Origin of the sequence: Kitasatospora sp. NPDC059327 (assembly GCF_042752535.1) — a bacterium.
Taxonomy (GTDB): Bacteria; Actinomycetota; Actinomycetes; order Streptomycetales; family Streptomycetaceae; genus Kitasatospora.
The window spans coordinates 1-56815 of sequence record NZ_JBHYYB010000009.1 but is presented as its reverse complement, the minus strand read 5'-3'; the positions used below and the strand labels follow the sequence as shown (position 1 = coordinate 56815).

47 protein-coding genes, 2 pseudogenes, 1 CRISPR repeat array and 1 riboswitch (1 of these 51 cut by a window edge) are annotated in these 56815 nt (G+C 74.7%); of the genes and pseudogenes, 29 read left to right on the top strand and 20 right to left on the bottom strand.

Annotation, left to right across the window (positions count from 1 at the left end; genetic code table 11):
- Window positions 1–1495: direct repeats of the CRISPR family, unit length 29 nt; unit sequence GGGACCAACCCCGCATGTGCGGGGAGCGG; it reaches 124 nt to the left of the window's first position.
- Window positions 1496–1701: 206 nt separating this feature from the next.
- Both ACFXHB_RS08650 and ACFXHB_RS08645 read right to left on the bottom strand, forming a co-directional pair.
- Window positions 1702–2667, bottom strand: a complete 966-nt coding sequence (locus ACFXHB_RS08650) for a phosphotransferase family protein (RefSeq protein WP_380573104.1) — start codon at window positions 2665–2667, stop codon at window positions 1702–1704.
- Between the two features lie 143 nt (window positions 2668–2810).
- A pseudogene (locus ACFXHB_RS08645) lies at window positions 2811–3402 on the bottom strand (epimerase); the annotation flags it as partial.
- Window positions 3403–3544: 142 nt separating this feature from the next.
- Here ACFXHB_RS08645 and ACFXHB_RS08640 point away from each other — a divergent pair.
- Window positions 3545–4192 (top strand): YoaK family protein, encoded by a 648-nt coding sequence (locus ACFXHB_RS08640; RefSeq protein WP_380573215.1) that lies wholly within the window; start codon window positions 3545–3547, stop codon window positions 4190–4192.
- 64 nt (window positions 4193–4256) lie between these two features.
- On the opposite strand, the gene ACFXHB_RS08635 is transcribed toward ACFXHB_RS08640, so the two are convergent.
- Window positions 4257–5225, bottom strand: a complete 969-nt coding sequence (locus tag ACFXHB_RS08635; RefSeq protein ID WP_380573103.1) for a linear amide C-N hydrolase — start codon at window positions 5223–5225, stop codon at window positions 4257–4259.
- A 181-nt stretch (window positions 5226–5406) separates the two neighbouring features.
- Window positions 5407–6075 (bottom strand): hypothetical protein, encoded by a 669-nt coding sequence (locus ACFXHB_RS08630; protein WP_380573102.1) that lies wholly within the window; start codon window positions 6073–6075, stop codon window positions 5407–5409.
- 717 nt (window positions 6076–6792) lie between these two features.
- Between ACFXHB_RS08630 and ACFXHB_RS08625 the strand changes: the two genes are divergently transcribed.
- Genes ACFXHB_RS08625 through ACFXHB_RS08615 form a run of 3 tightly spaced genes read left to right on the top strand, consistent with a single transcriptional unit; the run spans window position 6793 to window position 10273 of the window.
- The gene (locus tag ACFXHB_RS08625; RefSeq protein ID WP_380573101.1) at window positions 6793–7317 is read left to right on the top strand and encodes a PadR family transcriptional regulator; all 525 of its coding nucleotides are present in this window, start codon (window positions 6793–6795) and stop codon (window positions 7315–7317) included.
- Window positions 7314–8024, top strand: coding sequence for an ABC transporter ATP-binding protein (locus ACFXHB_RS08620; RefSeq protein ID WP_380573100.1), 711 nt, complete (start codon window positions 7314–7316; stop codon window positions 8022–8024). Before ACFXHB_RS08625 ends, ACFXHB_RS08620 begins: the two co-directional genes overlap by 4 nt.
- Window positions 8021–10273: an FtsX-like permease family protein gene (locus ACFXHB_RS08615; RefSeq protein ID WP_380573099.1), complete on the top strand. Its 2253-nt coding sequence runs from the start codon at window positions 8021–8023 to the stop codon at window positions 10271–10273. Before ACFXHB_RS08620 ends, ACFXHB_RS08615 begins: the two co-directional genes overlap by 4 nt.
- A 130-nt stretch (window positions 10274–10403) precedes the next feature.
- Here ACFXHB_RS08615 and ACFXHB_RS08610 read toward each other — a convergent pair whose 3' ends face one another.
- The gene (locus ACFXHB_RS08610) at window positions 10404–10859 is read right to left on the bottom strand and encodes an NUDIX hydrolase (protein ID WP_380573098.1); all 456 of its coding nucleotides are present in this window, start codon (window positions 10857–10859) and stop codon (window positions 10404–10406) included.
- 21 nt (window positions 10860–10880) lie between these two features.
- Entirely contained in the window at window positions 10881–12383 is a 1503-nt protein-coding gene (locus ACFXHB_RS08605; RefSeq protein WP_380573214.1) for an SDR family NAD(P)-dependent oxidoreductase, read from the bottom strand.
- Between the two features lie 250 nt (window positions 12384–12633).
- Between ACFXHB_RS08605 and ACFXHB_RS08600 the strand changes: the two genes are divergently transcribed.
- The 3 genes from ACFXHB_RS08600 (at window position 12634) to ACFXHB_RS08590 (ending at window position 19387) form a co-directional block, all read left to right on the top strand.
- On the top strand, window positions 12634–12963 hold the full coding sequence (locus ACFXHB_RS08600) for a trypco2 family protein (protein WP_380573097.1): 330 nt from the start codon (window positions 12634–12636) through the stop codon (window positions 12961–12963).
- Window positions 12964–12988: 25 nt separating this feature from the next.
- A complete protein-coding gene (locus ACFXHB_RS08595) occupies window positions 12989–17713 on the top strand; it encodes a tetratricopeptide repeat protein (protein ID WP_380573096.1) in 4725 nt (1574 codons plus the stop codon).
- Between the two features lie 234 nt (window positions 17714–17947).
- Window positions 17948–19387, top strand: coding sequence for a GuaB1 family IMP dehydrogenase-related protein (locus ACFXHB_RS08590; protein WP_380573095.1), 1440 nt, complete (start codon window positions 17948–17950; stop codon window positions 19385–19387).
- Between the two features lie 45 nt (window positions 19388–19432).
- On the opposite strand, the gene ACFXHB_RS08585 is transcribed toward ACFXHB_RS08590, so the two are convergent.
- The 3 genes from ACFXHB_RS08585 to ACFXHB_RS08575 form a co-directional block, all read right to left on the bottom strand.
- Window positions 19433–20266, bottom strand: a complete 834-nt coding sequence (locus ACFXHB_RS08585; RefSeq protein ID WP_380573094.1) for a DUF5995 family protein — start codon at window positions 20264–20266, stop codon at window positions 19433–19435.
- A 108-nt stretch (window positions 20267–20374) separates the two neighbouring features.
- Window positions 20375–20770 carry a DUF3224 domain-containing protein gene (locus ACFXHB_RS08580; RefSeq protein WP_380573093.1) on the bottom strand — a complete coding sequence of 132 codons (396 nt, stop codon included), beginning with the start codon at window positions 20768–20770 and terminating at the stop codon, window positions 20375–20377.
- Between the two features lie 118 nt (window positions 20771–20888).
- Window positions 20889–21980 carry a PP2C family protein-serine/threonine phosphatase gene (locus tag ACFXHB_RS08575; protein WP_380573091.1) on the bottom strand — a complete coding sequence of 364 codons (1092 nt, stop codon included), beginning with the start codon at window positions 21978–21980 and terminating at the stop codon, window positions 20889–20891.
- Window positions 21981–22171: 191 nt separating this feature from the next.
- On the opposite strand from ACFXHB_RS08575, the gene ACFXHB_RS08570 reads away from it, so the two are divergent.
- From ACFXHB_RS08570 to ACFXHB_RS08560, 3 genes are all read left to right on the top strand, one after another.
- Window positions 22172–23215, top strand: coding sequence for a pseudouridine synthase (locus tag ACFXHB_RS08570; protein ID WP_380573089.1), 1044 nt, complete (start codon window positions 22172–22174; stop codon window positions 23213–23215).
- 71 nt (window positions 23216–23286) lie between these two features.
- Window positions 23287–24051, top strand: coding sequence for an SDR family NAD(P)-dependent oxidoreductase (locus ACFXHB_RS08565; RefSeq protein ID WP_380573088.1), 765 nt, complete (start codon window positions 23287–23289; stop codon window positions 24049–24051).
- Window positions 24048–25115 carry an S-adenosylmethionine:tRNA ribosyltransferase-isomerase gene (locus ACFXHB_RS08560; RefSeq protein ID WP_380573086.1) on the top strand — a complete coding sequence of 356 codons (1068 nt, stop codon included), beginning with the start codon at window positions 24048–24050 and terminating at the stop codon, window positions 25113–25115. The genes ACFXHB_RS08565 and ACFXHB_RS08560 overlap by 4 nt, the downstream gene beginning before the upstream one ends.
- Window positions 25116–25144: 29 nt before the next feature.
- Here the strand turns inward: ACFXHB_RS08560 and ACFXHB_RS08555 are convergent, their stop codons facing one another.
- The 5 genes from ACFXHB_RS08555 to ACFXHB_RS08535 all read right to left on the bottom strand — a co-directional run bounded on the left by ACFXHB_RS08555 (window position 25145) and on the right by ACFXHB_RS08535 (window position 33187).
- Window positions 25145–25426, bottom strand: coding sequence for a nuclear transport factor 2 family protein (locus ACFXHB_RS08555; RefSeq protein ID WP_380573085.1), 282 nt, complete (start codon window positions 25424–25426; stop codon window positions 25145–25147).
- A 173-nt stretch (window positions 25427–25599) separates the two neighbouring features.
- Entirely contained in the window at window positions 25600–29226 is a 3627-nt protein-coding gene (locus ACFXHB_RS08550) for a SpoIIE family protein phosphatase (protein WP_380573083.1), read from the bottom strand.
- Between the two features lie 310 nt (window positions 29227–29536).
- Window positions 29537–30721: a thiolase family protein gene (locus tag ACFXHB_RS08545; RefSeq protein ID WP_380573081.1), complete on the bottom strand. Its 1185-nt coding sequence runs from the start codon at window positions 30719–30721 to the stop codon at window positions 29537–29539.
- 156 nt (window positions 30722–30877) lie between these two features.
- A complete protein-coding gene (locus ACFXHB_RS08540; RefSeq protein ID WP_380573080.1) occupies window positions 30878–31933 on the bottom strand; it encodes a serine hydrolase domain-containing protein in 1056 nt (351 codons plus the stop codon).
- A gap of 156 nt (window positions 31934–32089) precedes the next feature.
- Window positions 32090–33187: a glycoside hydrolase family 19 protein gene (locus tag ACFXHB_RS08535; RefSeq protein ID WP_380573078.1), complete on the bottom strand. Its 1098-nt coding sequence runs from the start codon at window positions 33185–33187 to the stop codon at window positions 32090–32092.
- A 298-nt stretch (window positions 33188–33485) separates the two neighbouring features.
- Between ACFXHB_RS08535 and ACFXHB_RS08530 the strand changes: the two genes are divergently transcribed.
- Window positions 33486–34259, top strand: a complete 774-nt coding sequence (locus tag ACFXHB_RS08530; protein ID WP_380573076.1) for a GntR family transcriptional regulator — start codon at window positions 33486–33488, stop codon at window positions 34257–34259.
- Window positions 34260–34406: 147 nt separating this feature from the next.
- Here ACFXHB_RS08530 and ACFXHB_RS08525 read toward each other — a convergent pair whose 3' ends face one another.
- Entirely contained in the window at window positions 34407–34829 is a 423-nt protein-coding gene (locus tag ACFXHB_RS08525; RefSeq protein ID WP_380573075.1) for an HIT family protein, read from the bottom strand.
- A gap of 46 nt (window positions 34830–34875) precedes the next feature.
- Between ACFXHB_RS08525 and ACFXHB_RS08520 the strand changes: the two genes are divergently transcribed.
- Window positions 34876–35181 carry a YegP family protein gene (locus ACFXHB_RS08520; protein ID WP_380573073.1) on the top strand — a complete coding sequence of 102 codons (306 nt, stop codon included), beginning with the start codon at window positions 34876–34878 and terminating at the stop codon, window positions 35179–35181.
- A gap of 126 nt (window positions 35182–35307) precedes the next feature.
- On the opposite strand, the gene ACFXHB_RS08515 is transcribed toward ACFXHB_RS08520, so the two are convergent.
- Complete coding sequence (locus tag ACFXHB_RS08515) at window positions 35308–36003, bottom strand: MSMEG_1061 family FMN-dependent PPOX-type flavoprotein (RefSeq protein WP_380573071.1); 696 nt, start codon at window positions 36001–36003, stop codon at window positions 35308–35310.
- Window positions 36004–36131: 128 nt separating this feature from the next.
- Here ACFXHB_RS08515 and ACFXHB_RS08510 point away from each other — a divergent pair, with 128 nt between their 5' ends.
- Window positions 36132–36437, top strand: a complete 306-nt coding sequence (locus ACFXHB_RS08510) for an antibiotic biosynthesis monooxygenase family protein (RefSeq protein ID WP_380573069.1) — start codon at window positions 36132–36134, stop codon at window positions 36435–36437.
- A gap of 60 nt (window positions 36438–36497) precedes the next feature.
- On the opposite strand, the gene ACFXHB_RS08505 is transcribed toward ACFXHB_RS08510, so the two are convergent.
- Window positions 36498–36746, bottom strand: coding sequence for an SCO4226 family nickel-binding protein (locus ACFXHB_RS08505; RefSeq protein WP_380573068.1), 249 nt, complete (start codon window positions 36744–36746; stop codon window positions 36498–36500).
- Window positions 36747–36982: 236 nt separating this feature from the next.
- Window positions 36983–37110: riboswitch (FMN riboswitch) on the top strand.
- 187 nt (window positions 37111–37297) lie between these two features.
- On the opposite strand from ACFXHB_RS08505, the gene ACFXHB_RS08500 reads away from it, so the two are divergent.
- The 10 genes from ACFXHB_RS08500 (at window position 37298) to ACFXHB_RS08455 (ending at window position 46019) form a co-directional block, all read left to right on the top strand.
- Complete coding sequence (locus ACFXHB_RS08500; protein ID WP_380573067.1) at window positions 37298–37960, top strand: riboflavin synthase; 663 nt, start codon at window positions 37298–37300, stop codon at window positions 37958–37960.
- A gap of 56 nt (window positions 37961–38016) precedes the next feature.
- Window positions 38017–38604, top strand: a complete 588-nt coding sequence (locus tag ACFXHB_RS08495) for a nicotinamide riboside transporter PnuC (RefSeq protein WP_380573212.1) — start codon at window positions 38017–38019, stop codon at window positions 38602–38604.
- Entirely contained in the window at window positions 38601–39860 is a 1260-nt protein-coding gene (locus ACFXHB_RS08490) for a bifunctional 3,4-dihydroxy-2-butanone-4-phosphate synthase/GTP cyclohydrolase II (protein WP_380573066.1), read from the top strand. The genes ACFXHB_RS08495 and ACFXHB_RS08490 overlap by 4 nt, the downstream gene beginning before the upstream one ends.
- A gap of 42 nt (window positions 39861–39902) precedes the next feature.
- Window positions 39903–40376, top strand: coding sequence for a 6,7-dimethyl-8-ribityllumazine synthase (gene ribH / locus ACFXHB_RS08485; RefSeq protein WP_380573065.1), 474 nt, complete (start codon window positions 39903–39905; stop codon window positions 40374–40376).
- A 123-nt stretch (window positions 40377–40499) separates the two neighbouring features.
- Window positions 40500–40772: a phosphoribosyl-ATP diphosphatase gene (locus ACFXHB_RS08480; RefSeq protein WP_030306151.1), complete on the top strand. Its 273-nt coding sequence runs from the start codon at window positions 40500–40502 to the stop codon at window positions 40770–40772.
- 50 nt (window positions 40773–40822) lie between these two features.
- The gene (gene hisG / locus ACFXHB_RS08475) at window positions 40823–41671 is read left to right on the top strand and encodes an ATP phosphoribosyltransferase (RefSeq protein WP_380573064.1); all 849 of its coding nucleotides are present in this window, start codon (window positions 40823–40825) and stop codon (window positions 41669–41671) included.
- 153 nt (window positions 41672–41824) lie between these two features.
- Window positions 41825–42259: a PH domain-containing protein gene (locus tag ACFXHB_RS08470; protein ID WP_380573063.1), complete on the top strand. Its 435-nt coding sequence runs from the start codon at window positions 41825–41827 to the stop codon at window positions 42257–42259.
- A 269-nt stretch (window positions 42260–42528) separates the two neighbouring features.
- Complete coding sequence (locus ACFXHB_RS08465) at window positions 42529–43869, top strand: hemolysin family protein (protein WP_380573061.1); 1341 nt, start codon at window positions 42529–42531, stop codon at window positions 43867–43869.
- Window positions 43866–44912, top strand: a complete 1047-nt coding sequence (locus ACFXHB_RS08460) for a hemolysin family protein (RefSeq protein ID WP_380573060.1) — start codon at window positions 43866–43868, stop codon at window positions 44910–44912. Before ACFXHB_RS08465 ends, ACFXHB_RS08460 begins: the two co-directional genes overlap by 4 nt.
- A 123-nt stretch (window positions 44913–45035) precedes the next feature.
- Window positions 45036–46019 (top strand): NAD-dependent epimerase/dehydratase family protein, encoded by a 984-nt coding sequence (locus ACFXHB_RS08455; protein WP_380573058.1) that lies wholly within the window; start codon window positions 45036–45038, stop codon window positions 46017–46019.
- 58 nt (window positions 46020–46077) lie between these two features.
- Here ACFXHB_RS08455 and ACFXHB_RS08450 read toward each other — a convergent pair.
- Window positions 46078–48163, bottom strand: a pseudogene (locus ACFXHB_RS08450) (AAA family ATPase); the annotation flags it as partial.
- A 429-nt stretch (window positions 48164–48592) separates the two neighbouring features.
- A complete protein-coding gene (locus ACFXHB_RS08445) occupies window positions 48593–49150 on the bottom strand; it encodes a uridine kinase (RefSeq protein ID WP_380573211.1) in 558 nt (185 codons plus the stop codon).
- 391 nt (window positions 49151–49541) lie between these two features.
- Between ACFXHB_RS08445 and ACFXHB_RS08440 the strand changes: the two genes are divergently transcribed.
- The gene (locus ACFXHB_RS08440) at window positions 49542–50705 is read left to right on the top strand and encodes an acyl-CoA dehydrogenase family protein (RefSeq protein WP_380573056.1); all 1164 of its coding nucleotides are present in this window, start codon (window positions 49542–49544) and stop codon (window positions 50703–50705) included.
- A gap of 135 nt (window positions 50706–50840) precedes the next feature.
- On the opposite strand, the gene ACFXHB_RS08435 is transcribed toward ACFXHB_RS08440, so the two are convergent.
- The gene (locus ACFXHB_RS08435) at window positions 50841–51293 is read right to left on the bottom strand and encodes a hypothetical protein (RefSeq protein WP_380573055.1); all 453 of its coding nucleotides are present in this window, start codon (window positions 51291–51293) and stop codon (window positions 50841–50843) included.
- 229 nt (window positions 51294–51522) lie between these two features.
- Between ACFXHB_RS08435 and ACFXHB_RS08430 the strand changes: the two genes are divergently transcribed.
- The 5 genes from ACFXHB_RS08430 to fxsA all read left to right on the top strand — a co-directional run bounded on the left by ACFXHB_RS08430 (window position 51523) and on the right by fxsA (window position 56739).
- The gene (locus ACFXHB_RS08430; protein ID WP_329486516.1) at window positions 51523–51963 is read left to right on the top strand and encodes an Lrp/AsnC family transcriptional regulator; all 441 of its coding nucleotides are present in this window, start codon (window positions 51523–51525) and stop codon (window positions 51961–51963) included.
- Window positions 51964–51994: 31 nt separating this feature from the next.
- Window positions 51995–53659 carry an amidohydrolase gene (locus tag ACFXHB_RS08425; RefSeq protein WP_380573054.1) on the top strand — a complete coding sequence of 555 codons (1665 nt, stop codon included), beginning with the start codon at window positions 51995–51997 and terminating at the stop codon, window positions 53657–53659.
- Window positions 53660–53761: 102 nt separating this feature from the next.
- Window positions 53762–54217: an N-acetyltransferase gene (locus ACFXHB_RS08420; RefSeq protein WP_380573053.1), complete on the top strand. Its 456-nt coding sequence runs from the start codon at window positions 53762–53764 to the stop codon at window positions 54215–54217.
- 169 nt (window positions 54218–54386) lie between these two features.
- The gene (gene lnt, locus ACFXHB_RS08415; RefSeq protein ID WP_380573051.1) at window positions 54387–56009 is read left to right on the top strand and encodes an apolipoprotein N-acyltransferase; all 1623 of its coding nucleotides are present in this window, start codon (window positions 54387–54389) and stop codon (window positions 56007–56009) included.
- A gap of 160 nt (window positions 56010–56169) precedes the next feature.
- Complete coding sequence (gene fxsA / locus ACFXHB_RS08410; RefSeq protein WP_380573050.1) at window positions 56170–56739, top strand: FxsA family membrane protein; 570 nt, start codon at window positions 56170–56172, stop codon at window positions 56737–56739.
- Window positions 56740–56815: the final 76 nt, after the last annotated feature.

Here is a 56815-nt window from a genome sequence, read left to right as displayed (position 1 = left end):
GACCAACCCCGCATGTGCGGGGAGCGGGCGAAGTCGAGGAATGCTCGTTTGGTGGTCTCGGGACCAACCCCGCATGTGCGGGGAGCGGACGGCCTCCCGGAGGATGACCTCCTTCCTGGTGGGACCAACCCCGCATGTGCGGGGAGCGGAATCGGTCTCTTCGAAGCGTTCGGCCCCGCCCGGGACCAACCCCGCATGTGCGGGGAGCGGCCGCCGACGTTGACGACGTCGTCGAAGGTCATGGGACCAACCCCGCATGTGCGGGGAGCGGGCCTCGTGGCTGTCGATGGCCTGCTTCCAGTGGGGACCAACCCCGCATGTGCGGGGAGCGGGTCCCGGGCGAAGTGCTGACCGCCGAGTGGCAGGGACCAACCCCGCATGTGCGGGGAGCGGGAACTCGGCCCCGACTGGACGGCCGGGGAGGAGGGACCAACCCCGCATGTGCGGGGAGCGGGGTCGCCGACCGGGTCGAGCAGGCGTCGCGGGAGGGACCAACCCCGCATGTGCGGGGAGCGGGACGCAGTGCACTTCGCGCATGCCGGTCGGCTGGGACCAACCCCGCATGTGCGGGGAGCGGTCCACCGCCGCCACGACCGACGACTTCGCCGCGGGACCAACCCCGCATGTGCGGGGAGCGGCGGTAGATGGTGAGCTGGTCACCCGCGATGCCGGGACCAACCCCGCATGTGCGGGGAGCGGCAGGCTGCGCTGGTCCTTGCAGTCGGCGAGGAGGGACCAACCCCGCATGTGCGGGGAGCGGCGGGCGTTGCCGTCGCCGGGCCAGCGGCAGCCGGGACCAACCCCGCATGTGCGGGGAGCGGCGATCTCGGCGAGGGTGTGGACCTCGATGGGGCGGGACCAACCCCGCATGTGCGGGGAGCGGCCGGCGCGGATCAAGCAGTTCTACGACGTCGTGGGACCAACCCCGCATGTGCGGGGAGCGGGAACACATCCAGGCGAACGACCTCCCGCCGTCGGGGACCAACCCCGCATGTGCGGGGAGCGGGTCGACTGGACCCGGCTGCCGGCGGAGACGGTGGGACCAACCCCGCATGTGCGGGGAGCGGGCACCGAGCTCGTTGATCTCGCTGCTGATCCGGGGACCAACCCCGCATGTGCGGGGAGCGGCGGTCACAGGACGCCCGTGACGAAGGCGGCGAGGGACCAACCCCGCATGTGCGGGGAGCGGACCAACCAGACCGTCACCCTGGACACCAGCAAGGGACCAACCCCGCATGTGCGGGGAGCGGCAGGTGTGGCAGAGCCGGTCCGGGCGGGCGTGGGGACCAACCCCGCATGTGCGGGGAGCGGCGCGGTTCGGTCCGGGCTCAGGCGCGGTCGGCGGGACCAACCCCGCATGTGCGGGGAGCGGACCAGCAGAAACGCCGCAGGGCCCGCCCCCCCGGGGACCAACCCCGCATGTGCGGGGAGCGGGCGCTGGGGAGCTGCTGGCCGAGCCGGGTGTCGGGACCAACCCCGCATGTGCGGGGAGCGGAGTCGATGAGCTGCGGGTCTATCCAGCTAGGTGGCGGGATTTTGCAACTTCGAGAGATTCGGGCATTTCGGGCCCCTTGTCAGCCGCCTGCGCACCCGGCATACCCTATCCAACCCGGGCGGTTCGAGTCCTCCGACCGTCCTCCACCTCTTGCGGGGTCGGCAGGCGCGCGCGTGGCCCGCCACCTGATCCCGGTCGCGCCGGGATCATGCGGGCGTGTCGGAGCGGTGGCCGGCCAGGCGGGCGATGTCGTCGGCGATGGCGCCCAGGGGGTCGAGGGTGCCGATCGAACGGAACCAGGTCCACAACTCCAGTGCGTGGTAGAGCCGGTAGAGGTCGAGGCGCTCGGGGGCGTCGCTCGGGAGCGGTCCGTAGCCCTCGATGAGGGCGTGGCGTTCGGGATCGCCGCGGCCGAGGGAGTAGTAGTCGGTCTTGGCGAGGTCGATCAGGGGGTCCGCGGCGATGGCGTTCTCGACATCGATCACGCCGGTCACGCGGGCCGCTTCCCCGGGGCCGACGAGCACGTTGCCCTCGTGCAGGTCGTTGTGGCAGAGAACGGCGGCCCGGCAGTTGGCGAACAGTGCCTCGTCGCGCCCGATCCGGCGTGCGACCGCGTCGTGGAGCCGGTCGTCGCCGCCCAGGGTCTTGAACTCGGCGAGCTTCTTGGCGAACTGGTGCCGCATGTAGGTCCGGTTGTCGGGGCGGGGGTCGAGGATGCGGTCGGTCACGTATCCGTAGCTCTCCTGGCCGATCCGGTGGATCGTGGCCAGGAGGGCGCCCATCTCTCGGTAGAAGGCGGGGATCCGGGCCGCGTCCAGATCCTGCGACGCCTCCGAGAGGGGGCGTCCCTCCAGCAGGCTCAGAACGGTGACGGCCCGGCCGCCGGGTGCTCCGTCCGGCGTGTGGTGGAGCACTCGTGGTACCGGGAGGGAACCGAGGCCGGCGAGGATCCGGTAGACGTGGACCTCCTTCGCCTGCTTCCACGTCCACTCGGGCGCGTACACCTTGAGGATCGCGTCGTGGGCGGGATCCGTGCACCGCAGCTCGTACACCGTGCTCAACTGACCGCCCGTACGCGGCACCACGTCGGTCACCTCGGCGTCGGGAGACACGTCCCGCAGCAGTGCCTCGGCCCACGCGGTCCCTGGGGGCGAGTGATCGGACTGCGGCATGCGTCGACCATAGGCACCGAGGCGTACTCCGGCAATCGAATTGAACGGGCCGGCCCGGGCGTTGGACCCGGGTCGGGCCGCTGGTGGAGGCTGCCGTGAACACCGGCCCGCCCACCCGGGCCCCGGGCGGCCGACCCACGGGCGCCTACCGGCCGGCGTACGGGCGCGCCCGCCGCCTCCGGCCAGTGCGGGTGCTCGAAACCAAAACCGGCCTCCTGCGACCGGCCGGACACCACCGAGCGGCTCTTGAGCAGTAGTTCGGTGTCCGAGCGCAGGGCGAAGGCGCCGATCTCGGCCATCCCACCGGGTGGCGGGCAGGCCCCTCGGGATGCCACCGGCCTGCCGCAGTGCCCGCACGAACGCGCGCTGGGGCAGCGGCTGGGGCGCGGCGGGGGTGACCGGTCCGGCCAGGTCGTCCCGTTCGAGGAGGAATCCGACGGCGCGGACGAGGTCCCGGTCGTGGATCCAGGACATGTACTGGCCGCCGCCGTCGATCGGGCCGCCGAATCCGCACCGCGCCGGGCGCAGCATCAGATCGAGGGCCCCGCCGAGATCGGGGCTCATCGCCATCGCGCAGCGCAGCGCGACCTCGCGGATGTCCGGCGTCGCGGGCTCGCGCTGCGCCTGCTCCCGCTGCGCCTGCTCCCGCTGCGCCTGCTCCCAGGCCCGGGCGAAGGCGACGCCGGTGTCCCAGTCCCGGGGGATGTCGGGCTCGCCGCCGCCGAGCGTGCCCGTCCGAACGGGTGCCGCCGGGGGTTCGGCGTGCCCGGGGCGGCCGGACGGGCGTAGAACGGGACGTGCGCCGGAGATCACCCGGGACGCGAACCGGAGGAGGACAGCTGTGTGGAGCGACCCCCGTCACGGCCCGTTGGTGCCGATGCTGCTGGTGCTCACCGTCGTCACCGGGCTGGTGGACGCGGTGAGCTATCTCGCCCTCGGTCATGTCTTCGTCGCCAACATGACGGGCAACGTGGTCTTCCTGGGCTTCGCCCTGGCGGGTGCGGCCGGCTTCTCCGCCACGGCCTCGCTCGCCGCGCTGGGCGCCTTCCTGGCGGGTGCGCTGGCCGGTGGCCGGCTCAGCGGGCGCCTGCCCGGCCACCGGGGGCGGCTGCTGGTGGTCTCCGCCGTCCTCCAGGCGGCGCTGCTGGCGGTCAGCACCGTCGTGGCGGCGCTGGCCGGTCACACCGCCGAGCCGGTCCGCTACGCGCTGACCGTCCTGCTCGGGCTCGCGATGGGCTTGCAGAACGCCGTCGTCCGCTCCTTCCGGATCCCCGATCTCACCACCACCGTCCTCACCATGGCCCTGACCGGACTGGCCGCCGACCTGGCCGGCCTGCGCCGGTTCGCCTCGGCCGGCTGGATGTTCGGCGGGGCCTTCCTCGGCGCCGCGCTCGTCCTGAACACCGATGTGACGGCCGCTCTCGGCCTCGCCCTGACCCTGGTCGTCGCCGTCGCGCTCCTCACCGGCCGCGCCGCCGCCGGCCACCCGGCTCCGGCCTGGACCGGCCCGGACGGCGGGGTCTGAGGCACCGTCGGGCCGGGGGCGGACCGTCCGGGCCGCGGCGTCCGCTCCCGGTGGGGGCCGTTCGCTACACCGCCACGAACTCGCCGCTCACATTGCCGACGCGGTCGGGCTCGTTCACCAGGTCGAGCCGCCGTTCCGGGCCGCCCTCGGCGAGATCCAGCTGGGACAGTTCGATCCACACCACGTTCGGGCTCGTGGTGGACTCGAAGAAGTACCGCCGCTCGGTGCAGTCGGTGACGGTGCGCCAGCGGGTGGTCGAGATGTTCGGCCGGTGCTCGTCCGCGGTGCCGAACGGGGCGGAGGCGTTGCGGATCACGCTGAACGCGTACGCCGTGGCCTCCCGGGGGTCCGAGGTGTTCGGGAGCATCGCCGAGTAGTACGCGGCGCGGGCGAAGCGGTCCGGTGAGTCCACGCCACCGGGCAGCGGCTGGTCGCCGCCGTGCGCCGGGTACTGCCGCTGGAGCTCCAACTGCTCCTCGTAGACGGGCGAGTTCGCCATCACCGTGTACTCGGAGCCGTGGTGCACGGAGGTCCTGCCGTCGATGAACTCGACGATGGCCGAGTCGCCGCCCGGGTCCGCGATCGCGATGTGGCCCGTCCCCGGCTTCTCGCCGACGTCCATCCCGATGAGCTGCACGTCGCTGTCCACGAGCCAGCCGACGGCCGCCTCGACCGTGTCGAAGCGGTCGAGCAGGCACTGGATCGCCGAGAACAGTTCGAGTCCGGGGCGATCGGGGTTCCGGCGCCCGTAGTCCGACTCGGAGAGGTAGAGCCCGCTGACCTGGAGTCCTGCTTCGTTGACGCCGTCGACCACGGCTTCGCCGTACATGAGCGCCACGACGCTGCCGTAGGCCGAGGTCCAGCTGAAGGGGCGGGGGTCGTCGGGGAGGTTCGGGGTGCTCTCGCGGGTCACGCCACGCGGGCGCACGGCCAGGACCGTTCCGGTGTCCTGGTACCAGTCCATGCTCCGGCCGACGAGCACATGGCCCCGGCCGGGGCTGCCCTGGGACGACCACAGAAATCGTGTACACATGATCGACATCTTGATTGTTCGGTGGTGACTCAACCCTAGAGCACCCGTTCTTCACCCGTTCGGGGCAAGGGTGACGGGCGGGCCGCCCCGGCGTCCTTCTCCCGCCGGGGTGGCCCGCCCGCGGACGCACGCCGCCGGACGCACGCCGCCGGCGGTCCGTCGGCGGGGTCCGTCGGCGGGGTCAGTCGTCCGCTGTCCCGCCGGTGCTGCGACTGGTGCGCCCGCTCCAGAGCGGTTCGTGCCTGGCCCAGGACCGCTGCCAGGCGCGGTCCGCCCGCCGGTCGAGGGTCCGCAACCGCAGGGCCAGGGCGGCGAGGACGGCCGCCCCGAGGAGGGTGGAGCCCGCGAGGCCCACACAGGCCGCCTCGATCGCCAGGCCGGCGCGCGTGGTCGGGGCATCGGTCGCCAGACCGGCCTCGTCCACCCAGATGGTGACGGTGGCTCCGACGACGGCCGTCCGGTGCACCTCGACGCTGCCGGTGCGCGGCTGCCCGTCGGGCGCGGTCCAGGCGGCCTCGGCGGTCACCCGGCCCTGGTAGCCGCCCGCCGCGCGGCTGCCCACCGCGGCCCCGTGCCGGCCGGTGCCGGTCACCACGGCGTGGACCTGGCGCAGCCGGGCGAGGTCGGCGTCGGTGTCCCGTCCGACGGACTGGTAGCCGAGCAGCGCGCCACCGACCCCGGCGGCCAGCGTGAGGAGCAGCCCCAGCACGGCCGCGCACCAGGCCCGGCTGCGGGACCGGTCCAGCGGCCGGACCAGGGGATCGCGGCGGCTGCCCGCCGCCCGCCGCAGCTGCCGTCCGGCCCGCCGCGGCAGTGACGCGGGCCGGACCGGGCCCGGGGTGCTGGACACGATGCGTGCTCCTCGGATGGTGGGGCGCAGCGGTGTGGGCGCGCCCGGCCGGGATCGTCCGCCGGGGCTCCGGCTCCCAATCTCCCCCCGCTCCGGCCCCCGCACAAGAGCCGCGCGTGCCCGCCGTGCCGGGGCCGTCCGCCACGCTGTCCTGACGGTCGGTCGGCGGGACCGGAGCGGCGCGCGACGGGCGCGGCCGAGGTGCGGGTCCGTGGCGGGCCCCGGGGCGGTGCGTCCCGGAGCCGTGGGACCGGAGCCGTGGGCCCGGTCAGGAGCGACCGGACAGGAGCGACCGGGTACGTACGACCGGGTACGTACGACCGGGACGTTCGACCCTCGGCGGGGGAGGGGTGTACGGGGCAGGCTGGTCGCAGCCGCGTTCTCCGAGTGCCGGGACGCGGCGGGCCCGGCCCGCTGTGGGGGCGAGTCGGGCCACCGGTGTGGAGCGGGGGGCGGACGTGGGGCCGCCTCCCGCTCACGCCTGCCCGTGGGCCTGGCCCCCGGCCCCGAGGCCTGCCACCCGCTCCGGCCCGACCCCGAGCCCCGCCCCCGGCCTCCCGCTCACGCCCCGCCCACGCGCCCCGCTCACGCCCTCCCCTCACGCCCGAGACCTTCGAGTGGACTCGAAGCTGCCCGCGACACCAGCGTTTCCCCAGGTCAGTAACGTATTCTCGCCAGCTATACCCTCGGTGTATACGCCTGGTGTACGGTCCTCCCATGAGTGTTCCTTTGACCCTTCTCGGGCTGCTGGAGCGAGAGCCGAGCCATGGCTACGACCTCAAGCGCGACTACGACGCCCTCTTCGGACGGGGCAAGCCCCTGCCCTACGGCCAGGTCTACGCGACCCTCGGCCGGCTGGCGCGGGACGGCAAGGTGGTGCCCGGTGAGGCCGAGCCCGGCGACGGGCCCGAGCGCAAGCGCTACGTGATCACCGAGGCCGGTGTGACGGAGTTCGAGCACTGGCTCGCCGAGCCCGTCTCGCCCGAACCCAACCTGCAGACGGTGCTGTTCACCAAGGTCGTGCTGGCCCTGATGCTCGGCCGCGACGCCGAGGTGTACCTCGACACCCAGCGCGCCGCCCACCTGCGGCGGATGCGCGAACTGAACGACCTGCGCCGCAACGGGGCACTGGTCGACGCCCTGCTCGCCGACCACGGACTGTTCCACCTGGAGGCCGACTTGCGTTGGATCGACCTGACCGCCGCCCGTCTGGACGCGCTCGCCGAGGCGGTGCGGTCATGACGGCACTGATCGAGGCCCGCGGCGTCACCCTCGCCTTCGGCGAGACCCCGGCCCTGCGCGGCGCCGACCTGGAGGTGGGCGCCGGCGAGGTGCTCGCCATCATGGGGCCGAGCGGCTCCGGCAAGTCGACGCTGCTGCACTGCCTGGCCGGCATCCTCGTCCCCGACGCCGGCGAGGTCCGCTTCGACGGGGAGCGGATCGACACCATGAACGAGGCCGGGCGCAGTGCCTTACGGCGTGACCGGTTCGGCTTCGTCTTCCAGTTCGGCCAGCTCGTCCCCGAGCTGACCGCCGAGGAGAACGTCGCCCTGCCCCTGCTGCTGAACGGCACCCGGCGGGCCGCCGCGCTGGCCGAGGCCCGGCCCTGGTTCGCCCGGCTCGGGCTGGACGGCATGGAGCGGCGCCGTTCCGGTGAACTGTCGGGCGGTCAGGCGCAGCGCGTCGCCCTCGCCCGCGGCCTGGTGGCCCGCCCCCGGGTGCTCTTCGCCGACGAGCCGACCGGCGCGCTGGACTCGCTCACCGGCGAGCAGGTGATGGAGCTGATGGTCGGCGCCGCCCGTGAGCAGGGCACCACCGTCATCCTGGTCACCCACGAGCCGCGGGTCGCCTCCTACGCCGACCGCGAGGCGATCGTCCGGGACGGCCGGGCGACCTCGTTCTCGGCGGGCCCGGCGGCGGGCCGCGCGTCGGAACGGATCGCCTCGTGATCCACTTCGCGCTCCGGCTCGCCGTCAGCGGCGGGAAAGAGGCCCTGGTCAGGCTGGTGATGATCGCGGCGGCCGTGGCGATCGGCGTCGGGCTGTTGCTCTCGACGCTCGCCGGCCTCAACGCCGTCGACCGCGCCAACGAGCGGCAGCTCTGGATGAACACCGGGGCCCAGGGCCGGATCGACGCGGCCCAGGGCCGGACCGGTACGGACCGGGTGGACCCGCTCTGGTGGCACGGCCACGGCGACTTCTACCAGGGCAAGACCGTCTTCGAGGCGGAGGTCGCGGCCACCGGCCCGTCCTCGCCCGTCCCGCCCGGCCTGAGCGCGGTGCCGGCGCCCGGCGAGTACTACGCCTCGCCGGCCCTGGCCGCGCTGCTGCGCGACGTCCCGGCCGTCCAGCTGGCCGACCGCTTCCCGGGCCGCCTGGCCGGGATCCTGGGCGACGAGGCCCTGCCGTCGCCGGACAGCCTGTCCGTGGTCGTCGGCCGCACCGTGGACGAGGTCAAGGCCGCGCCGGGGGCCGTGGCGGTGACCGCCATCGCCACCGGCGTCCCGTCCGACTGCGAGAACGACTGCTTCGGCCAGGGCGTGCGGGGCGACGCGATGACGCTCATCCTCTCCGTGGTGGCCGGTGCGCTGATCTTCCCGGTGCTGATCTTCATCGGCACCGCGACCCGGCTGTCCGCCGCCACCCGGGAGCAGCGGTTCGCCGCGATGCGACTGGTGGGTGCCACGCCGCGGCAGGTGTCGGTGATCTCGGCGGTCGAGTCCACGGCGGCCTCGATGCTCGGTACGGTCGTCGGCTTCGGCCTGTACGTCGCACTGCGTCCGCTGGTCGCCACGGTGCCGTTCACCGGGGACCGGTTCTTCGCCGCCGATCTCAGCCTGGACGCGCTCCAGGCGGTCGGGGTCGCGCTGGGCGTGCCGGTGGCGGCGGCGCTCGCCGCCCGGTTCGCGCTGCGCCGGGTCACCATCTCGCCCCTGGGCGTCTCCCGCCGGGTCACCCCGCGGCCGCCGAGCGCCCGACGGCTCGTCCCGCTGCTGCTCGGCCTCGCCGAGCTCGGCTACTTCGTCGGCAACCGGCCGCCGACGACCAACGGGCAGACGGCGGCCTACCTCACCGGCTTCCTGCTGGTGATGCTCGGCCTGGTGGTCGCCGGCCCGTGGCTGACCATGGCCGCGGCCCGGGCGGTGGCCCGGCGGACCAGCCGCCCGGCCACGCTGATCGCGGTGCGCCGCCTGGCGGACGACCCGAAGGCGGGGTTCCGTTCGGTCGCCGGCCTGGTCCTCGCGCTGTTCGTCACCACCGCGACCGTGTGCATCATCGGCACCATCGACGAGAACCGCGGGGCGCTGAGCGGTGATCCGGGCACCCGCAAGGCCGTGGTGCACACCTCGGGGGACTACCTGGGCCCCTTGGTGATCGACTCCGTGTCCGACAGCCTGCTGGCGCGGGCGCGGGCGGTCCCCGGCTTCGAGGGGATCGCGCTGGCGCACGTCAACCCGGCCGGGATCGGCGCGGACCCGGCGGACCCGCGCGCCTTCGCGCCCGCCCTGGTGCTCTGTTCGGAGCTGGCGGGCATCCCGGTGATGGGGCACTGCGCACCGGGCGCGAGCGTCGCGGCCGTCCCGATGTGGCGGTTCGTCAGCCTGCGGGAGTCCGTGGACGAGGAATGGCCCGCGGCGCCGGTCCCGGCGGCGGAGGTGGCCGGGCTGCCGGTGAAGATGATCTACGCGACCACCGACGGGTCGTCCTCGGCGATGGAGCAGCTGCGGACCCTCTTCACCCAGGCCTACCCGACCTTCGCGTCCCGCATGGTCGAGGACTGGGGCACCACCGCGCAGCGGGAACTCGCGGGCTGGCGGCAGCTGGCCGACGTGGTCCTGCTGACCACCCTGCCGATCGCCGGGTGCAGCCTCGCGGTCAGTGTGGTGGCGGGCCTCTCCGACCGCCGGCGGCCGTTCGCGATGCTGCGCCTCACCGGGGCGCCGCTCGGTCTGCTGCGACGGGTGGTCGGCCTGGAGAGCGCGCTGCCGCTGCTGCTGGTGTCGGCGCTCTCGATCGGGACGGGTTTCGCGGCGTCGGCCATGTTCCTCAAGTCGCAGATGCACTACGACCTGGTGTCGCCGGGGGTGCTGTACTACGCGCTGACCGGGCTCGGCCTGGCGGCCTCGCTCGGGATCATCGCCTCGACGCTCCCGCTGCTGAGGCGGATCACCGGCCCGGAGGCGGCCCGCAACGGCTGATCCGGTCGGCGGTCGCCGAGTCGGACCGGGTTCCGGAGCGGCCACGAGCGGGAGCGGCACGGCCCGGGCCGGCCGAACCGCCCCGGGCCGGCCGACCGTCCCCGTGCCCCGCGTACCCCGCCGACCGGCCTCAGCCGGCGACGGGGTACGCGTACGTACCGGGCCGCAGCACCGCGGGGGCGTCCGCCAGCCAGCTGCCCAGCACCAGCGCGGACGGGTAGAACATCGGCTCGGGCAGGGCGTCGAGCGGGACGCGCTCCCACCCGCCGCAGGCGTGCGGCTCGGTGACCGCGGCGGCGGCCAGGCTCGGCGGCGCGAGCACGGCCGCGGTGAGCCGGGGACGGCCCAGCTCGTGGTCGAGCAGCACGGCGAGCACCCGCATCGCGGCGGCCGGCAGCACGATGCCGGTCTCCTCGGCGAGTTCGCGCGCGGCGGCCTGCTCGAAGGACTCGCCCGGGTCGTCCACCTTGCCGCCGGGCAGGCTCCAGGTGGGCGGCTCGCCGGCGGTGATCCGGTGGCCGAGCAGCACCCGGCCGTCCCCGGTGGGCACGATGACGCCGGCGCCGATCAGCGGTGCGGTGGTCAACTCGGTTCTCCTCGCGGTGGTCTACCAGGCGGAGCGGTCGAAGTCCTTGAGGAAGCAGCCGTAGAGGTCCTCGCCCTGCTCGCCGCGGACGATCGGGTCGTACACCCGGGCCGCGCCGTCGACCAGGTCGAGCGGGGCGTGGAAGCCCTCCTCGGCCAGGCGCATCTTGTCCGGGTGCGGGCGCTCGTCGGTGATCCAGCCGGTGTCGACGGCGGTCATCATGATGCCGTCGGTCTCGAACATCTCCTGCGCGCTGGTGCGGGTGAGCATGTTCAGCGCGGCCTTGGCCATGTTGGTGTGCGGGTGGCCGGCGCCCTTGTAGCCGCGGGTGAAGACGCCCTCCATCGCGGAGACGTTGACCACGTACTTGCGGCGGGACGCCGAGGCGGCCATCGCCGGGCGCAGCCGGCTGATCAGGATGAACGGCGCGGTGGAGTTGCAGAGCTGGACCTCCAGCAGCTCCACCGGGCCGACCTCGTTGACGGTCTGCACCCAGCTGTTGGTGGGGGCGAGGTCGGGCACCAGGCCGCCGGCGTCGATCGCGGTGCCGGCCTCGATCCGGGCGGGCGTGGCGGAGCCGGTGACCAGGGCGAGCGAGGTGACGTCCGCGGCGGAGATCCGCTCGCTCTCGCCGCCCGCCTGGGCGGGCAGCGCGGGCAGGTCGACGCTGCCGCTGCCGAAGCGGCCGATGGTGGTGGACTGCGGCAGCGCACCGGCCGGCAGCGGCGCCGACTCCGCGTTGACCAGCTCGCGGTACGACTCCGGCGGGCGGCGCACCGTCTGCGCGGCGTTGTTGATCAGGATGTCCAGCGGGCCGTCGGCGGCGACCTCGTCGGCCAGGGCCATCACCTGGGCGGGGTCGCGCAGGTCGATGCCGATGATCTTCAGGCGGTGCAGCCAGTCGGCGCTGTCCGGCATCGCGGTGAAGCGGCGGATGGCGTCGTTGGGGAAGCGGGTGGTGATGGTGGTGTGCGCGCCGTCGCGGAGCAGCATCAGCGCGATGTACATACCGATCTTGGCCCGGCCGCCGGTGAGCAGCGCGCGCTTGCCGGTGAGGTCGGCGCGGGCGTCGCGGTGGGCGCGGTTCTTCACCGCGCAGTTCTGGCAGAGGTTGTGGTAGAAGGCGTCCACCTCGACGTACCGCTGCTTGCAGGTGTAGCAGGACCGCGGGCGCTCCAGGATGCCGGCGATCTCGGTGGTGGTGACGGTGGTCAGACCGAAGGCGCCGGCCGTCTCGTCGTCGATCCGGCTCGGCGCGCCGGTGGCGGTGCGGGCGGTGACCTCGCGGTCGTTCGCGGTCTTGCGGGCCCGGGTCTCCTGGCGGCGGCGCTGCTTGAGCGTGCGGAATATGCCGCCGACGGCCTGGCGGACGGTGATCGCGTCCGGGTGGTCGACGTGCAGTCGGTCCAGCTCGTCGAGCACGTCCAGGCAGAGCCGCAGCCGCTCGGGGTCGAGGCCGGGACCGTAGTCGATCTCCTCCTCGGTGACCTCCGTGCCGTCGCCCCGCTCGATGTCCTGCTCGATGTCCACGCCCGCCGTCATGATGCCCGCTGCCGCTTTCCTGGATCGCCTCGTTTACCGCGTGAATGGTACGGGAGCGGCCCTGGCCGGGGCGAAAGGGCGGCCTCCTGGACGAACCTCCAAGGCCGGGTGCCGGGAAGCCTCGCACCGGGGGTCGCGCCGGACGGCGGCCGCTTCGACGGTTCGGCTGTGCGGCGGCCCGGCAGTCCCTATCGTTGCCGACAACGGATCGGACCGGGGAGGGGACGGCGACGTGGACATCGAGCTGGCGGACGCGGTGGCGGCGGTGCGCGACGAGTTGCTGAAGGCGAGCGCGCGAGCGGCCGGCCAGGACGTGGTCTTCGAGGTCGGCCCGGTGGAGATGGAGTTCGAGGTCGAGCTGCGCGCCGACGCCAAGGCGGGCGGGAAGTTCCGGGTCTGGGCCGTGTCGGCGGAGGCGGAGGCGGGGGTCTCGCGGGGGCGGACGCACCGGGTGTCGTTCACGCTGACGCCGAAGGCCCCCGACGGCACCGGCCTGCTGATCCGTGCCGGGCAGGACCGACCGGCCGCGCTGGGCCCGGTGGAGGGGCACATCGGTCGCTGACCGGCGCGTCGAACAAGGGGGAACCGTGCTCCAGGACCGGGTGGTGGTCGTCGACGGCCCGTCGGGCCGCGGCTCGGGGTACCTGATCGGCCCCGCGCTCGTCCTGACGTCGGCCCATGTCGTCTGCGACGCCTCGGTGGTCCCGCTCGGCCGGCCCGGTGCGGTCCTCGTGCCCGGCACCGTGGTGTGGCGCGGCACCGGCGGCGGGCGCGACGACGCCGCTCTGGTGCGCGTGGACGACCCGCGTTGGCAGCCGCCGCACGGGACCGCGCCACGCTGGGGTGAGTTGGTCACCGACGAGGTGAACCAGGAGTGCGTGACAACGGGCGTGCCCAGGATCGCGGAGTTCCGCAACCCCGCGACGCACCGGTCGGTCGCCGACCAGCGGCAGCTCAGCGGCACGGTCAATCCCGGCAGCGGCTACCTGGCCGACCGGTACCTGGTCGACCTCAGGGCGAACGTGTCCGACTGGCCGAGCGGGGGGCTGCCGTGGGGCGGCCTGTCGGGGGCGGCGCTGTTGAGCCGCGACTTCGTGATCGGCGTGATCGCGGCCGAGGTCCCGTACTCCGGCCACGGCGCGGTGGCGGCGGTGCCGAGTTCCGTGCTGCTGCGCGACCCGGAGTTCCGCGCGGCCCTGGCGCGGTTCGGGGCGGATCCGGTGCGACTGCACCCGGTCGAGTTCGATGAACTGATCGCCCGTGAGCCGGCGGGCCTGGACGCTGCGGCCGGGGTGCCGAGCGCGCTGCTGCGGCCCGAGCGGGAGACGGTCGGCTTCCACGGTCGGGAAGAACTGCTGGCCGAGCTGGTCGACTGGTGCCGGGAGGACGACATCGCCGCGCTGCTGGTGCACGGACCCGGTGGCGCGGGCAAGACCCGGCTGGCGCGGGAGCTGGCCACCCGGCTCACCTCGGCCGCCGAGGACCGGGAGGACCGATGGGCGGTGGTGTGGCTGCGCGCGCCCCAGCCGCCCGGGGCGTCCCACGGATCGACCCCGACTGCCGCGCAGCCCGTCGACCGGCTGCGGCGGACGGGCCGTCGGGTGCTGGTGGTGCTCGACTACGCGGAGAACCGGCTCGACCAGCTCGCGCTGTTGCTGGAGGCGGCCTGTCGGCGGGACGAGCCGTTCAAGGTGCTGCTGCTCGCCAGGACCGCCGGCGACTGGTGGGAGCAGGCCCGGCGGCACACCAGGCTGATGGAGGACCTGCTCGGGACCTACCCGCCGGTCGCGCTGCCCCCGCTGGCCGAGGAACCGGGCGCCCGGCCCGCGCTGTACCGCGCCGCGGCCGACGCGTTCGCGGCGCGGATGGGCGGCCCCTGGCCGGCGGTCGCGGCCGGGCTGCCCGAGCCCGATCTCGACCACCCCGGGTTCGCCAACACACTCACCCTGCACATGACCGCGCTGGCCGACCTGCTGGACGCCGGGCCGGCCGGGGAGCCGCGGCCGCCGGTCCCGGCCACCCGTCTGATCCGTCGTCGGGAAAATCCCGAGGACGTCGAGAGCCGACTGCTCGGGCACGAGAACCGTTACTGGGGACACGTCCTCGCCACCCGCGACCGCGCGCCCCGGGCACCGGAGGCGGAGCTCTTCAAGGACGCGCTGGCGCTCTCCACCCTGGTGGGCGCCGCCGATGACGTGCTGGGCCGGGTGCGCGGCCTGGCCGACGAGGGCCTGCGCGGGCACGTGGGAGACTGGCTCGCCGACGCCTACCCGCCGGACCGGTCCGGCCGGGACCTCTGGGGCGCGATCCAGCCCGACCGGCTCGCCGAACGTTTCGCGGGCGAGCGCGTGCTCAACCGCCGCCACCTGCTGCCCGCCCTCGTCACGGACCTCGACCCGGTGCGGGCCGAGCGCCTGCTCACCGTGCTCACCCGGGCCGCCGGGCACCGGCCGCTGTCGGAGAAGCTGGCCCCGCTGCTCACCCGGTTGTGCACCGACCATCCGGACCGGCTCGCCGGGCCGGCCCTCGCGGTCGCCCCGCAGGTCGAGCGGCCCGAGCCGCTGCTGGACGCGCTGGACGCCCTGATCTCCGCGCCCGGCGTCGACGCCGGGCGGCTCGCCGGCCTGGTGCGCGCGCTGCCGGCCGGCAGCCACCGCCTCGGCCCGTTGGCGATCCGTCTGCTGGAACGCCTGGTCGAGCTTCGGCGAGCACCGGCCGACGGCGGTGTGCCGGAGCTGCTCGACCTCGTCACCGGACTGCGTGAGCTGTCCAAGTGGTACTTCGACGCGGGGGAACACGCCGCGGCGCTGGCGGTGGTCGAGGAGGCCGTGGAGCGGCTGGAACCCACGACGGGGGCCCACGGTCCGGACGGTCCGGACGGGACGGCACTGCGGAACAAGCTGGCGGGCTGCCTCGCCAACCGCGCGGGCATCCTCACCAGTCTCGGCCGGCCGCGGGAGGCCCTCCGGCCGGCCACCCGAGGGGCGGCCCTCTACCGGGAACTGGCCGACCGGTCCGAGGTCGAGAAACCCGAGCACCTGCCGATCGCCCTGGCGATCCTCGCCCGTGTCCACAACGAGCTCGGCGATCCGCGCAGCGCGCTGCCGCTGGAGGAGGAGGTGGTGGAGCTCCGCAAGCCGCTCGCCGCCTCGGGGGCCGCGGACAGGGTGGCCGATCTCGCCAGGGGCATGAACAACCTGGCGCAGCAGTACCGCAAGGCCGGAGACGCGGACCGGGCCCTGGCCCGCGCCGGGGAGGCGGTCGACCTGCTGCGTCCGTTGGCCCGGCGGTATCCGGACGCCCAGCAGCCCCTGCTCGCCGAGCTCCTCGGCACCCAGTCGCTCTGCCTGACCGACTCGGGGGACAGTGCCGGGGCCCTGCGCGCGGCCGAGGAGTCGGTCGCCATTCGTCGCCGACTCGCCGCCGGCCGCCCGGGCGCGTACCGGTACGGCCTCGCCCAGGCGCTCAACTCCCTCTCCCACGAACTGAGCCGGGCCGGGCGCGCCACCGAGGCGATGGCAGCGGCCGTCGAGTGCGTCGAACTGGGCGAGCTGCTGGACCGGGATCAGCCGGGCGCGTACCGCGATCAGCTGGCCACGTCCCTGAACACCCTGTCCAACCACCTCAGCGACGCGAACCGACCCGAGGAAGCGGTCCGGGCCGCCGAACGCGCCGTCGCCCTCTACGCCGAGTTGCACCGCGAACTCCCGGACGCCTACGCCGCGGACCACGCGATGGCGCTGTGCAGCCTCGGGCTGCGGCTCGACGACCTCGGCCGGCCGGAGGAGTCGCTCGCCCACCTGGAACACGCCGCCCGCGTCTACCGCGCGCTGCCCGCGCACCTCGCCGGCCCGGCCCGGCCCGACCTGGCGCGCTGCCTCAACAACATCGCCGCCGCCCACCGTTGGGCCAGCCGCGACGACGAAGCCCTGGCCGCCTCGGAGGAGGGGCTCGCACTGGCGCGGGAGCTGGCCTCCGCCAACCCCCGCGGCTTCGGCCGGCTGCTGGCCGGGCTGCTGGCCACCCGGGCGCTGTGCCTGCACCAGGCCGGGCGGCACGAGGAGAGCGCCGCGGTCGCCGCCGAAGGCGTCGAAGCGGCGACCCCCACCGCGGCCGAACCGGAGACCGCCGAGATGCTCTCCCTGCTCAGCTCCGTCCTCTCCTTGGCGCACCGCACCGAGGAGGCGCTCGACGCGAAGCGGAGGGTGGTGGCAGCCCGTCGCGCACTGGCCCGGATCGACGGCCCCCGGCACCACCCCGGCCTGCTGGAGGCCCTGGACTCGCTGAGGGTCAACCTGCACGCGGCGGGGCGGTACGAGGAGGCCGCCGAGATCGCCGCGGAGGCGGTCGGGATCCATCGGGACCGCTGGGAGAGCGAGCGCACCGCGGACCGTCAGGCGGCGCTGGCCGACGCGCTCGCCGGCCTGGGCGACGCCCTGGAGCAGTTGGACCGTCCGGACGAGGCCGACCGGCTCACCGCGGAGTCCGTCGCCCTGTGGCGCGACCTGCCGGGCCCCGACCGGAACGCCCACCAGCCCTCCCCGGCCCTGGCGCTGGCCTCGCACGCGGACAGGCTGTGGTCGGCCGGACAGTGCACCGAGGCACTCGCGGTCCTGAACGAGGCCGCCGAGGGTTTCGGGCACCTGCCGGAGACCGACCAGGCCCGCCACGCCGGGACGGCCATGGTGTTCACCACCCGGGGTTCCGCCCTGCACTCCCTCGGCGACCCGGCCTCGCTCCCGGACCTCGACCGGGCCGTGGCCGCGGCCCGGTCGGTCTCGGACACCGGACTGCGTTCCTACGCGGGCATCGTCGGCCGGGCACTCCTGGTCCGGGCCAGGGTCCGGGCGGAGCGAGGGCTGCTGGAGGAGGCCGTGCCCGACGCGGTCGCCGCTGCCGACGCCTACCGCCGGATGCGCTCGACCCAGCCCGTGCAGGCGGACTCCGGCCTCATCACCGCGCAGATGATCCTGGGCCTGATCCTGGCCCGTACCGGCCGGGCCGACGAGGCACGGGAGGCGAGCGCCGAAGCCCTCGCCCTCGCCCGTACGGCCCCGCGGACGCCGACCGACCTCACCCTGCCCACCGTGCTGGCCAAGTACGCGCAGGTGCGCCTGCTCGTCGGCGCCGACCTCGACGCGGGGCTCGCCGCCGCGGACGAGTCGATCGCCCTGCTGCGCTCCGTCGCCGAACAGCACCCGGCCCTGGTCGAGTCCGCCCTCGACGAAGTCCTGCGGATCCGGGAGGAGCTCGACGCCGCGGGTGTGGCGGAGCCTGCCCGCGGCGGGCGTGTCCGACCCGAGGAGGACTGAGGGCGAGCCGATCGCGCGGTGGTGCGATGCCCCAGGGTTCTGTAGGTTCCTACGAATCCTCGCGCACTACGTGGTCCAGACCTCGTGCGGACCTTCAGGGCTGGTCGCCGGACTGGCGTTTTCACCTGCGCTTAAGCGAGGATTGGTCCACGGGTCAAGGGAGCCATGTGCGTCCACCCGTTCCCGGCCCAGGTCCGCACCGCAGGTGTACCCACGACAGCCGGAGACATCCCCATGCACTTCCTGAACGACCTCGCGCCCTCGTACGACCTCACGTACGACGACGTCTTCATGGTCCCCAGCCGTTCCGCCGTGGGCTCCCGGCAGGGTGTCGACCTCTCCTCGAACGACGGCACCGGCACCACCATCCCGCTGGTGGTGGCCAACATGACGGCCATCGCCGGCCGCCGGATGGCCGAGACCGTCGCCCGCCGCGGTGGCCTGGTCGCGATACCGCAGGACATCCCGACCGAGGTGATCGCCGACGTCATCGACTGGGTCAAGCAGCGTCACCTGGTGCACGACACCGCCATCACCCTGGCCCCCGGCGCCACCGTCGCCGAGGCCCTCTCGCTGCTGCACAAGCGCGCGCACGGCGCGCTGGTCGTGGTCGAGGACGGCAAGCCGATCGGCGTGGTCACCGACTCCGACTGCCAGGGCGTCGACCGCTTCACCAGCCTCGCCGACGTGATGTCGCGCGACCTGGTGCTGCTCGACGAGGGCATCGGCGCGCGCGACGCCTTCGACAAGCTGAGTGAGGCGAACCGCAAGCTCGCCCCGGTGGTCGACGCCGAGGGCCGTCTGGTCGGCATCCTGACCCGTAAGAACGCGCTGCGCGCCACCCTCTACACCCCGGCCGTCGACGCGCGGGGCCGCCTGCGGGTCGCCGCCACCGTCGGCATCAACGGCGACGTGGCCGGCAAGGCCAAGGCCCTGATCGAGGCCGGCGCCGACGTGCTGGTGGTCGACACCGCGCACGGTCACCAGGAGTCGATGATCAGCGCGCTGCGCGCGGTGCGCGGGCTCGACCCGCAGATCCCGATCGTGGCCGGCAACGTGGTCTCCGCCGCCGGTGTCCGCGACCTGGTCGAGGCGGGCGCCGACATCCTCAAGGTCGGTGTCGGCCCCGGCGCCATGTGCACCACCCGGATGATGACCGGCGTCGGCCGCCCGCAGTTCTCCGCCGTCCTGGAGTGCGCGGCCGAGGCCCGCCGGCTCGGCAAGCACGTCTGGGCCGACGGCGGCGTCCGCCACCCGCGCGACGTCGCGATGGCGCTGGCCGCCGGCGCGTCCAACGTGATGATCGGATCCTGGTTCGCCGGGACGTACGAGTCCCCGGGCGACCTCCAGACCACCGCCGACGGCCGCCAGTACAAGGAGAGCTTCGGCATGGCCTCGGCGCGCGCGGTGAGCAACCGCACGTCGCAGGACTCCGCCTACGACCGGGCCCGCAAGGCGCTGTTCGAGGAGGGCATCTCGCACTCGCGGATGTTCGTCGACCCGGCCCGCCCGGGCGTCGAGGACCTCATCGACTCGATCGTCGCCGGCGTGCGCAGCTCCTGCACCTACGCGGGCGCCTCCAGCCTGGAGGAGTTCCACGAGAAGGCCGTGGTCGGCATCCAGAGCGCGGCCGGCTACGCCGAGGGCAAGCCGCTGCACTCCAGCTGGGCCTGATCGCCCGAGGGTCGGCCGGCCGTCCGGTCGGCCGACCCGCTCAACTCAACCGCCGGCCGGCCGGTTCCTCGCCTCGGGGAGCCGGCCGGCCGGCGGTGTGTCCGGGCCGAGCGGGGTGAGCAGCGCACGGCCGAGCAGACCGACCGAGCCGTCCAGCGCGGCGGCGAGCGCCGCCGCGGCCGCCGGCACACCCCGGAGCCGCCAGAGCGCGCCGGCGGTCACCCAGGCCGCGTCCCGGGCGGCGTCGACCGACCAGGCGCCCAGCAGGTGCGTCAACGGCTCGGCCCGTTCCAGGAGGTCCGGGCCGGGCATCAGCTGCTCCCGGACGGTCGTCTCCACCGCGGCCAGCAGGCCGTTGACCCGCCGGTAGTCCTCGGCGAGCCGCTCCGGCCCGCAGCCGAGCCGGTGGCAGGTGTCGACCACGGCGAGCGGCAGGTCGTGCTGGATGTGGGCGTTCATCCCGGCCAGCGCGAACTGCAGCGGGTGGACGCCCCGGTGCGCGCGCAGCTCGAAGAGCGGCTGCCAGCAGGCCGGCGCGGGCCGTCCGGCCGCCGCGGCGTCCACGGCCAGCAGGTAGCGTCCGGCGAACACCACGTCCAGCTCGGCCGTCGCGACCGGGTCGGCGAAGGAGGGGCGGCCGGAGTACGGGGGACCGGTGCGGCCTCGCGGGTCCGCGGGTGGAACCGCGAGGCCGCGCCGCACGGCGTCCGTCACGGTGAGGTACATCCGGTTGAACACCGCCAGGCCGTCCTCCGGGGGCAGCCCGGCACCGATCTCCCGCAACCGGGCGAGCACCCCGTCGACGGTGTCCCGCCCGCCGGCCGTCGTGGTGGTCGCTGTCGTCGTGGCCCCCGTCACCGAGGCCGCCGTACCGGGCATGCGTCACCCTCCGACGTCGATCGTGCACTGATCGCATCATCGTGACAGCGGCCCGGGCGAACGGCCGGGCGCCGCGCGGGGGCCACCGCGCGGCCGCTCCGGCCCCGGTCAGCCCAGCTCGTACTCCAGGACGTAGTTGTGCGCGCCCCCGTCGTCCGTCGACAGCTCGAACGCGCCGGTGATCCCGGTCAGCTCGCCGGCCCCGGTGCCCGCCACCACCCGGATCGCCAGCCGCTCGCCCTGACTCCCCGGCGCCGCGTGCTGGAGCACGAACGAGCCCTTCCGCCCGTCCAGCTCGCCGGTGAAGTGCTCCACCGCGACGTACGCGGCCGGGCCGCCCGCACCGTCCAGGACGGAGAGCATCCGCACCACGCTGCTGCCGGTGAGGCCGCCCGTGAAGGTCTTGGTGATCCGGACCCGGCCGAGCGTGGTGCCCGGCTGCTCGTCCGTCTCCTCCGGTTCGAAGCTGGTCAGTTCGAACGATCCGTCCGTCTTCCGGCCCATGGCCCTGTCCCCTCGACGCCGTCGCCCGGCCGGCACCCCGCCGGTCGCGATCACAGCCTGGCACGGGCCACTGACAGTCGCGCCCGGCCGGCCCGCGCGGCGCCGCGCCCGCGCGCCGTCAGTGCTCCCAGCGCAGCGCGAGCAGCGCCGCGTCGTCGGTCGGCCCGGCCACGCCGACCCAGTCGCCGACATCGGCGAGCAGCGCGTCCAGCACGGCCCCGGGGCTCGTGGCGGGGAGCCCGGCCAGCCGTCGCGCCAACGGGTAGAACCGGTCCGCGGCGTTGCGGGCCTCCGAGACGCCGTCGGTGTAGAGCAGCAGCAGGTCGCCCGGCAGCGGGTCGAAGCCGCCCGCCCGGTAGTGCCCGCCGATCAGCCCGAGCAGGCCCAGCGGTGGGGCGTGCTGCGGCGGTGCCAGTTCGGTCACCCGCCCCGCCCGGCGCAGCAGCGGGTGCGGATGCCCGCAGTTGACGAAGCCGGCCCGCCCGCCGGAGCGCTCCACGTCCAGCAGGAACGCGGTCGCGAACCGCTCGTTCACCGCCCGGCCCGCCAGCGCCGCGTCCAGCCGCTCCGCCACCCGGGCCAGGTCCGGCTCGGTCCGGGCCGCCTCCCGGAACGTCCCCAGCACGTCCGCGGCGGTCTCCACCGCAGGGAGTCCGTGCCCCTGGACGTCCCCCAGCAGGATCCGGATCCCGTGCGGGGTGTCCACCACCTCGTAGAGGTCCCCGCCGATCCGGGCCTCGGCGGCCGCCGCCGCGTACCGCACGGCCACCCGCAGCGGTCCGAGCCGCTCCGGCGGCGGGCGCAGCAGCGCCCGCTGCGCCGCCTCGGCCACCGTGCGGACCTGGGTCAGCTCGCGTTCCCGGGCCGAGACCAGGACGACGTTGGCGGCGCTGGCCAGGGTGGCGGCCAGGACGGTGATCAGCGCGGTCAGGTGGACGGAGTCGGGCAGACTGCTGTTGCTGAGCTCCAGCAGGACGACGGCGGCGGTGGCGACTGCCCCGGCGAACAGCGGAACCCGGGCCGAGCGGGTGGTCGCCCCCGCCAGCATCGGCGCCACCGCCAGCACCGGGGAGAGCGTCGTGCCCGGCCCGGTGAGCAGGTCGGCCACCACGGCCGCGACCAGCAGCAGGAAGGCCCAGCACAGCAGTCGCCTGGTCCGCCGGGGCAGGCGCAACGGCGGCAGCGCGTTCTTCGGGCCGTCTGCGGTCACGCGTACACCTCCGGTGGGCGGGCGGCGGGGCCCACTGTCCACTCTCCACCGGCCCGGCGGCCTCCGGCACCTCGGGCGCCCGGCGGTTCCCGGCGGCTCCCGGCCTGGACCGCCCCCGCGATTCCTGTCCCGGCCCCCGGCGCCCCTGCGGCCCCGGCCGTCGCGGCGCCCCCGGCTAGGCTGGCCGCGAGATGAGACGCAAGCGCAAGGCACCGACCGCACCCCTCCCGCAGCGCCGCGGGGTGGACCCGGCGCACCTGCGGCTGCCCGTCGAGGGGTCGTGGCCGACGGTCCGCGCCTACCTGGCCGAGCGGCTGCCGACCGTCGACCCGGAGCGGATCGACGCGCTGCTGCGCGGGCGCGAGATCGTCGGTGTGGACGGCCCGATCGGGCCGGACGAGCCGTTCCGCCCGGGCGGTCACCTCTGGCTGTACCGCGACCTGCCCGAGGAGGTCCCGGTCCCGTTCGAGCTGGAGGTGCTGCACCACGACGACCATCTGGTGGTGGTCGACAAACCGCACTTCCTGGCCACCACCCCGCGCGGCCGGCACGTCGTCGAGACGGCGCTCTCCCGACTGCGCCACGGGCTCGACCTGCCCGCCCTGAGCCCGGCGCACCGGCTGGACCGGCTGACGGCGGGCCTGGCGATGTTCGTGGTGCGGCCCGAGGAGCGGGGCGCCTACCAGACGCTCTTCCGTGACCGGCTGGTGTGCAAGGAGTACCAGGCCGTCGCGGCCCACGACCCGGGGCTCGCGCTGCCCCGCACGGTGCGCAGCCACATCGTCAAGGAGCGCGGTGTGATCGCGGCGCGGGAGCTGGACGCGCCGCCCAACAGCGAGAGCCGGATCGACCTGATCGAGCACCGCGACGGGCTGGCCCGCTACCGGCTGCGACCGCTCAGCGGGCGCACCCATCAGCTGCGGCTGCACATGAGTGGCCTCGGGGTGCCGATCCTGGGGGATCCGGTGTACCCGGTGGTGCTGCCGGAGCCGGCGCCGGACGACTTCCGCCGGCCGCTGCAACTGCTCGCCTCCGTGGTCGAGTTCACCGACCCGCTGACCGGCCGGCCGCGCCGCTTCGAGACCCGCCGCACGCTGGCCGCCTGGGCCGATCCGCAGGCGTGGGCGGCCCCGGGGCCCGACGCCGATCGGCCGTCGCGGGCCGGTGCCGAGCCGCCCGACCGGCCCGACCGGCCCGACCCGGAGCGGGGACCGGTCCTCGGTCCGGCGGTCTAGGCCGAACGGACGACCGGCCCCCGGTTCTCGGGCCGATCCGTACCCGACCGCGCCGGAGCGATCGTGGTGTCATGAACGCACCGCAGCACACCACGCCACCCGCCGCCCCCGTCGCTCTGGTCACCGGCGCCTCGCGCGGCCTCGGCCGGGCCCTCGCGCGGGCCCTCGCCGCCGACGGATGGCAGCTCGTGATCACCGCCCGCGACGCGACCGGACTCGCCGCGGTCGCAGCCGAACTGGCCGCCGTCACCAGGGTGGTCGCGCCGGCCGGGTCGGTCACCGACGACGACCACCGCGCCCGCCTCGCCGAGGCCGCCGCCGGGCTCGGCGGCGCACACCTCCTGGTCAACAACGCGGGGACGCTCAACGGCTCCGACGCGGCCGGCGACCCGCTGCCCCGCCTCGCCGACGTCCCGCTCGCCGATCTGCTGGAGACCTTCGAGGTCAACGCGCTGGCGCCGATCGCGCTCACCCAGCTCCTGCTGCCCCAGCTGCGCGAGCACGCCGGCGCCGTCCTGAACATCAGCTCGGACGCGGCCGTCGAGGCCTACCCCGGGTGGGGCGGCTACGGGGCCAGCAAGGCGGCGCTGGACCAGGCCTCCGCCGTGCTGGCCCGGGAGGAGGAGGCCGTGCGGGTCTGGGCGGTGGACCCGGGCACCATGCGCACCCGGATGTACCAGGACGCCTGCCCGGGTGAGGACATCTCCGACGAGCCGCTCCCCGAGACGGTGGTGCCCGCCCTGCTCGCCCTGGTGGGCGGCAGCCGGGCCTCCGGACGCTACCGCGCCTCCCGGCTGCCGACCGACGCCCGGGGCGAGCGACAGGGCCGGCGATGACGGCGGCCGCGGCGCCGGGGATCGACGTCGACGTCCCGCCCGAACTCTCCGCCCGCGCCCCGGCGGAGGCGCGCGGCACCGCCCGGGACGGGGTGCGGATGCTGGTGGGCCGCCGGCGCGGGCCGGCCGTCGAGCACCGCCGGTTCACCGAGCTGCCCGAGGTGCTGCGCCCCGGGGACCTCCTGGTGGTGAACAACTCGGCCACCCTGCCCGCCGCGCTGCCCGGTCGGCTGCCGGACGGCATCCCCGTCGTGCTGCACGTCTCCTCGGCCCGGCCGGACGGGCGCGGCGCCTTTCTGGTCGAGCTGCGCCGCGCGGCACCGGGCGCCGCGCCGACCGCCTACCCGCCGGCCGAGTCCCCGGCCCGTCCGGGGGTGCGGGTGACGCTGCCGGGTGGTGCCGCGGCCGACCTGGTCGAGGCGTTCTCGCCACGGCTCTGGTACGCCCGGCTCTCGCTGCCCGGGCCGCCGGCTGCCTACCTGGCCCGCCACGGCAAGGCGATCCGCTACGGGTACGTGGATCGCGACTGGCCGATCGAGGCTTACCGGACGGTCTTCGCCACCGTCCCCGGCAGCAGCGAAATGCCCAGCGCCGGCAGGCCGTTCACCGCCGAGGTGGTGGCCCGGCTGGCCGGGTGCGGCGTGCTGGTCGCGCCGATCACGCTGCACACCGGTGTCTCCTCGCCGGAGGCGCACGAGACGCCGTACCCCGAGTGGTTCCGGGTGCCGGCCGCCACCGCCGGGCTGGTCGGACACGTCCGGGCCGGTGGCGGGCGGGTGATCGCGGTCGGTACCACCGCGGTTCGGGCCCTGGAATCGGCGGTCGGCCCGGACGGGACGGTGCGGGAGGCCGAGGGCTGGACGGAGGTGGTGGTCACCCCCGAGCGCGGGGTGCGCGCGGTGGACGGGCTGCTCACCGGCTGGCACGAACCCCGCGCCTCCCACCTGCTGATGCTGGCCGCGGTCGCCGGCCGGCCGCTGCTCGCACGCTGCTACGCGGCGGCGGTCCACGAGCGCTACCTGTGGCACGAGTTCGGCGACGTCAATCTCCTGCTGCCCGATTAGGCCCGGCCGGCAGCGAAGGTGACGACGCGTCAGCCTGCCGTCGGCGGGAACGGCGGGCGGGCCGCGTGCCGGGTGTCGAGGTACTCGCGCACCTCGGTGATCAGGCCGTTCTCGACGGTGAGGACGCCCAGGCGCCGGTCGTCGTACGCGGTCCCGTTGGCCGCGGTCCCGCGCGCGGTCCACTCGGCGACCACCCGCGGGCCGTCGGCGAGCAGTCCGGTCAACGTCACCTCCGGCGCGCCGTCGGGTGCGAACAGGGTGCCCACCGCGCCGAGGAAGTCCTCGGTGGTCGCGGCCCGGCCGCGCCACACCCGGGACAGGGGCAGGTCGCCCGGTGCGACCAGGTGGCGTCCTCGGCGAACGAGGCCACCGCGGTGGGCAGATCGCCGGTGGCGATGGCGGTGACGTAGCGCTCCACGACGGCGCGGGGCCGGCGACGAACGTCGGTCGTCGTGCCGGGCCGGGGCGGTCGCGCGACCGGGGGCTACCGGGCGGTGGTGCCCGGCGGCAGCTCCAGCTCGAACCAGACCACCTTGCCGTCCCGGGTGCGGCGGCTGCCCCAGCGGTGCGCGAGCTCGTTCACCAGGTGCATGCCGCGCCCGCCCTCGTCCTCCTCCCGGGCGCGGCGGATCCGGGGCGACTCGCTGTCCCGGTCGGCGACCTCCACCGTGAGCACCCGGTTGTGGAACAGCCGCAGCTGGACGGGCGATCCGGCGTGCACCAGCGCGTTGGTGATCAGCTCGCTGGTGAGCAGTTCGGCCCAGTCGGCGAGCGCGCCGAGGCCCCACCCGGCCAGCGTCTCCCGGGTGAAGCGGCGTGAGTGCGCGACCATCGCGTGGTCGTCGCTGAGCGAGAGGGTGGCGATCCGGTCGCTGCCGGTCGGCAGGGACTGCGCCAGGATGATCGCGATGTCGTCCTCGCTGGTGCGGCCGGTGAGTTCGGCCAGTACGGCGTCGCAGGTCTGCTCCAGCGAGCGGCGCCGGTCGGCGACGGTCCGGCAGAGCAGGTCCAGGCCCTGGTCGATGTCCCGGCCCCGGCGCTCGACCAGGCCGTCCGTGTAGAGCGCCAGGATGCCGTTCTCCGGCAGGGTGAACTCCACGCTCTCGAAGGGGACTCCGCCGACGCCGAGGGGCGCGCCGGCGGGCAGTTCGACCAGCCGGGCCCGGCCGTCGGAGCCGGCCACCACGGGCGGCAGGTGGCCGGCGCAGGCGGCGGTGCAGCGCCGGTCCACCGGGTCGTAGATCACGCAGACGCAGGTGGCGAACTGGCCCTCGCCGATCTCCGCGGTGGCCTCGTCCAGCCGGTGCATCACCCGCTCCGGGTCGAGGTCGAGCGTGATCAACGTCCTCGCCACGGTGCGGAGCTGGCCCATGGTGGCGGCGGCGCGGATGCCGTGGCCCATCACGTCGCCGACCACCAGGGCGACCCGGCCGGAGGAGAGCGGGACGATGTCGAACCAGTCGCCGCCGACCTCGCTGACCACGCTGCTGGGCAGGTAGCGGTAGGCGATCTCAAGACCGATCGTGCGGTGGATCTCCTGCGGCAGCAGGCTGCGCTGCAGGGTGAGCGCGGTGTCCCGTTCACGGCGGTAGAGCCGGGCGTTGTCCATCGCGAGCGCCGTCCGCGCGGCCAGCTCCTCGGCCAGCGCCCGGTCCGCCGGCCCGTACGGCAGCGGGTTGCGGGTCCGCAGGAACTCCGCGCCGCCCAGCACCATCCCGCGGGCCAGCAGCGGCACCATCAGGTAGGAGTGCACCCCCGCGTCCAGGCCGGGCTGCACCCGGTCCGGCGAGGCCACGATCCGGCGCAGCGCGGCCTCGTCGACCTCCGAGACCAGGATCGAGCGGCCGGTGCGCAGGCTCTGCGCGTACACCTGAGCGGACTGCGAGGTGGAGCCCACCTGGTCGGCGGCGGCCGACATGGTGCCGTCCGCCCCGACCTCGCCGACGGCGACCGCCCGCATCAGGACCGAGCCGTCGTCCGGCACCGGGCTCGGATCCTCGCCGCCGAGCACCGCGTCCCGCAGGTCGACGGTGACGAAGTCGGCGAAGCGCGGAACCACCACCGCCACCAACTCCTCAGCGGTGCGGTGCAGATCGAGCGTGGTACCGATCCGGTTGCTCGCCTCGTTGAGCAGCGAGAGCCGCTGCTGGGCCGCCCACGCCTCGTCCAGGGCGCGCTGGCGGGCGTCGGCCGCGTCGCGCTCCCGGGTGAACAGCAGCGCGTTGTCGATCGAGACGGCCGCCCGCACGGCCAACTCCCCGGCCAGCGCCAGGTCGTCGTCCTCGTACGGGCGCTCGACCACCGTCCGGTAGAAGGCGGCGACGCCGACCGGGGAGCCGCGGGCGATCAGCGGCACCACCATGAACGAGCGGACGTTCTGCTCCTTCGCGGCCGCCGTGCGGACGGGGTCGTCGGCGAACCAGGCCATCCCCTTCTCGTCCATCCGTGGCACCAGCACCGGCTTGCGGTGGGCGAGGCTCCAGGCGTACGGCGAGCCGGGCCGGAACCGCTGTACCCCGCCGGTGCGGTCGATCGGCGCCAGCGTCGAGCCGTGCGCCGAGTGGAACGCCATCCGGCGCAGCACGGCGGACCCGTCGGCCGGGGTGCGGACCTCGCGCTCGCCGCGCACCAGGTCGTCCAGCACCTCCACCACCACGGTGTCGGCCAGCCGGGGCGTGGCGACCTCGGCCAGTTCCTGCGCGGTCTGGGCGAGATCGAGGGTGGTGCCGATCCGCGCCGAGGCGACGTTGACCAGCGCCAGCCGCTCCTGCGCGGCCTTCGCCTCGCGCAGGGCCTGCTGGCGGGCCAGGACGGTCTGGTGCTGGCGCAGGTAGAGCCGGGCGTTGTCGATGGCGACGGCGGCCCGCGAGGCCAGTTCGTCGCCGAGCGTGATGTCCGCCTCGGCGAAGGACTCCCGCTCGCCGCGCCGCGAGTACACCACCATGCCGAGGGTGGTGCCGCGCGCCACCAGGGGGGTGATCCGCACCGAACGCGGGCGGTCACCGAGGTACGCCTGGCGGCGGCTCTCGGTGATCGCCGCGCTCAGCAGCGGCAGTTCCCAGGACGGCACCACCACCGTGTGCCCGGTCGCCAGGGCCCGCGCGTACGGCGAGTCCGGCGCCAGCTCGTGCACCGCGTCCACCGGCAGCGCGTCGGCGGGGTAGAGCGGGTCGGTGGTGGCGAGCGCCAGCCTGCGCACCAGGTGCGGGACGGTCGGGTCGAGCGGCTCCACGGTGCGTCCGGCGACCAGGGCCTCCAGGGCGAACACCCCACTGATGTCGGCGACCCTCGGCACCATGGCGTCGGCCAGTTCCCGGGCGGTCTGCCGCAGGTCCAGGGTGGTGCCGATGGACGCGGTGGCGTCGACCAGCAGCGCCAGCCGCTCCTGCGCGCGGGCGGCGCGGGCGTCCGCGCGGAAGCGCTCGGTGATGTCGACGACCGTCGAACTGACCCCGAGGACCTCCCCGCCCGGGTCCTCCAGCCGGAAGTAGGAGGCGGACCAGGCGTGGTCGCGGGCCGGGTCGGCGGGGGTGCGGCCGTGCGAGCGGGTGTCCACCACGGGCTCGCCGCTCTCCAGCACCTGCCGCATCACCGCCTCGCTCTCGGCGCCGTTGATGCCCGGCAGCAGTTCGGTGAGGCGGTGGCCCAGGTGCGCGTCGGTGGGCAGGCCGTTGACCCGGGCCAGCGCGTCGTTCAGCCGGACGAAGGCCAGCCGGGAGTCGTAGACGGCCATGCCGACGGGGGACTGCGTGAAGAAGCCGTTCAGGATGGCGAGGTCCGCCTGGATCCGGCGCAGCGTCGTCACGTCGGAGGCGACGGCCAGCACCAGCGGGCTGCCGCCGGGGCCGGAGATCGGGTGGGTGCGGAACTCCAGGTTCACGTAGTGGCCCGCGCGGTGTTTCACCGGGAAGACGCCCGACCAGCCGCGGCCGTCCACGATGTCCTGGAAGAGGCCCAGCACCTCGGGCCGCTGGTCGTCGGTGGCCAGCAACTGCGCGGCCAGCGAGCCGATCGCCTCCTCGGCGCTGTACCCGAGCAGGGCCTCCGCGTCGCTGCTCCAGTGCAGGATCCGCCCGTCCGCCTCGATCAGGGCGGTCGCGATCGGAACCATCAGCAGGGCGTCCTGACGCGACCCCCCGGCACCCGGCTGCCCCGGGCGCGGCCCCCCGGACCCACCGGTATCACGCTGCTCGTTCACCATGGCCAGAGAACCGCCCGGAGATCGTTTCTGCCAGCCCTGCCATCTTCCCACGCACCCCCCGCGTACCGCGCGTTTCGCCCACCGGCCCCGCGCCCGCCTGCCGTGCGCTCGCCGGCCCCGCAGCGGCCCGGGCGGGTGGGGCCCGGTCGTGGGGGAACGCCGGGCCGCTCCCGCGAGCCCGGCGGCCCGGCCCGGCCGCCGGGCGAACCCGGGGGGCCGGTCAGTCCAGCGCCTCCAGGACCGTGGCGTTGGCCAGGCCGCCGGCCTCGCACATGGTCTGCAGCGCGTAGCGCGCCCCGCGCCGGCGCATCGCGTGCACCAGTGTGGTCATCAGCCGGGTGCCGCTCGCGCCGAGCGGGTGGCCCAGGGCGATCGCGCCGCCCTGGACGTTCAGCTTGGCCGGGTCGGCGCCGGTCTCCTGGAGCCAGGCCAGCACCACCGAGGCGAAGGCCTCGTTCACCTCGAACAGGTCGATGTCCGCCAGGGAGAGCCCGGACCGCCGCAGGACCTTCTCGGTGGCGGGGAGCACGCCGGTGAGCATCAGGAGCGGGTCGGAACCGGTCACCGCGAAGGAGTGCAGCCGGGCCAGCGGGCGCAGCCCCAGCCGGGCGGCCGTCTCGCCGCCGGCGATCAGCACCGCCGAGGCACCGTCGTTGATCGGACTGCTGTTGCCGGCCGTCACCGACCACTCGATCTGCGGGAACCGCGCGCTCATGGCGGCGTCGGTGAAGGAGGGCCGGAGCCGGGCCAGCGCCTCCGGCGTGCTGCCCGGGCGCACCGACTCGTCCGTGGTGACGATCCCGCCGGGGGTCGGCACCGGGGCCAGCTCGGCCTCGAACCAGCTGGCGGCGTGCGCATGCGCGGCCTTGGCGTGCGAGTCGAGGGCGAAGGCGCCCATCGCCTCCCGCGCGATGGACCACCTGGCGGCGATCAGCTCGGCGCTGACGCCCTGCGGGATCGGCCCGCCGGGGTAGCGGGCGGCGATCGCGGCGCCGAACGGGTCCGCGCCGGGCGGGACGTTGGACCACATCGGCACCCGGCTCATCGACTCGATGCCGCACGCCACCACCAGGTCGTAGGCCCCCGCGATCACCCCCTGGGCGGCGAAGTGGACGGCCTGCTGGGAGGAACCGCACTGCCGGTCCACGGTGGTCGCCGGCACGGATTCCGGCAGACCGGCCGCCAGCCAGGCGTAGCGCGTGGTGTTCATGGCCTGCTCGCCGACCTGGTCGACGCAGCCGCCGATCACGTCGTCGACCAGGGCCGGGTCGACGCCGCTGCGCCCGATCAGGGCGCGGAGGGTGTGCGCGAGCAGCTCCACCGGGTGGACGGCCGAGAGCGAGCCTCCCGGTTTGCCCTTGCCGATGGGGGTGCGGACGGCTTCGACGATCACGGCGTCACGCATGACGGCCGCCTTCCTCTGGGGGAGCCCGGGCGGTCGGGCCCGGGGCAGGAGGGTAGGTGGAAAGGCAAACCCACTATAGGGGAGTGGGTTTGGAAATCCAACTATCGAGGCTCCGTGGGCTCGGACCGTACTCCGCCGCCGGGCGGGCCGCGCCGGTCAGGCGTTCTGCAGCGCGCGCAGCAGGGCGATGCCTCCGGGGTCGACCGAGCGGCGGGTGTTGGCCAGGGCTATGACGCCCACCTGCTTCTCGGGGTCGAAGGCGACGAAGGAGCGGAAGCCCCCCGTTCCGCCGTTGTGCCAGATCTGCAGGTGGCCGCCCTGGCGCTGGTGCAGGCGGTGGCCGAGCCAGCCGAGGTGCGCCCAGGCGAAGGGGTTGACCTTGTGCTTCGTCTGCCGGGTGAGGGCGATCGCGGGTGCCAGGGGCGAGTCCTGGTCCGTGCCCGAGGCCAGTTGGGCCCGCAGCAGCACCGCGAGGTCGGCGGCGGTCGAGTGGAGCCCGCCGGCGCCGGCGAGGTCGGCCAACTGCCACCCGGGTACCGGGCGGCGCCCGGCGGTGTGCCCCTGGGCGAGCCTGGCCGCCCGCTCGGCGTCGACACCGATCACCGTGTCGGCGAGCCCGAGCGGCTCGCAGATCTCCCTGGTCACCAGCTCCTCGTAGCCGGTGCCGGCCCGGTGGGCCAGCGCCAGGCCGAGCAGCCCGGCGCCGAGGTTGGAGTAGCGGAAGCCGCGCCCGGGTACCGCGCGCAGCCGCGTCCGGCCGAGCCCGGCCAGCAGTACGGCGCGGGTGCAGTGGCGGTACGGGTCCGGCTTGTTCGGATGGAGCAGGGTCGGCAGCAGCATCCCGGCGGGCAGCCGGGGCAGGCCGGAGGTGTGGGTGGCGAGGTGTCGGAGCGCGATCGGCGTACCGCGCCTGGCCGGGACGCTCGCGCCGGGCGGCAGCGCGCCCGCCAGGAGGTCGGCCAACGGCTCGTCGAGCCCGGCCGTGCCGGCGAGTGCCAGCCGGGCCAGCGCGAGCGAGGTGAACACCTTGGTCACCGAACCGATTTCGAACAGCGTCCGCGGGCCGGGCGGGCCGCCGGCCGGGGCGGCGGTGGTGCTCCCGGCGCCGCGGATCTCCACCGCGCCGCCGGCCAGCCCGGCGACCACCACGCCGACCTGCTGGGTCGCGAGCCGGTCGGCGGTCCGCTGGACAAGGCTGCCAAGGTCGTTCATGGCTTCGAGCGTAGGGGCCCGCCGGCGCCCGGTCGTCCGCCGTGGCGATGATTCCGGCCCCCGCCGGTCCTCCGGCAGGCGTACGCCCCGCTGCTCCCCGTGGTGTGCCGGGGGAGCGGCGGGGCGTACCGGGGTGGCCTCACCCCTGGCGCCGCGTCAGCAGCTCAGGTTGGCGCCCGGGACGGTCCCGAGGATCTGGGTGAAGGACTGGTAGGCGTTGATCCGGCTCTGCACCTGCGCGGGGTTGCCGCCGTTGCACTCCAGCGAGCCGTTGATGCTGCGGATCGTCTCGCCGAAGCCGTACCCGTTGACCATGGCGTTGTGCGGCGTCATGGTGCCCGGGCCGTTCTGGGTGTTCCAGTACCAGAGCGCGGTCTTCCAGGCCACCGCCGGGTCGGTCTGCACCAGGTTGGGGTTGCGCAGCAGATCGATGCCCAGGGCGTCGCCGGCGGCCTTGTAGTTGAAGTTCCAGCTCAGCTGGATCGGGCCGCGCCCGTAGTACGCGGACTGCCCGGCCGGGCAGCCGTACGACTGCGAAGTGTCGCAGTAGTGCGGGTAGTTGGCGGTGTTCTGCTCGACCACGTAGACCAGGCCGCCGGTCTCGTGGTTCACATTGGCGAGGAAGGCCGCGGCCTCCTGCTTGCGGACGGTGTCGCTGCCGGTGTTGGCGAAGCCGGGGTAGGCGCCGAGCGCGTCGAGCAGGCCCTGGTAGGTGTAGAAGGAGTTCCGGTTCGGGAACATCTGGTTGAACTGCGCCTGGCTGACCGGGAACCCGCCGGGGTTCGCGGTGGTGGTCGGCGTGGGGGTCGGTGTCGTCGGGCCGCAGGTGTACGGCTCCCAGTACCAGGTGCTGATCACCGGGTCGTAGCCCGGGTTGTCGTGGGTGGCCCGGTAGAGCCCGCCGTTGGTGTAGCGGACGATCGTGCCGGTGGTGTAGGTGCGGCCGGCCGCCCAGTCCGGGTAGACGCAACTTCCGGAGGTCGGCGTCGGCGTGGGCTCGGTCGTGCCGCCGCAGGTGCCCTGGTCGGCCCAGACGCCGGTGCCGGCGGTGCTCGGGGTCTCGTTCTGGGTCCACCACTTGGCGGACCAGTTGTGCCCGCCGTAGGAGACGGAGGCGCCGCCGGTGTACGCGGTGGACGCGTTCCACGGAGTGGCGCAGGCCGCCGCGTTGGCCGCCGCGGCGGGCAGCAGCAGGACGACGGCCAGCGCCGTGACCATCGCGGAGAGCAGTGCGAGCAGACGTTTCGTTGACACTTGATCACCCCTTGTGCGGTGGGGGCCGCACGGTCGTGGAGGGAGGTGGGTGGTGACGGGGAGTCCGGCCCCGCGTGGGGCGGCGCGTCGTGGGGGACGGGCCGGCCGGGTGCGTGCGGGTCGACCGGGGTACGGGCGAACCGGGGTGCGGGCCGACCGGGGTGCGGGCCGGTGCGGTCCGTGCGGGGTTGACCCCAGACTCAAGCGGAATGGTCTATACCTGTCAAGGGGGTGGCGGCGCTCCGGGGCGAATTCGGCCGGAATCGGACGGCCCCGACCGGTCTGCGAGGATGGCGCCATGGAACAGACCTCCGGGCCGGCCACCCCTCCCGGCCCCGGCGCGCCGATCAGGTCGGGTATCCCCGAACACGGCCGGGTGCCCAAGTACTACGCCGTCAAGGGCCGGCTGGAGGAGCTGGTCGACGAGCTCGGCGAGGGCGGCGTGCTGCCGACCGAGCGCGAGCTCGCGGCCCGCTTCGAGGTGGCCCGGGAGACCCTCCGGCAGGCCCTGCGCGACCTGCTGATCCAGGGGCGGGTCCGCCGGCGCGGGCGCAGCACCGTGGTCGCCGGGCCGAAGCTGGAGCAGCCGCTCTCACTGGCCAGCTACACCGAGGGCGTTCGCCGCCAGGGCAGGGTCCCCGGCCGCAACCTGATCGGGCTGGAGCAGTTCGCCGCCGATCCGCTGCTCGCCGGACAGTTGGCCGTCGCGGTGGGCGAGCGGGTCTGGCACCTGGAGCGGGTGCTGCTCGCGGACGGCGAGCGGGTCGGCCTGGAGAGCACCTATCTGGCGGTGGCCCGGGTGCCCGCGCTGGACCGGGAGTTCGACCCCGGAGCGTCCTTCTACGCCTTCCTCCGGGAGAAGGCCGGCATCGAGTTCGGCGCGGCCGACGAGCGGATCGAGACGGTGCTCGCCTCCCCGCGCGAGGCCCTGCTGATCGGGACCCCGCCCGCCCTGCCGATGCTGCTGCTCCACCGGCTGACCCGGGACACGACCGGGGCCCCGCTGGAACGGGTGCGCTCGCTCTACCGGGGCGACCGGTTCAGCTTCACGACCCGGCTGGAGGCCGGCTGACGGCGCGGGCCCACCCGCCCGTCGCCCCCGCTTCCCCCGCTCCCCCCGGCGGCCCGGAGCCCGGCGGCCCGCCCCCGTCCCCGTCCGGGCGTCCCCGCTCACTGCCCCCGTCCGGCGTTCCCCGCCCCGGCCGCTACGGACCGGACGCTACGGACCGGAGGCGGCGAGCGCCGCCCGCAGCCGGTCGGCGACCGCCGCCGCACCCGCCTCGTCCGGGTACGTCCCGCGCGGCCAGAAGAAGCCGCGCAACCCGTCCTTCGGATTGCGCGGCACCACGTGCACGTGCAGATGCGGCACCGACTGACTGATCCGGTTGTTCGCCGCGACGAAGCTGCCGGCCGCCCCCAGCCCGCGCTCCACGGCGGCGGACACCCGCTGCACCCGCAGGAAGAACGGGCCCACCTGCGCCGCCGGCAGGTCCGCCAGCGTGCGGTGGTGGGCGCGCGGCACCACCAGCACATGACCGGGGAAGAGCGGCCGGCGGTCCAGGAAGGCCACCGCCACCTCGTCGTCCAGGACGAGGTGGGCCGGCTCCCGGTGCGCCACCACCGCGCAGAAGACGCAGTCCATCCGTCCATTCAAACCACCGTCCGCCGGCCCGGCACCCCCGCGGGTCGTGCGCCGCACCGCGTCACCCGTCCGGCCGCCGACCGGGTGCGGCGGCCGGACGCGCGGGCGCAGGGTGCTGGAGGGGCGCACCCCGCGTCCCGTCGAGGACGAGGAGGTGGCCCGGATGTCGGGCAAGTTCGAGGTCTACGAGGACGCCGGGGGCAAGTACCGGTTCCGGCTCAAGGCGGGCAACGGCGAGATCGTCGCCACCGGGCAGGGCTATGCGAGCAAGGAGGCGGCCCACAAGGGGGTCGACGCCGTCCGGCGGGCGGCCGCCGACGCGAGCGTGGTGGACGTCAAGGCCGCGGCCTGAGACCGGTCCGCCACCGGGGCGTCGACGGCGGGCGGCGCACCGGCCCTCCGGGGTCGGTCCGCCGCCCCGGGCCAGGAGCCCACCGGGCGGGGGCCACCGGCCGGGAGGTCCGCCGGGCCGGGCCCGCTACTCGTACCGGTAGAGCAGGGCCTCCCGCTCGGTCTGCTCGATCATCTCGATGGTCAGCGCGGGATCCCGCAGGTGGGACAGGGTGACCTCGGCCGAGCTGGGCTGCTCGTCCTTGCCGAGCCAGTTCTCCGGCTTCCACGCCGAGCCGCGCAGGAACGCCTTCGGGCAGTGCGCGTACACCTCCTCGACCCCCACCACGATCGCGCTGCGCGGCGGCTTGCCGACCGCCGTCAGCTGCTCCAGCAGCCGCGGGTCGGTGGAGACGCAGGCCCGCCCGTTGACCCGGAGCGTGGTGTCCCGGCCCGGCACCACGAAGATCAGCCCGACCTGGCCGGTCTCGACGATGTTGTGCAGGGTGTCCAGCCGCTTGTTCCCGGTGGCGTCCGGGATCGCGAGGGTGTGCTCGTCCAGGACCGACACCAGCCCGGCCGGGCCGCCGCGCGGCGACACGTCGCACCGCCCGGCCGCGTCCGTGCTGGCCACGAAGACCATCGAGGCGCAGGCGATCAGCTTCCGTGCCACCTCGTGGAGGTGGTCCACCTGCTTGCGCCGCGCGTGGTCGCCGGGCTGCTCGTAGATCTCCCGCAGCTCGGCCGCGGCGCGGACCGCGTTCGCCTCCAGCGCCGCGAACAGGCTCTCCGGGGGCGTGGGTCCGGACTTTGACGACAGGGCAGCTTCCGGCGTGATGGTCATACTGGAAATCTAGCGAAGGCGTCCCCGCGGCCGGCCCGGAGGCTCTCGTCGCGGCACCATTGGGCCCTCCCCACCAGGCATTTCGCGCAGATAATGGGGGACAGGGCCTTTCGCGGGAGGTGGTGGACGTGATCGTCAGGATCTGGGCCGGGCAGGTCATGGCCGGGCGCGTCGAAGAGTTCTGCGCGGTGCTGACCACGCAGGTGATCCCCGAGCTCGGGCGGACGGACGGCTGTCTGGGCGGCGAGCTGCTGCGCTCGGTGGCCGAGGAGGGACACCGGGTGCTGGTGGTGAGCCGCTGGCGGGACGAGGAGGCCCTGCGCGGGTACGCCGGGCCGATGTGGCGGATCAGGCCGGTCTGGTCGGAGGGCGAGCTGCGCTACCTCGCGCACCCGCCCGAGGTCAGCCACTTCACGCCGGTCCCGGCCGGCTGAGCCGGTCGCGGGCGCGGCCGGACCGGGAGCGCCGGTCCGGGGGTCCCGGTCCGGCCGGCGTCACACCGCGATCGGTACCGGGTGGACCTCGTCCGCCGGGTGGCCGGTGCGCTCGTGGACACGCTGCACGGCCTCCTTCGACGGTGCCTCGGAGAGGCAGTACACCGTGCCCGATTCGGGGTCGGCCCAGGCCTGCTCGAAGTGCACGCCCTCCTCGGCCTCGATCGCGAGATCGGCCTGGTGCGCCATCCGCAGTTCCTCGCCGGTGATTCCGGTCATGCCGTGGTGGACGTCCATGAACTTGGCCATCGTCCTCGCACCTCCAGGAGTCCCGGTCGGCCGCTGCCGGCCGGCTACCACCAGACTGCGCCCGCCGCACCCCGGGCCGCCACCGGGCGGCCGGGGGGGCGTCGCACCGCCGTCGCGGACACCCGCGCGCGCCCCCGGGCATTCCCGCTCCCCGCGTGAAACAGGCCACAGCGGAAGCCTCTCCCTCGCCCTGCGCGGACCGTGGCACAATGACGTCAGTAGTAGCAGTGACGTTCAGCGCACTCCGGGGTCGGTGAAAATCCGAACCGGCGGTTACAGTCCGCGACCCGTCCGCAGCCAGCGGCCGGTTGACCAGGTGAAATTCCTGGACCGACGGTTAAAGTCCGGATGGGAGGCGTGCGCGGCGGACGAAGAGCAGTGCCCGTGGTCCCCCGGTGGACCTCGGGGAGGTGTGCGACGGGAGAGTCCTCTCCCGGCGGTTCGCGGTGACCTGGCGACGGGTCCTGCCGTCGGCCCGCGCACCCGCGCCCGTCCGTGTCCTCTCCCGTGCCGCCCCGGAGTCCGCGCCCCTAAGCGCGAGGAGAACCCGGGTGTTCACCGGCATCATCGAAGAGCTCGGCGAGGTCGTGTCGATCGAGGAGATCGGCGACTCCTCGCGGATCCGCCTGCGCGGCCCGGTGGTCTGTCAGGACGCGCGCCACGGCGACTCCATCGCGGTCAACGGCGTCTGCCTGACCGTGGTCGACTCCCCTGAGCAACTGGCCGCGGGCACCGCTGAGTTCAGCGCCGACGTGATGGCCGAGACGCTCCACCGCTCCAGCCTGGGCGAGCTCGCGCCCGGCTCCCGGGTCAACCTGGAGCGCGCGATGGCACTCGGCGCCCGGCTCGGCGGGCACCTCGTCCAGGGCCACGTCGACGCGACCGGCACCCTGGTGGGCCGGGAGCCCGGCGAGCGCGACGCCGCCGGCGAACTCCGCTGGGAGGTGCTGCGCTTCTCGCTGCCCGCCGCCATCTCCCGCTACCTGGTGGAGAAGGGGTCGATCACCGTCGACGGCGTCAGCCTGACCGTGGTCGAGGCCGCCCGCGACAGCTTCACCGTCAGCCTCATCCCGGCCACCCTCGCGCTGACCACGCTCGGCACGAAGGCCGTCGGCGAGAGCGTCAACCTGGAGGTCGACGTCCTCGCCAAGTACGTGGAGCGGCTGCTCGACTCCCGCGCCCTGCCGTCGACGACCGCCGGAGAATCCCAGTGAACTGGCTCAGTGGAGAAGCGTTCACCGTCTTCGGTGAGCACGTGAAGTGGGCCGACATGATCGGCAACCTGCTCGGCCTGCTCGGTCTGGCGCTCGGCTGGCGCCGCTCGGTGTGGAGCTGGCCGGTGCAGCTGCTGTCCGGCGCCGTGCTCATCACGGCCTACCTGAACGGCCACGTCCCCGGCCTGATCGGCAAGCAGCTGATCGTGGTCGCCACGGCGGCCTGGGGCTGGACGCGCTGGCGCCGCGGCCGCCGGGGCGCGGACGGGATCGCCGTCCGGTTCGCGAGCTGGCCCGAGCGGGCCGCCCTGGTGGTCGGCACCGCGCTCGGCACCAGTGCGCTGGCCTGGCTGTTCCTGGCCAACCCCAGCCTGTCCTGGAGCCCTTGGTCGGACGCCTACATCTTCGTCGGCACGCTGGCGGCGATGGTCGCCCAGGCCCGCGGCTGGGTGGAGTTCTGGTTCGCCTGGATCGCCGTCGACGTGGTCGGCGTCCCGCTCGCCTTCAACAGCGGCTACTCCTTCTCCGGCCTCACCTACTCCATCTACTTCGTCCTGGTACTGCTCGGCCTGCGTTCCTGGTGGCTGAGCACCCGTGCGCCGCGCCCCACGTCCGCCACCGTCCCCCAGGGAGCCACGGCATGACCACCGACCAGACCGACGACCTCGACCTCGTGCTCGACCCCGTCGAGCGGGCCGTCGCCGACATCGCGCTCGGCCGCGCCGTGATCGTGGTCGACGACGAGGACCGCGAGAACGAGGGCGACATCGTCTTCGCCGCCTCCGCGGCCACCCCCGAGCTGATGGCCTTCACCATCCGGTACAGCTCCGGCGTGATCTGCGCCCCGATGACCGGCGCGGAGCTGGACCGGCTCAAGCTGCCCCCGATGACCCAGGTCAACGAGGACCGCAAGGGCACCGCGTACACCGTCTCGGTCGACGCCCGCGACGGGGTCGACACCGGCATCTCGGCGGCCGACCGCGCCCGGACCGTCCGGCTGCTCGCCAGCGCCGGCACCGAGCCCGGCGACCTCACCCGCCCCGGGCACGTCTTCCCGCTGCGGGCCGTCGAGGGCGGTGTGCTCGTCCGCCCCGGCCACACCGAGGCCGCCGTCGACCTGGCCCGGCTGGCCGGGCTGGCACCGGCCGGTGCCATCGCCGAGGTGGTCAACGACGACGGCACCATGGCCCGGCTGCCCGAACTGGTCGCGTTCGCCCGCGAGCACGGACTCGCGATCATCTCCATCGAGGACCTGATCGCCTACCGCCGGCGCACCGAACTCCACGTGGACCGGGCCGCCGTCACCGCGCTGCCCACCGCGTACGGGGAGTTCACCGCGGTCGGCTACCGGGGCACCATCGACGGCGTGGAGCACCTCGCGCTGGTCGCCGGCGGGCTGGACGCCGACGGGCGCCTGCCCGACGGTGAGGACGTGCTGGTGCGGGTCCACTCCGAGTGCCTCACCGGTGACGTGTTCGGTTCGCTGCGCTGCGACTGCGGCCCGCAGCTGGAGGCCTCGCTCGGCAAGGTGGCCGAGGCCGGCCGGGGCGTCGTCCTCTACCTGCGCGGTCACGAGGGCCGGGGCATCGGCCTCGCCCACAAGCTGCGCGCCTACGCGCTCCAGGAGCAGGGCCGCGACACCGTCGACGCCAACCTCGACCTCGGCCTGCCCGCCGACGCCCGCGACTACAGCATCGGCGCCCAGATGCTCGGCGACCTCGGCGTGCGCTCGCTCACCCTGCTCACCAACAACCCGGAGAAGCTCGCCGCGCTCACCGAGCACGGCCTCAAGGTCAAGGGCCGCGAGCCGGTCGAGACCCCGGCCGGCGAGCACAACCTGCGCTACCTGCGGACCAAGCGCGACCGGATGGGCCACGACCTGCCCGGTCTCGGCTCCTGAGACCCCCTCCGTCCCGACCGACCCCCGAAAGAGGAACAGCACATGAGCGGCCACGGAGCCCCCGAGCTCACCATCGACAACGCCGCCGGCCTCAAGGTCGCCGTGATCGCCGCCCAGTGGCACGAGCAGGTGATGAACGGCCTGCTGGACGGCGCCCACCGCGCCCTCAAGGAGCTCGGCATCGACGAGCCGACCGTGCTGCGGGTGCCCGGCACCTTCGAGCTGCCGGTCGCCGCCAAGCGCCTCGCGGACCGCGGCTACGACGCCGTGATCGCGCTCGGCGTGGTCGTCCGCGGGGGCACCCCGCACTTCGACTACGTCTGCCAGGCCGCCACCTCCGGTCTCACCCAGGTCAGCGTCGACACCGGTGTCCCGGTCGGCTTCGGCGTCCTGACCTGTGACAACGAGCAGCAGGCACTCGACCGTGCGGGCCTGCCGGGCTCCGCCGAGGACAAGGGGCACGAGGCCGTCACGGCGGCCGTCGCCACCGCCGTCGTCCTCAGGTCGGTGGCCTGACCGGGGCCCCGCTCGGTGGGCGCGCCCACCGGCACGGTCCCGGACCGTGGATGTCCACCGGACTGTCCACGGTCCGGGACCGTTTACCGCCCGTAAGCCCGCACGCCGTAAGGTGAGTCCATCATGGCTTCGAAGACATTCGAGGAGCTCTTCACCGAGCTCCAGCAGAAGGCCGCCACCGGCGACCCCTCGTCCTCCCGTACCGCGCAGCTCGTCCAGCAGGGCGTCCATGCGATCGGCAAGAAGGTCGTCGAGGAGGCCGCCGAGGTCTGGATGGCCGCCGAGTTCCAGTCCGACGAGCAGACCGCCGAGGAGATCTCCCAGCTCCTCTACCACCTTCAGGTGATGATGGTCGCGCGCGGGCTGACGCTCGACGACGTCTACAAGTACCTCTGAACCGGTCCGAACAGCACACCCCCCTCCCAACAGGTAAGGAACAGACCTCCATGCTGCGCATCGCCGTCCCCAACAAGGGTTCGCTCTCGGGTCCCGCGGCGGAGATGCTCCATGAGGCCGGTTACCGCCAGCGCAAGGACCCCAAGGAGCTCGTGCTCGTCGACCCGAACAACGAGGTCGAGTTCTTCTTCCTGCGCCCGCGCGACATCGCGGTGTACGTCGGCTCCGGCCGGCTGGACGTCGGCATCACCGGCCGCGACCTGCTGCTGGACTCGCACTCCAACGCCGAGGAGGTGCTGGCCCTCGGGTTCGGCGGCTCCACCTTCCGCTTCGCGCGCCCGGAGGGCGTGGACGTGAAGGACGTGCAGGGCCTGGAGGGGCTGCGGATCGCCACCTCGTACACCGGCCTGGTGGAGCAGCACCTGGCCGACCACGGCATCAAGGCCACCGTGACCAAGCTGGACGGCGCGGTGGAGACCGCGGTGCAGCTGGGCGTGGCCGATGTGATCGCCGACGTGGTGGAGACCGGCACCAGCCTGCGCAACGCCGGGCTGGAGGTCTTCGGCGAGCCGATCCTGATCTCGGACGCCGTGGTGATCCGTCCCAAGGGCGCGGGGGAGGACGCGGGTGTCGACCAGTTCCTGCGCCGCCTCCAGGGTGTCCTGGTGGCCCGCCGCTACGTGCTGATGGACTACGACATCCGGGCCGAGAGCGTGGGCGCCGCCGTCGCGCTGACCCCCGGCCTGGAGTCGCCGACCGTCTCCCCGCTGCACACCGAGGGCTGGGTGGCCGTCCGCTCGATGGTGCTCCGCAAGGAGGCCCAGCGGATCATGGACGACCTCTGGGGCATCGGTGCCCGGGCCATCCTGGTCACCAACATCCACGCCTGCCGGCTCTGAGCCACCTCGGGTGAAGCCGCGGAGGTAAGCAGCGGTTCAATGGGGCGGGGGCGCCGGTCGGCGCCCCCGCCCTTTCGCCGACAGCGGCCGGTTCGCTGCCGGCAGCCGGCGGTTGCCGGTACCCGCCCCGACTGGAAGACCCCGGAGACCCACGTGACCACCCCCGCCGAGTTCCCCGTCACCTGGGCCCCGCGCCGTACCCGGGCCGTGCTGCTGCCGGTCTGCGCGCTGCTGGTGGTGATGTTCGCCGCGATCGCCGTCGCGCTCCCCGCCAGCTGGCAGTTCAACGACCGGCTCATGATGGTGCTCAGTGGCGTGCTCTTCGCCGGCGCCGGCCTGATGCTGGCCCGGCCCAGGGTGATCGCGGACGCCGAGGGCGTCACCGTGGTGAACTTCGTCCGCCGCCGCCGGCTGACCTGGGCCGAGATCGTCCGGGTCAACTTCCGCCAGGGCGACCCGTGGGCGACCCTCGACCTGGCCGACGGCACCTCGCTGGCCGCGGTCGGCATCCAGTCCGGGCTCGGCAAGGCGCAGGCGATCGCGGACGCCCGGGCGCTGCGCGACCTGGCCGAGCGTCGCGGTCGCTGACCCCGGCGGGGCCAGCCCGGGACCGCCCCGGAGCCGGCCCCGGACCCGCCCGTGAACCCGCCCCCGGACCCGCTCCGGAGCGGGTCCGAACGGGGGGCCGACAGTCGCACGGGTATCGTCTACGCTGGTAAAAAGCGGGGCAAAGCCATGCCATTCGACAGCGAGCCCTGCCGGAAACGACTTGAGGAGTGACTCCCCCCGTCCATGGACGATCCGTCCGGTAGTACCTGCGCCGCCCGACTTCCCCACCCCGGAAGGCAGGCGGCACTGTGATCACCGCCTGGCTGTTGCTGCTCGCGGCGTTCCTGCTCATCCTCGCCAACGGCCTCTTCGTGGCAGCCGAGTTCGCCTTCGTGACCGTCGAGCGCGGCGCGGTGGAGCGTTCCGCCGAAGCCGGTGACGCCAAGTCCGGCCGGGTCGCCCGGGCCCTGCGACACCTCTCGTTCGAGCTCTCCGGTGCCCAGCTCGGCATCACCGTCACCTCGCTGGTGGTCGGCATGCTCGCCGAACCGGCCCTCTCCGTCCTGCTGAAGCCCGTGTTCACCGCCGTCGGCCTGCCCGACGGGGCGGCCCGGGGCGTCGCGGTGATCGTCGGCATGCTGCTGGCCACCGTGGTGCAGATGGTGATCGGCGAACTCGTCCCGAAGAACTGGGCGATCTCCCGGCCGCTCCAGGTCGCCCGCTCGGTGGCCTCCCCGCACATGGCGTTCTCGCGCGCCTGCCGCCCGCTGATCAGCTTCCTGAACGGCTCGGCGGACCGCACCGTCCGGGCCTTCGGCATCGAGCCGCAGGAGGAGCTGGGTCACGCCCGGACCCCCGCCGAGCTGGGCTCGCTCGCCCGGCACTCCGCCCGGGCCGGGGTGATGGACGAGGAGTCGGCCACCCTCTTCGTGCGCACCCTCGGCCTCGGTGACCTCACCGCCGAGTCGGTGATGACCCCGCGCGTCGACGTCGCCGCCCTCCAGCGCGACGCCAGCGCCGCCGACGTGCTCAACCTCACCCGGGCCACCGGCCTCTCCCGCTTCCCGGTCTACACCGACAGCCTGGACGAGGTCACCGGCACCGTCACGCTCAAGGACGCCCTCGCGGTGCCGCCCGCCCGGCGCGGTCTGGTCAGGGTCGGCGACCTCGCGGTGCCGCCACTGCTGGTGCCGGAGACGCTCCCCGCCGAGCGCCTGCTCGACCGGCTGCGCCGGCTCCAGCCGATGGCCATCGTGGTCGACGAGTACGGCGGTACCGCCGGTGTCGTCACCGTCGAGGACATCGTCGAGGAGCTCGTCGGCGAGGTGCAGGACGAGCACGACCCGGCCGACACCCCCGAGCTGCTCCCGCTCCCGCCGGTCCACGGGCTGCCCGTCTGGGCCGCCGACGGCCGGGCCCGGCTGGACCAGCTGGAGTCCATCGGCCTGCACGCTCCCGACGGCCCGTACGAGACCCTGGCCGGTCTCGTCTCGGACCTGCTCGGCCGGCTGCCCGTCCCGGGCGAGCAGGCCGAACTGCCCGGCTGGCGGTTCACCGTCGAGGCGGTGGACCGCCACCGCACCAGCCGGGTCCGGGTGGAACGCACGACCGGGCGCGCGCGCCCCGGTGCCGAGGACGGGACCCGATGACCGCGCTCCAACTGGCCGTCGCCCTCCTGCTCCTGCTCGGGAACGCGTTCTTCGTCGGCGCCGAGTTCGCCGTCATCTCGGTCCGTCGCAGCCAGATCGAACCGCTCGCCGAAGCCGGCGACAAGCGGGCCCGCACCGTGCTGCACGCGCTCTCCAACGTCTCCGCGATGCTCGCCGCCGCCCAGCTCGGCATCACCGTCTGCTCGCTGGGCCTGGGCGCGCTCGCCGAGCCGACCATCGCCCATCTGCTGGAGGGCCCGTTCCACGCGCTCGGCGTGCCCGCCGCCCTGATGCACCCGCTCTCGTACGGGATCTCGCTGGCCGTGGTGGTCTTCCTGCACATGGTGATGGGCGAGATGGTGCCGAAGAACATGGCGCTGGCCGGTCCGGAGAGGGCCGCGCTCTGGCTCGGCCCGCCGCTGGACCGCCTCGCCCGCTGGCTCGCGCCGGTGATCGTCTTCCTGAACGCCTTCGCGAACGCCGTGCTCAGGCTCTTCAAGGTCGAGGCCAAGGACGAGGTGGAGTCGGTCTTCACCACCGAGCAGCTGATGTACCTGCTGCTCGACTCACGGGACGCCGGCCTGCTCGACGAGGGCCGCCAGGAGCGCCTGGAGGACGCCCTGGAGCTGGGCCGGCGCCCGGTCACCGAGGTGCTGCTCCGGCCCGAGCAGCTCGTCACCGTGGACACCAAGGTGACCGCCGCCCAGGTCGAGGAGCTGGCGCTGCGCACCGGCTTCTCCCGGTTCCCGGTCACCGACGGCGACCCGGCCGCCCACGGCTACCTGGGCTATCTGCACCTCAAGGACATTCTGGACGTCGAGGACCAGGCGGCGCCCGTCCCGGCCCGCCTCTGGCGCCCGATCACCGTGCTGCGCGGCACGCTCCCGCTGGACGACGCGCTCGGCGCGATGCGAAGAGCGGCCTGCCACCTGGCCGCCGTGCTCGACCAGGACGGGCGCACGCTCGGCGTGGTGACGCTGGAGGACGTGGTGGAGGAGCTGGTCGGCGAGGTGCACGACCCGGACCACCGCTCCGCCGCCTGACGTCGGCAGGCCGGTACGTCGGCCGGGCCCGGTCCGGCCGGGCCCGGCCGTTCTGCTGCCGGCGAATCCGCTGTGAGCGTGCGACGGTTCCCGGGACGCCGTCCGCCGGGCAGGGTGGTCGGCATGAGACTGCTACTGCTGGGTGGGACGGAGTTCGTCGGTCGGACCGTGACCGAGGAGGCGCTGGCACGGGGGTGGGAGGTGACGGTCTTCCACCGGGGGACGCACGCGCCGCCGGCCGGCGCGCGGGTCCTGCACGGCGACCGGACGGCCGGCGACGGCCTGGCCGCGCTGGCCGAGGGGGAGTGGGACGCGGTCGTGGACACCTGGTCCGGCGCGCCCTCGGCGGTGCGCGACAGCGCCCGGCTGCTGGCCGGCCGGGTCGGCCGCTACGCCTACGTGTCGAGCCGCTCGGTGTACGCGTACCCGACCCCGGCCGGGGCGGACGAGACCGCACCGGTGGTCGAGGGCTCGCCGGACGCCGGCGACGTCCCGTACCCGCAGGCCAAGCGCGGTGGCGAGCTGGCCCTGCTGGGCGCCTTCGACGACCGGGCGCTGCTGGTCCGCGCCGGGCTGATCCTCGGCCCTCACGAGAACATCGGCCGGCTGCCCTGGTGGCTCGGCAGGATCGCCCGCGGCGGCCCGGTGCTCGCGCCCGGCCCGCGGGACCTGCCGGTGCAGTACATCGACGCCCGGGACCTCGCGGGCTGGACGCTCGACGCCCTCGCGGCCGGCCTCGGCGGCGCGTACGACCTGGTGAGCCCGCAGGGGCACGCCACCATGGGCGAGCTGCTGACGGCCTGCGTCCGGGCCACCGGCTCGGACGCGCGGCTGCGCTGGACGGAGCCCGGCCCGATCCTGGCGGCGGGCATCGAACCGTGGAGCGACCTGCCGGTCTGGATCCCGCCGGGGGAGCTGCACGCGACCATGCACGGCTCCGACGTGTCCCGGGCGGTCGCCGCCGGGCTGCGCTGCCGGCCGGTCACGGAGACGGTCGCGGACACCTGGGCCTGGCTGCGGTCCGTCGGCGGCACGGCGCCGCAGCGTCCGGACCGGCCGGTGGTCGGCCTGGACGCGCAGCGGGAGGCCGAGCTGCTCGGCTCCTGAGGCCCGGAGCGGCGGCCGGGCCCGCCGGCCGGGGGCCGGCCGCCCCGGCGGTCGGTCAGCCCCGGCCGTCGATCAGCTCGCCGTAGGCCTGCACGAGGTCCGGCAGCCGCAGGGTCGCGAGGTCCTCGCGGCCCGGCGGCTCGCGCAACAGCGAGAGCCGCAGGTCCCGGTAGGCGCAGGACTTCTCGTACAGGGTGCGGATGAACCGCCCGTTGCCCAGGTCGTCGATCCAGCCCTCGCGGACCACGTGGACGCAGATGCTGGCCAGCTCCTCGGCGGCGTCCTCGTCCCAGCCGTCGCCGTCCCGGTCGGCCAGCGCGGCGCCGATCGCCGTGAGCTCGTCGGGGCGGTAGCTGGGGAAGTCGACCCGGGTGGTGAAGCGGGAGTTGAGGCCGGGGTTGGTGGCGAGCAGCCGGTTCATGCCCTCCGGGTAGCCGGCCAGGATCACCACCAACCGGTCGCGGTTGTCCTCGGCCCGCTTGAGCAGCACCTGCAGCGCCTCGTCGCCGTAGGCGTCGCCCTTGCTGTAGCCGGAGTTGGAGAGGCTGTACGCCTCGTCGATGAAGAGCACGCCGTCCAGCGCGGAGTCGATCAGCTCATTCGCCTTGACGGCCGTCTGGCCGAGGAACTCGCCGACCAGGTCGGCCCGCTGGGCCTCGACGAGGTGGTCCCCGGAGAGCAGCCCGAGGGCGTGGAAGACGCGTCCGAGGATGCGCGCCACGGTGGTCTTGCCGGTGCCGGACGGGCCGGAGAAGACGAAGTGACGTTTCGGCGGCTGGACCGGCAGCCCCTGGGCCGCCCGCAGCCGGGACATCCGCAGCTGCGCGGAGAGGGCCCGGACCTGCCGCTTGACCGGCTCCAGTCCGACCATCCGGGAGAGTTCGGCCAGCGCCGCGTCCAACTCCCGCTCGCTGCCGCTCCGTCCGGCGGGGGCGAAGCCGCCCTCCGCCGATCTGGTCAGGGCCTCGCCCCGGACCGGTTGCGCCGTCCCGGCCGAGGCGACGGGGGCCGGCGGCCACTCCGTCGCCCGGCGACTCCGGCCCGGCCGGTCCACCGGTCCCGGCCGGGAAGGCCCCGGCCTGGGAGGGCTCGGGCTGCGACGGCTCCGCCGGGTACGCATCGGGCCGGCCCGCATCGGGCTGGTAGGGCTCGGACTGGTAGGGCTCACCGGCGAACGCCTCGGAAGGGAACGCCTCGGAAGGGAACGCATCGGGCTGGAACGGCTCGCCCGGGTAGGGCTCGGCGGGGAACCCGCCGGCTTCGGGGCCCGGGACCTCGCACCCCGAGGCCTCCAGCGCGACCGGGTCCAGCCCCGACTCGTCGGCGCCGACCGCGTCCAGGCCCAACGACAGGGCGTCGAAGCCGTCTTCGCCCCCCGCCGGCCGCCCGGCCTCGCGGCCGAGGCCGCCGACCGCGTCCAGCAGCGCGTCGACCACACCGTCCTCGGCGGAGATCGCGGCGAGCCGGGTCGCGGTGTCCATGAAGGCCGGATCGGCGCGGTGCACCGCCCGGTAGAGCGGCAGCGCGGCGGCACTGCGCCCGGCCCCCTCGTAGGCCCGGGCCAGCCAGTACCGCAGCTCCTTGCGCTGCGGCTGCTCGGAGCGGCAGCGGGCGAGCGAGGCGGCGAGCGGCGCCTGGGCCTGGGCGCACATGTCCAGCCGGACCCGCGCCATGCCGGCGAAGAGCCCGGCCTCGATCCCGAGCAGCGGGTCGTCCAGCAGCCGGTCGGTGTCCCGGATCAGCTGCTCCCAGTCCTTGAGCAGATAGGAGCGGCAGGCGTGCAGGAAGCGCGCCGAGGGGTCCTCCTCCGGGATCGGACACTGCTCCAACGCCTTGTCCAGCGCGGCCAGATGACGGCCGTCCAGCCAGTGCGAGGCGTGGGCGAGCGCCAGGTCGCGGCCGTCCTCCAGGACGGGCTGCACCCACCAGCCCAGCCAGTACCAGGAGCTGAGCGGGCGCCGGTGGAGCCGGCGCTGTTCGCCGAACCGGGTCCGGTGGCGGTACATCGCGAGGAGCGCGCCGGAGGTGTCGCTGCGCAGCGCGTGCAGACCGAGCCAGGCGTCGGCCATCCCCGGGTCCAGCCGCACGGCCGCGCGGAACTCCTCCTCCGCGCGGGCGTACGCGCCCGCCGTGTACGCGTCCATGGCGCGCAGCCAGGCGCGGTCGGCGAGCCGGTTCGGAGCCGCGCCGCCTGCGGTGTTGCCGTCGGAACTGTCCACCGTCGTCACTCACGCCCCCCGCGTGTGCCTCGGGGCTCGGTCGGCGATTCGTCGTGCGGAGAAGCCGGCCGGTCGTCGATAGCCCCCGGGGCGCATATGCGCCTCCAGGAATCGTACCGGCGCGGCGCTGATCCGGAAGAGTGCCGCACGGAGTCAAATGTGATCGGACGCGCGGTGGTTGGGAGCCGGTGCGGAGCCGGCGGGGCCGCGGGCCCGGTGTCGGTGGGCTCCGGGCGGCGGGAGGGGACGGCACCCCCGGCTCACGGGGGAACAAGCCGGGGATGCCGAGTCCGATGTTGCGCGATCAACGGCCTCGGCAACTGAGGAGAACCTAAGTCCTGGTGATACCGCAGGTCAAGGGCTTGTTGAAGGTTCACCGACGGTGTCCGGCGAGATCCGTCCGGTCACTCCGTCCACGGTCGTGGTGGCGTACGGGCGGCTGGGGTCGGCGGCGAAATGTGCCGATTCGGCTTGTGCCCAGCCGGCCCAGAAATCCGCCAGCCCCGGCCCGTCCCGTTCCTCGCCGCGTCGCCGGGCGTCCTCGGCCGCCAGCTCCATCCAGATCAGCCGGGCCAGTCGCGGCCGAACCGCCCGCCGCCCGGCGCCGACCCCCTCGATCAGCACCACCGGGGCGAGCGGAACCGCCGCGGTGCCGGCGAAGCGGCCCCGCGTCCAGTCGTAGACCCGGTACGCGGTGTCCCGGCCGGCGGCCAGCGGGTCGAGCACCTGCGCGCACAGCCGCTCCGTCCAGCCGAACGGCTCGGCGTGCGTGGCCAGGTCGTCCAGGTGGACCACCGGCGCACCTCCGAGGGCGGCGGCCAGCCGGCCGGTGAAGGTGGTCTTGCCGGACCCGGCGTGCCCGTCCACCGCGACCAGCCGGACCGGACCGCAGGACGGCTCCAGTGCGCGCAGCTCGGCGGCGAGCGCGGCGAGCGCTCCCGGGGCGTCGTAGGGCCCCCGCGCGGTGTTCGGGCCGGGCGTCGCGCGGTGCGGGCGGGCTGCCGCGCCGTGCGGGCCGAGCGCGCCCGGCGCCCCGCCGGCGGTGGGGGCCGTCAGGTCGCCCGGAGGGGTGCTGGGGGTTTCGGAAGAGGCCACATCGGCAACCCTACGGTGGCCCGTACGCCAGAGCGGACAGTGTTTCCTCGCAGCTCGTGACGGCAGCGCCGTCATCGGGCATACTCACTTCGCCACGCTTGTGAACGGCCGTTCACCGCAACCCGGTGCCGGTCGGGCCGACCTGCCACACCCGCGTCGGACCCGCCACACCAGGGTCCGGTGCCCGAACGAGGAGGCGACCGCCGCCATGACCCCGTCCCCCGCGAACGCCGTGGAACGCCAGCTGCCGACCGAGGAGGCCCGCGAACTGCTGAGCCTCACCCGGGACCTGGTCCAGCGCGAGATCCAGCCGCGCGCCGCGGAGGACGAGGCCGCCGGCCGCTTCCCGCGCGAGATCTTCCGCACCCTCGGCGAGGCCGGCCTGCTCTCCCTCCCGTACGAGGAGAAGTACGGCGGCGGCGACCAGCCGTACGAGGTCTATCTGCAGGTCCTGGAGGAGCTCGCGGGCGCCTGGCTGGCGGTGGGCCTCGGCGTCAGCGTGCACACGCTGTCCTGCCACGCCCTCGCCGGCTTCGGCAGCGACGAGCAGCGCGCCGCCTGGCTGCCCGGCATGCTCGCCGGCGATCAGCTCGGCGCCTACTGCCTCTCCGAGCCGCAGTCCGGTTCGGACGCCGCCGCGCTGCGCACCCGGGCCGACCTGGACGGCGAGGAGTACGTGGTCAGCGGCACCAAGGCGTGGATCACGCACGGCGGGGAGGCCGACTTCTACAGCGCCCTGGTGCGCACCGGCGAGCCCGGCCCGCGCGGCATAAGCTGCCTGTTGGTGCCCGGCGGGGTGGCCGGCCTGTCGGCCGCGCCGCCGGAGCACAAGATGGGCATGCGCTCCTCGCCGACCGCGCAGCTGCACTTCGACGGCGTCCGGGTCGACCGCGCGCGGCTGATCGGCACCGAGGGCCAGGGCTTCCAGATCGCGCTCGCCGCCCTGGACTCCGGCCGGCTCGGCATCGCCGCCTGCGCGATCGGGGTCGCCCAGGCCGCGCTCGACCTCGCGGTCGACTACGCCGGCACCCGCCGCCAGTTCGGCCGGCCGATCGCCGACTTCCAGGGGCTGTCGTTCATGCTCGCCGACATGGCCACCCAGATCGAGGCCGGGCGGGCGCTCTACCTGGCCGCCGCGCGCCTGCGCGACGCCGGGCGGCCGTTCTCCAAGCAGGCGGCGATGGCCAAGCTGTTCTGCACCGACGCGGCGATGCGGGTGACCACCGACGCCGTCCAGGTGCTCGGCGGGTACGGCTACACGCAGGACTTCCCGGCCGAGCGCTACATGCGCGAGGCCAAGGTGCTGCAGATCGTCGAGGGCACCAACCAGATCCAGCGCCTGGTGATCGGCCGCCACCTCACCGCGCGCTGACACCCCCCCCGAAGACGGCCTCCGGGCGTCGCTCCAGGGTGCGGAGCGGCGCCCGGAGGCATGCTCCGGACCGGCGCCGGGCCCGGGGTCGACCGAGAACTGACGATCGGTCGACCCCGGGCCCGGCGGCCGCCGTCAGCGCCGGACGAGCCGGCTGCGCTGCTGCGGGATGGCCGGCGCGGGCGCCGTCTGCACCGGGCGGTGCGCCACGGCGTGGGAGAACGGCTGGGTGCGCCAGTCGAGTTCGGACGGAAGGGCCAGCAGCGCCTCCAGGCCCGCCGCCTCGGCGTCCTCCGCCGACTCCACGTCCGCCAGGTCGTCCGTCGGAGCGCCCGAACCCGGGCAGAGCGCCGGCGAGAAGGGGTGCCAGGCGGTCGGCAGCACGGCGTGCTGCGGCAGCCGCTCCTCGTCGCCCACCAGGGCGATCGGGCGGCGGCACTCGGGGCAGTGCACCCGGAAGATCTCCCAGGTCTCGCCCTCGCCCGGATCCACCCCCGGCGCGAGCTCGTGGGGGACCGCGAGGTCCTCGCGGCCGGTCATATCGTGGGTGTCGTCGGCGCTCAGCGAATGCTGGTCAGTTGCACGCATGGTGATCCCCCTCGGATCGGGCCCGGCGTGGTCGCCCGGGGCCACAACCAGCACTTCCCGCCGATACGGACTCATAACCCTGCAGGCAGGTGCACGGTGATGCACCGGGTGTGTCCTTCGCCACATTCGCCCGGCATGTGCCCGCCCGGCACCCCCTGCGACCGCGAGTGACACCGTGCGCGCCCTCGGTGGCGCGACGCGCGCCCCCGACCGGGTAGGTTTGCGCCTTGTGGAGGATCTCGACCAACGCATCGTTCAGCTGCTCCTGGAGGACGGCCGAATGAGCTACACGGACCTGGGCAAGGCCACCGGCCTGTCCACCTCGGCGGTGCACCAGCGGGTGCGCCGCCTGGAGCAGCGCGGCGTGATCCGCGGCTACACCGCGATCGTCGACCCCGACGCGGTCGAGCTGGCGCTGACCGCGTTCATCTCGGTCAAGCCGTTCGACCCCAGCGCGCCCGACGACACCCCCGAGCGCCTCGCCGGGCTGCCCGAGATCGAGGCCTGCCACAGCGTCGCCGGGGACGAGAACTACATCCTCAAGGTCCGCGTCGGCGCCCCCGGTGACCTGGAGGACCTGCTGGCCCGGATCCGCAGCGCGGCCGGCGTCTCCACCCGTACCACCGTCGTGCTCTCCACGCCGTACGAGGCGAGGCCCCCGAAGCTCTGACCGCACCCCCGGGAGGTGCAGACTGGGCGCCATGACCGAACGCACCCTCCCTCCCGGCCCGCCCTCGGGCCGGAGGGGCCCACGAACCGTCCTGCTGCGCGGCGGTGCCGTGTACAGCCCTGCCGACCCCTTCGCGACCGCGATGCTCGTCGAGGGCGAGCACGTCGCCTGGGTGGGCAGTGACGGCGCCGCCGAGGCGTACGCCGACTCCGCCGACGAGATCGTGGAGCTCGACGGCGCCCTGGTCACCCCGGCCTTCGTCGACGCCCATGTGCACGCCACCGCCACCGGACTGGCGCTCACCGGCCTCGACCTCACGGGTCAGCCCTCGCTCGCCGCCGCGCTGGAGGCCGTCGCCGCCTTCGTGACGGCCCGGGCCGAGCCGGGCGGCGTGCTCATCGGCCACGGCTGGGACGAGAGCGGCTGGCCCGAGGGCCGTCCGCCGACCCTCGCGGAACTGGACGCGGCCGCCGGGGGCGCCGCCCTCTACCTCTCCCGCACCGACGTGCACTCCGCGCTGGCCACCACCGCGCTGCGCGCGCTCACCGCCGGTCTCGCCGACCGGCCCGGCTTCGCCCCCACCGGCCCGCTCACCCGCGACGCCCACCACGCGGTGCGGCAGACCGCGCTCTCCCACCTCACCCCCGAGCAGCGCCGGCGTGCCCAGCGCGCGACCCTGGCCCGGGCCGCCGAGCTCGGCATCGGCGCGCTGCACGAGTGCGCCGGCCCGGAGATCTCCTCCGAGCAGGACCTGGCCGCCCTGCTGGCCCTCGCCGCCGACGGCGACGGTCCCGAGGTGTTCGGTTACTGGGGCGAGCTGGGCGGCGTCGAGACGGCCCGCCGGCTCGGCGCGGTGGGAGCCGGCGGGGACCTCTTCGTCGACGGCGCGATCGGCTCGCACACCGCCTGCCTGCACAGCCCGTACGCCGACGCCGACCACACCGGCACCTCCTACCTGAGCGCCGAGCAGGTCGCGGACCACGTCGCGGCCTGCACCGAGGCCGGGTTGCAGGCCGGTTTCCACGCCATCGGCGACGCGGCCGTCGCGGCCGTCGTCGCCGGCGTCCGGGCGGCCGGCGAGCGGGTCGGCGCCCAGCACGTCAAGGCGCGGCGCCACCGTGTGGAGCACGCCGAGGCCCTGGACGAGGCGTCCGTCGCGGCCTTCGCCGAACTCGGCCTCACCGCATCCGTGCAGCCCGCCTTCGACGCCGCCTGGGGCGGTCCGGACGGCATGTACGTCCAGCGGCTCGGTGCCGAGCGCGCGGCGGCGCTCAACCCCTTCGCGGGGCTGCTGCGGGCCGGCGTCCCGCTGGCGTTCGGCTCGGACGCCCCGGTCACCCCGCTCGACCCCTGGGGCACCGTCCGGGCGGCGGCCTTCCACCGGACCCTCGACCACCGGATCTCGGCCCGCGCCGCGTTCACCGCCCACACCCGGGGCGGCTGGCGGGCGATCGGCCGCGACCAGGACGGGGTCCTGGTGCCCGGCGCGATCGCCAGCTACGCGGTCTGGGCCGCCGACGACCTCGTCGTGCAGGCCCCCGACTCCCGGGTGGCCGGCTGGTCCACCGACCCGCGCTCCGGCACCCCGGGGCTGCCCGACCTCACCCCGGGCCGCCCCCTCCCGGTCTGCCTGCGCACCGTGGTCCGCGGCCGGACCGTCCACGAGGCCGCGCCGGACCGCGAGGCCGCGCGCTGAACCCCGGCGCCGCGCGCCGGACCGCGGGCCCGCGGTCCGGCCCCGGGGCCGTGCGGTGGATCCCGGCGGACGGGCCGACCCGCGCCGCGTAGGTTGACCGCCATGAGTGATCATCCGCTGGTGCCCGCCGACTTCGCCGTCCCCCGGGCCCTCGCCGCCGAGGGGTTCCGCCTGGAACCCCTCGGCGAGCGGCACAACGCCTCCGACCTGGCCGCCTGGACGTCGAGCGTCGACCACATCCACGCCACCCCTGGCTGGACCGGTAGCTGGCCGCCCGCCGAGGGCATGACGCCGGAGCAGAACCTCGCCGACCTGCGCCGGCACGCCGCCGACTTCGAGCACCGCCGCGCGTTCACCTACACCGTGCTGGAGAGCCCCGGGGACGCCGTCGTCGGCTGCGTCTACATCCACCCGGACCGCGAGGACCCGGCGACCACCCGGGTCAGCTCCTGGGTCCGGGCCGACCGCGCCGAACTGGACGCCCCGCTGTACCGCGCCGTGGCGGCCTGGCTGGCCGCCGACTGGCCGCTGCGCACCGTCCGCCACAGCCCGCGCTGACACCCGCCCCCGGGGCCGGGAACCCGCTGATCGGCGGGCCACCCGGCCTCACGCGCGGGGCCCGTTCCGGGGTACCGTCTTCGCACAGCGTCCGAACTCAACGGACGGTGAAGAACGCGCGAACGGACCGACAAGCGCGGACAGCCCGACCAGGAAGAATGGTGCGCCGGTGGCACTGCCCGTCACACAGGAGCGGCCGGATGCCCTCCCCGAGGCGTCCGTGACGCCCGCCGCCCCCGGCCGTGCCGCCCGCGCCCGCGCCAAGGTCCGGTCCGGGCTGCCCCGCACCGGCCTGGCGGTGCTCGCCGGGCTGCTGCTCGCCCTCTCCTTCCCGCCGTTCGACCTCTGGCCGCTCTCGCTGGTCGGCGTCGCCGCGCTCTCGCTGCTCACCCTGGGCCGCACCGCCCGGCAGGCCGCCTGGACGGGCTTCGCCTTCGGTCTGCCGTTCTTCCTGCTGCTGCTCAGCTGGCTGCGGGTGGTCGGCTGGGACGCCACCGTCGGTCTCTCCGTGATCGAGGCGCTCTTCCTGGCGGCCCTCGGCTCCGGTCTCGCGCTCACCTCCCGGCTGCCCGGCCGGCCGCTCTGGGCCGCCTGCCTCTGGGTGACCCAGGAGTGGGCCCGCGACCGGCTGCCGCTCGGCGGCTTCCCGTGGGGCCGTCTGGCCTTCGCCAACACCGCCACCCCGTTCACCCCGCTCGCCGCGATCGGCGGTGCCCCGCTGGTGACCTTCGCGGTGGCGCTGGCCGGCGCCCTGCTGGCCTGGGCGGCCCTGCGGCTGCGCGGGCCCCGCCGGGCGCCCCGGGCCGCCGCACTGGCCGCGGCGGGCGCCGTCGCGGCCCTGCTGGCCGGCTATCTGGTCCCGGTGCCGACCGCGCCCGCCGACACCGTGAAGGTCGCCCTGATCCAGGGGAACGTGCCCAACCCGGGCATGGACTTCCTCGGCCGGCCGATGATGGTCCTCAACAACCACGCAGCCGCCACCGAGAAGCTCGCCGCCGACATCAAGGCCGGCAAGGTCGAGAAGCCGGACATCGTGATCTGGCCGGAGAACTCCTCCGACCTCGACCCGTTCAGCGACCCGCTCGCCTACCGGCGCATCGACGAGGCCGTGAAGGCGGTCGGCGTGCCGACCCTGGTCGGCACCCTGGTCGACGGCCCGGACGAGCAGCACGTCCAGAACGAGGGCATCGTCTGGGACCCGGTGACCGGCCCCGGTGCCTCCTACACCAAGCAGCACCCCGTCCCGTTCGGCGAGTACGTGCCGTTCCGGGACCAGCTCTCCAAGGTGATCACCCGGCTCCAGCGGGTCGCGCGGGACTTCTACCCCGGTGACCACAACGGCGTCATGCAGCTGGGGCCGGCCAGGATCGGCGACGTCATCTGCTTCGAGGTGGCGTACGACGAGATCGTCCGGGACACCGTCGACAAGGGCGCCCGGGTGCTCGTCGTCCAGACCAACAACGCGACCTACGCCAAGACCGGCCAGCCCGAGCAGCAGCTCGCGATGTCCCGGCTGCGCGCCGTCGAGCACGGCCGGGCCGTGCTGATCGCCGCCACCAGCGGGATCAGCGCCGTGATCGCCCCCGACGGCTCGGTGGTCCAGCGCACCGAGGAGCTGACGGCCGCCGAGCTGTCCGCCGTGGTCCCGCTGCGCGACGGCACCACGGTGGCCGATCGGGTGGGCGCCGTGCCCGAGTGGACGCTGGCCGTCGCGGGCCTGCTGGCCTGCGGGGCGGCCGTCCTGATCGGCCGCAGGAGGGGCACCCGCCCGCTCTCCTCCCAGTCCTCCTGACCCGCCGCCGACGGTCGGCGGGTGCCGCCGACCCTCCGCCCCCGCCTCCGGGCGGGGCCGGAACACCGGCCGTCGGTGGAGCGTTGGACCAGGTGGTGCCGTAGCCGGCCCGGACCTCCCGTGCGGCGCGCAGAGCACCGCTATGGAGTGGATTCGTACCGTGACCCAGCAAGCTACCCCTGCCCCTCAGGCCCGGCGCGGAAAGCTCCGCCGGGTGCTTCCGCTGGTGGTCACCGCCTGGCTGGTGCTGGAGATCTGGCTGCTGGTCCGGGTGGGCTCGTGGCTGGGCGGCCTGACCGTGGTGCTGCTGCTGATCGCCGGCGCGGTGATCGGCGGCTCGCTGATCAAGCGCGCGGGGCTGAAGGCGTTCTCCGCGGCGATCGACCAGAGCCGGGACCCGAAGTCGCAGCAGCCGCAGACCGGCACCAGCCTGACCGTGCTGGCCGGTCTGCTGCTGATGGTGCCGGGCTTCCTGTCCGACGCGCTGGCGCTGACCCTGCTCCTCCCGCCGACCAGGGCCCTGTGGCGGGCGGCCGGGCGCCGGTTCGCGGACAAGGCGCTGCGCAGCACCGCCGGCGTCGGCGCCGATCCGCTCGCGGACGCGATGCGGCTGCAGGAGCAGCTGCGCATCCACCGCCCGGACGGCAAGGTGATCCAGGGCGAGGTGGTCGAGCCGGGCGTCGGCCCGCGGGGCCCGGACACCACCTACCGGCCGCCGCTGAAGGGCTGACCACCCAAAGCCGACCGTGTGAGCCCGCGGCCGAACGGGGGAGGGGTTGCCCGGGCGGGCGCGGGCGCCGGCGGTT

What these genes read in the sequence shown, in the direction of transcription:
- ACFXHB_RS08620 (WP_380573100.1), top strand. Translation starts at nt 7,314, where the DNA reads ATGACGGCACTGATCGAGGCCCGCGGCGTCACCCTCGCCTTCGGCGAG.
- ACFXHB_RS08570 (WP_380573089.1), top strand. Translation starts at nt 22,172, where the DNA reads ATGAGACGCAAGCGCAAGGCACCGACCGCACCCCTCCCGCAGCGCCGC.
- ribH (WP_380573065.1), top strand. Translation starts at nt 39,903, where the DNA reads ATGAGCGGCCACGGAGCCCCCGAGCTCACCATCGACAACGCCGCCGGC.
- ACFXHB_RS08440 (WP_380573056.1), top strand. Translation starts at nt 49,542, where the DNA reads ATGACCCCGTCCCCCGCGAACGCCGTGGAACGCCAGCTGCCGACCGAG.
- ACFXHB_RS08425 (WP_380573054.1), top strand. Translation starts at nt 51,995, where the DNA reads ATGACCGAACGCACCCTCCCTCCCGGCCCGCCCTCGGGCCGGAGGGGC.
- ACFXHB_RS08515 (WP_380573071.1), bottom strand. Translation starts at nt 36,003, where the DNA reads ATGACCATCACGCCGGAAGCTGCCCTGTCGTCAAAGTCCGGACCCACG.
- ACFXHB_RS08560 (WP_380573086.1), top strand. Translation starts at nt 24,048, where the DNA reads ATGACGGCGGCCGCGGCGCCGGGGATCGACGTCGACGTCCCGCCCGAA.
- ACFXHB_RS08625 (WP_380573101.1), top strand. Translation starts at nt 6,793, where the DNA reads ATGAGTGTTCCTTTGACCCTTCTCGGGCTGCTGGAGCGAGAGCCGAGC.
- ACFXHB_RS08635 (WP_380573103.1), bottom strand. Translation starts at nt 5,225, where the DNA reads ATGTGTACACGATTTCTGTGGTCGTCCCAGGGCAGCCCCGGCCGGGGC.
- ACFXHB_RS08480 (WP_030306151.1), top strand. Translation starts at nt 40,500, where the DNA reads ATGGCTTCGAAGACATTCGAGGAGCTCTTCACCGAGCTCCAGCAGAAG.
- ACFXHB_RS08540 (WP_380573080.1), bottom strand. Translation starts at nt 31,933, where the DNA reads ATGAACGACCTTGGCAGCCTTGTCCAGCGGACCGCCGACCGGCTCGCG.
- ACFXHB_RS08495 (WP_380573212.1), top strand. Translation starts at nt 38,017, where the DNA reads ATGATCGGCAACCTGCTCGGCCTGCTCGGTCTGGCGCTCGGCTGGCGC.
- ACFXHB_RS08580 (WP_380573093.1), bottom strand. Translation starts at nt 20,770, where the DNA reads ATGGGCCGGAAGACGGACGGATCGTTCGAACTGACCAGCTTCGAACCG.
- ACFXHB_RS08550 (WP_380573083.1), bottom strand. Translation starts at nt 29,226, where the DNA reads ATGGTTCCGATCGCGACCGCCCTGATCGAGGCGGACGGGCGGATCCTG.
- ACFXHB_RS08460 (WP_380573060.1), top strand. Translation starts at nt 43,866, where the DNA reads ATGACCGCGCTCCAACTGGCCGTCGCCCTCCTGCTCCTGCTCGGGAAC.
- ACFXHB_RS08435 (WP_380573055.1), bottom strand. Translation starts at nt 51,293, where the DNA reads ATGCGTGCAACTGACCAGCATTCGCTGAGCGCCGACGACACCCACGAT.
- ACFXHB_RS08640 (WP_380573215.1), top strand. Translation starts at nt 3,545, where the DNA reads ATGCTGCTGGTGCTCACCGTCGTCACCGGGCTGGTGGACGCGGTGAGC.
- ACFXHB_RS08650 (WP_380573104.1), bottom strand. Translation starts at nt 2,667, where the DNA reads ATGCCGCAGTCCGATCACTCGCCCCCAGGGACCGCGTGGGCCGAGGCA.
- ACFXHB_RS08420 (WP_380573053.1), top strand. Translation starts at nt 53,762, where the DNA reads ATGAGTGATCATCCGCTGGTGCCCGCCGACTTCGCCGTCCCCCGGGCC.
- ACFXHB_RS08530 (WP_380573076.1), top strand. Translation starts at nt 33,486, where the DNA reads ATGGAACAGACCTCCGGGCCGGCCACCCCTCCCGGCCCCGGCGCGCCG.
- ACFXHB_RS08455 (WP_380573058.1), top strand. Translation starts at nt 45,036, where the DNA reads ATGAGACTGCTACTGCTGGGTGGGACGGAGTTCGTCGGTCGGACCGTG.
- ACFXHB_RS08585 (WP_380573094.1), bottom strand. Translation starts at nt 20,266, where the DNA reads ATGCCCGGTACGGCGGCCTCGGTGACGGGGGCCACGACGACAGCGACC.
- ACFXHB_RS08490 (WP_380573066.1), top strand. Translation starts at nt 38,601, where the DNA reads ATGACCACCGACCAGACCGACGACCTCGACCTCGTGCTCGACCCCGTC.
- hisG (WP_380573064.1), top strand. Translation starts at nt 40,823, where the DNA reads ATGCTGCGCATCGCCGTCCCCAACAAGGGTTCGCTCTCGGGTCCCGCG.
- ACFXHB_RS08590 (WP_380573095.1), top strand. Translation starts at nt 17,948, where the DNA reads ATGCACTTCCTGAACGACCTCGCGCCCTCGTACGACCTCACGTACGAC.
- ACFXHB_RS08545 (WP_380573081.1), bottom strand. Translation starts at nt 30,721, where the DNA reads ATGCGTGACGCCGTGATCGTCGAAGCCGTCCGCACCCCCATCGGCAAG.
- ACFXHB_RS08505 (WP_380573068.1), bottom strand. Translation starts at nt 36,746, where the DNA reads ATGGCCAAGTTCATGGACGTCCACCACGGCATGACCGGAATCACCGGC.
- ACFXHB_RS08525 (WP_380573075.1), bottom strand. Translation starts at nt 34,829, where the DNA reads ATGGACTGCGTCTTCTGCGCGGTGGTGGCGCACCGGGAGCCGGCCCAC.
- ACFXHB_RS08565 (WP_380573088.1), top strand. Translation starts at nt 23,287, where the DNA reads ATGAACGCACCGCAGCACACCACGCCACCCGCCGCCCCCGTCGCTCTG.